This is a genomic window from Roseitalea porphyridii, assembly GCF_004331955.1.
Classification (GTDB): Bacteria; Pseudomonadota; Alphaproteobacteria; order Rhizobiales; family Rhizobiaceae; genus Roseitalea; species Roseitalea porphyridii.
In genome coordinates, this window is the sequence record NZ_CP036532.1 from 509,768 (window position 1) to 566,817 (window position 57,050).

The 57,050-nt window shown below is 67.4% G+C and carries 49 protein-coding genes and 1 tRNA gene (2 of these 50 running past the window's edge); 24 read left to right on the forward strand and 26 right to left on the reverse strand.

The genetic code is table 11. From position 1 onward, the window contains the following. Window positions 1-102 carry the 5' end (the start) of a glutamine synthetase family protein gene (locus tag E0E05_RS02385; RefSeq protein ID WP_210215780.1) on the reverse strand. It extends 1,365 nt beyond the left edge of the window, so only the first 102 of its 1,467 coding nucleotides appear in the window; it begins with the start codon at window positions 100-102; its stop codon lies off the left edge, out of view. Between the two features lie 162 nt (window positions 103-264). On the opposite strand from E0E05_RS02385, the gene E0E05_RS02390 reads away from it, so the two are divergent. After that, window positions 265-1,056, forward strand: coding sequence for a DUF937 domain-containing protein (locus tag E0E05_RS02390; protein ID WP_131615254.1), 792 nt, complete (start codon window positions 265-267; stop codon window positions 1,054-1,056). Between the two features lie 6 nt (window positions 1,057-1,062). Here E0E05_RS02390 and E0E05_RS02395 read toward each other — a convergent pair whose 3' ends face one another. Further along, window positions 1,063-1,995 carry a DMT family transporter gene (locus E0E05_RS02395; RefSeq protein WP_131615255.1) on the reverse strand — a complete coding sequence of 311 codons (933 nt, stop codon included), beginning with the start codon at window positions 1,993-1,995 and terminating at the stop codon, window positions 1,063-1,065. Window positions 1,996-2,085: 90 nt separating this feature from the next. On the opposite strand from E0E05_RS02395, the gene xseA reads away from it, so the two are divergent. Further along, window positions 2,086-3,681, forward strand: a complete 1,596-nt coding sequence (xseA, locus tag E0E05_RS02400; protein ID WP_131615257.1) for an exodeoxyribonuclease VII large subunit — start codon at window positions 2,086-2,088, stop codon at window positions 3,679-3,681. 5 nt (window positions 3,682-3,686) lie between these two features. On the opposite strand, the gene E0E05_RS02405 is transcribed toward xseA, so the two are convergent. Together E0E05_RS02405 and E0E05_RS02410 are read right to left on the reverse strand one after the other, a co-directional pair. Then, on the reverse strand, window positions 3,687-3,929 hold the full coding sequence (locus E0E05_RS02405; protein ID WP_131615259.1) for a DUF6460 domain-containing protein: 243 nt from the start codon (window positions 3,927-3,929) through the stop codon (window positions 3,687-3,689). Window positions 3,930-4,036: 107 nt separating this feature from the next. Next, entirely contained in the window at window positions 4,037-5,875 is a 1,839-nt protein-coding gene (locus tag E0E05_RS02410) for an AsmA family protein (RefSeq protein ID WP_158629251.1), read from the reverse strand. Between the two features lie 144 nt (window positions 5,876-6,019). Here E0E05_RS02410 and E0E05_RS02415 point away from each other — a divergent pair, with 144 nt between their 5' ends. Continuing rightward, on the forward strand, window positions 6,020-7,978 hold the full coding sequence (locus E0E05_RS02415) for an acetoacetate--CoA ligase (RefSeq protein WP_131615262.1): 1,959 nt from the start codon (window positions 6,020-6,022) through the stop codon (window positions 7,976-7,978). Window positions 7,979-8,209: 231 nt separating this feature from the next. On the opposite strand, the gene E0E05_RS02420 is transcribed toward E0E05_RS02415, so the two are convergent. Then, window positions 8,210-11,818, reverse strand: coding sequence for a PAS domain S-box protein (locus tag E0E05_RS02420; RefSeq protein WP_131615263.1), 3,609 nt, complete (start codon window positions 11,816-11,818; stop codon window positions 8,210-8,212). Between the two features lie 265 nt (window positions 11,819-12,083). On the opposite strand from E0E05_RS02420, the gene phaP reads away from it, so the two are divergent. Together phaP and E0E05_RS02430 are read left to right on the forward strand one after the other, a co-directional pair. Next, window positions 12,084-12,572, forward strand: a complete 489-nt coding sequence (gene phaP / locus E0E05_RS02425) for a TIGR01841 family phasin (protein WP_158629252.1) — start codon at window positions 12,084-12,086, stop codon at window positions 12,570-12,572. Between the two features lie 165 nt (window positions 12,573-12,737). Continuing rightward, window positions 12,738-12,814, forward strand: a tRNA-His gene (locus E0E05_RS02430). 27 nt (window positions 12,815-12,841) lie between these two features. On the opposite strand, the gene E0E05_RS02435 is transcribed toward E0E05_RS02430, so the two are convergent. The 6 genes from E0E05_RS02435 to E0E05_RS02460 form a co-directional block, all read right to left on the reverse strand. After that, window positions 12,842-13,651 carry an ABC transporter permease gene (locus tag E0E05_RS02435; RefSeq protein ID WP_131615265.1) on the reverse strand — a complete coding sequence of 270 codons (810 nt, stop codon included), beginning with the start codon at window positions 13,649-13,651 and terminating at the stop codon, window positions 12,842-12,844. Window positions 13,652-13,655: 4 nt separating this feature from the next. Further along, window positions 13,656-14,552 (reverse strand): ABC transporter permease subunit, encoded by an 897-nt coding sequence (locus tag E0E05_RS02440; protein WP_131615266.1) that lies wholly within the window; start codon window positions 14,550-14,552, stop codon window positions 13,656-13,658. A 24-nt stretch (window positions 14,553-14,576) separates the two neighbouring features. Then, window positions 14,577-15,716: an ABC transporter ATP-binding protein gene (locus E0E05_RS02445; protein WP_131615267.1), complete on the reverse strand. Its 1,140-nt coding sequence runs from the start codon at window positions 15,714-15,716 to the stop codon at window positions 14,577-14,579. A 140-nt stretch (window positions 15,717-15,856) separates the two neighbouring features. Then, window positions 15,857-16,954, reverse strand: coding sequence for a polyamine ABC transporter substrate-binding protein (locus E0E05_RS02450; protein WP_131615268.1), 1,098 nt, complete (start codon window positions 16,952-16,954; stop codon window positions 15,857-15,859). Between the two features lie 127 nt (window positions 16,955-17,081). After that, window positions 17,082-18,485, reverse strand: coding sequence for a glutamine synthetase family protein (locus E0E05_RS02455; RefSeq protein ID WP_131615269.1), 1,404 nt, complete (start codon window positions 18,483-18,485; stop codon window positions 17,082-17,084). Then, entirely contained in the window at window positions 18,454-18,720 is a 267-nt protein-coding gene (locus E0E05_RS02460) for a hypothetical protein (protein WP_131615270.1), read from the reverse strand. The genes E0E05_RS02455 and E0E05_RS02460 overlap by 32 nt, the downstream gene beginning before the upstream one ends. A gap of 86 nt (window positions 18,721-18,806) precedes the next feature. Here E0E05_RS02460 and E0E05_RS02465 point away from each other — a divergent pair, with 86 nt between their 5' ends. Next, window positions 18,807-19,682: a LysR family transcriptional regulator gene (locus E0E05_RS02465; protein WP_131615271.1), complete on the forward strand. Its 876-nt coding sequence runs from the start codon at window positions 18,807-18,809 to the stop codon at window positions 19,680-19,682. A gap of 3 nt (window positions 19,683-19,685) precedes the next feature. Here the strand turns inward: E0E05_RS02465 and E0E05_RS02470 are convergent, their stop codons facing one another. After that, window positions 19,686-21,122 (reverse strand): helix-turn-helix domain-containing protein, encoded by a 1,437-nt coding sequence (locus E0E05_RS02470; protein WP_131615272.1) that lies wholly within the window; start codon window positions 21,120-21,122, stop codon window positions 19,686-19,688. A gap of 363 nt (window positions 21,123-21,485) precedes the next feature. On the opposite strand from E0E05_RS02470, the gene E0E05_RS02475 reads away from it, so the two are divergent. From E0E05_RS02475 to E0E05_RS02495, 5 genes are all read left to right on the forward strand, one after another. Continuing rightward, window positions 21,486-21,734 (forward strand): SMc00767 family acetate metabolism repressor, encoded by a 249-nt coding sequence (locus tag E0E05_RS02475; protein WP_039722642.1) that lies wholly within the window; start codon window positions 21,486-21,488, stop codon window positions 21,732-21,734. Between the two features lie 1,032 nt (window positions 21,735-22,766). Beyond that, window positions 22,767-24,095, forward strand: a complete 1,329-nt coding sequence (locus E0E05_RS02480) for an XRE family transcriptional regulator (protein WP_131615273.1) — start codon at window positions 22,767-22,769, stop codon at window positions 24,093-24,095. Next, window positions 24,064-25,155, forward strand: coding sequence for a beta family protein (locus tag E0E05_RS02485; protein ID WP_158629253.1), 1,092 nt, complete (start codon window positions 24,064-24,066; stop codon window positions 25,153-25,155). The genes E0E05_RS02480 and E0E05_RS02485 overlap by 32 nt, the downstream gene beginning before the upstream one ends. A gap of 161 nt (window positions 25,156-25,316) precedes the next feature. After that, window positions 25,317-27,086, forward strand: a complete 1,770-nt coding sequence (locus E0E05_RS02490; RefSeq protein WP_131615275.1) for an SLC13 family permease — start codon at window positions 25,317-25,319, stop codon at window positions 27,084-27,086. 122 nt (window positions 27,087-27,208) lie between these two features. Beyond that, window positions 27,209-28,336: a beta-ketoacyl-ACP synthase III gene (locus E0E05_RS02495; RefSeq protein WP_131615276.1), complete on the forward strand. Its 1,128-nt coding sequence runs from the start codon at window positions 27,209-27,211 to the stop codon at window positions 28,334-28,336. Here the strand turns inward: E0E05_RS02495 and E0E05_RS02500 are convergent, their stop codons facing one another. The 3 genes from E0E05_RS02500 to E0E05_RS17615 all read right to left on the reverse strand — a co-directional run bounded on the left by E0E05_RS02500 (window position 28,337) and on the right by E0E05_RS17615 (window position 31,435). Further along, the gene (locus E0E05_RS02500) at window positions 28,337-29,053 is read right to left on the reverse strand and encodes a DUF4760 domain-containing protein (protein WP_131615277.1); all 717 of its coding nucleotides are present in this window, start codon (window positions 29,051-29,053) and stop codon (window positions 28,337-28,339) included. A 272-nt stretch (window positions 29,054-29,325) separates the two neighbouring features. Next, window positions 29,326-30,963, reverse strand: coding sequence for a BCCT family transporter (locus E0E05_RS02505; protein ID WP_131615278.1), 1,638 nt, complete (start codon window positions 30,961-30,963; stop codon window positions 29,326-29,328). 49 nt (window positions 30,964-31,012) lie between these two features. Further along, the gene (locus tag E0E05_RS17615) at window positions 31,013-31,435 is read right to left on the reverse strand and encodes a universal stress protein (RefSeq protein ID WP_131615279.1); all 423 of its coding nucleotides are present in this window, start codon (window positions 31,433-31,435) and stop codon (window positions 31,013-31,015) included. A 322-nt stretch (window positions 31,436-31,757) separates the two neighbouring features. Between E0E05_RS17615 and E0E05_RS02515 the strand changes: the two genes are divergently transcribed. The 6 genes from E0E05_RS02515 to E0E05_RS02540 all read left to right on the forward strand — a co-directional run bounded on the left by E0E05_RS02515 (window position 31,758) and on the right by E0E05_RS02540 (window position 37,897). Beyond that, window positions 31,758-33,194: a circularly permuted type 2 ATP-grasp protein gene (locus tag E0E05_RS02515; RefSeq protein WP_131615280.1), complete on the forward strand. Its 1,437-nt coding sequence runs from the start codon at window positions 31,758-31,760 to the stop codon at window positions 33,192-33,194. Between the two features lie 33 nt (window positions 33,195-33,227). Next, the gene (locus E0E05_RS02520; RefSeq protein WP_131615281.1) at window positions 33,228-34,169 is read left to right on the forward strand and encodes an alpha-E domain-containing protein; all 942 of its coding nucleotides are present in this window, start codon (window positions 33,228-33,230) and stop codon (window positions 34,167-34,169) included. Between the two features lie 3 nt (window positions 34,170-34,172). After that, window positions 34,173-34,976: a transglutaminase family protein gene (locus E0E05_RS02525; RefSeq protein ID WP_131615282.1), complete on the forward strand. Its 804-nt coding sequence runs from the start codon at window positions 34,173-34,175 to the stop codon at window positions 34,974-34,976. Window positions 34,977-35,007: 31 nt separating this feature from the next. Then, a complete protein-coding gene (locus E0E05_RS02530) occupies window positions 35,008-35,748 on the forward strand; it encodes a proteasome-type protease (RefSeq protein ID WP_131615283.1) in 741 nt (246 codons plus the stop codon). A 147-nt stretch (window positions 35,749-35,895) separates the two neighbouring features. Then, entirely contained in the window at window positions 35,896-37,080 is a 1,185-nt protein-coding gene (locus E0E05_RS02535; RefSeq protein WP_131615284.1) for an ABC transporter substrate-binding protein, read from the forward strand. 76 nt (window positions 37,081-37,156) lie between these two features. Further along, window positions 37,157-37,897: a glutamine amidotransferase gene (locus E0E05_RS02540; RefSeq protein ID WP_131615285.1), complete on the forward strand. Its 741-nt coding sequence runs from the start codon at window positions 37,157-37,159 to the stop codon at window positions 37,895-37,897. Between the two features lie 4 nt (window positions 37,898-37,901). Here the strand turns inward: E0E05_RS02540 and E0E05_RS02545 are convergent, their stop codons facing one another. The 10 genes from E0E05_RS02545 to E0E05_RS02590 all read right to left on the reverse strand — a co-directional run bounded on the left by E0E05_RS02545 (window position 37,902) and on the right by E0E05_RS02590 (window position 47,867). Continuing rightward, a complete protein-coding gene (locus E0E05_RS02545; protein ID WP_131615286.1) occupies window positions 37,902-38,846 on the reverse strand; it encodes a DMT family transporter in 945 nt (314 codons plus the stop codon). A 129-nt stretch (window positions 38,847-38,975) separates the two neighbouring features. Then, window positions 38,976-39,788, reverse strand: a complete 813-nt coding sequence (locus E0E05_RS02550) for an SH3 domain-containing protein (RefSeq protein WP_158629254.1) — start codon at window positions 39,786-39,788, stop codon at window positions 38,976-38,978. Window positions 39,789-39,956: 168 nt separating this feature from the next. Further along, the gene (locus E0E05_RS02555) at window positions 39,957-41,405 is read right to left on the reverse strand and encodes a branched-chain amino acid ABC transporter permease (RefSeq protein ID WP_244597886.1); all 1,449 of its coding nucleotides are present in this window, start codon (window positions 41,403-41,405) and stop codon (window positions 39,957-39,959) included. Beyond that, entirely contained in the window at window positions 41,402-42,430 is a 1,029-nt protein-coding gene (locus E0E05_RS02560) for a branched-chain amino acid ABC transporter permease (protein ID WP_131615288.1), read from the reverse strand. Before E0E05_RS02560 ends, E0E05_RS02555 begins: the two co-directional genes overlap by 4 nt. Window positions 42,431-42,435: 5 nt before the next feature. After that, window positions 42,436-43,137, reverse strand: a complete 702-nt coding sequence (locus E0E05_RS02565) for an ABC transporter ATP-binding protein (protein WP_131615289.1) — start codon at window positions 43,135-43,137, stop codon at window positions 42,436-42,438. Further along, on the reverse strand, window positions 43,137-43,949 hold the full coding sequence (locus E0E05_RS02570; RefSeq protein WP_131615290.1) for an ABC transporter ATP-binding protein: 813 nt from the start codon (window positions 43,947-43,949) through the stop codon (window positions 43,137-43,139). Before E0E05_RS02570 ends, E0E05_RS02565 begins: the two co-directional genes overlap by 1 nt. Before the next feature lie 83 nt (window positions 43,950-44,032). Beyond that, a complete protein-coding gene (locus tag E0E05_RS02575) occupies window positions 44,033-44,683 on the reverse strand; it encodes a glutathione S-transferase family protein (protein ID WP_131615291.1) in 651 nt (216 codons plus the stop codon). Then, a complete protein-coding gene (gene proC / locus E0E05_RS02580) occupies window positions 44,680-45,453 on the reverse strand; it encodes a pyrroline-5-carboxylate reductase (protein WP_244597888.1) in 774 nt (257 codons plus the stop codon). The genes E0E05_RS02575 and proC overlap by 4 nt, the downstream gene beginning before the upstream one ends. A gap of 133 nt (window positions 45,454-45,586) precedes the next feature. Continuing rightward, window positions 45,587-46,903 carry an O-antigen ligase family protein gene (locus E0E05_RS02585; protein ID WP_158629255.1) on the reverse strand — a complete coding sequence of 439 codons (1,317 nt, stop codon included), beginning with the start codon at window positions 46,901-46,903 and terminating at the stop codon, window positions 45,587-45,589. Beyond that, the gene (locus E0E05_RS02590) at window positions 46,875-47,867 is read right to left on the reverse strand and encodes a glycosyltransferase family 2 protein (protein ID WP_131615294.1); all 993 of its coding nucleotides are present in this window, start codon (window positions 47,865-47,867) and stop codon (window positions 46,875-46,877) included. The genes E0E05_RS02585 and E0E05_RS02590 overlap by 29 nt, the downstream gene beginning before the upstream one ends. Before the next feature lie 151 nt (window positions 47,868-48,018). On the opposite strand from E0E05_RS02590, the gene E0E05_RS02595 reads away from it, so the two are divergent. Genes E0E05_RS02595 through E0E05_RS02605 form a run of 3 tightly spaced genes read left to right on the forward strand, consistent with a single transcriptional unit; the run spans window position 48,019 to window position 50,939 of the window. Then, entirely contained in the window at window positions 48,019-49,227 is a 1,209-nt protein-coding gene (locus E0E05_RS02595) for a glycosyltransferase (protein WP_131615295.1), read from the forward strand. Window positions 49,228-49,260: 33 nt separating this feature from the next. Beyond that, window positions 49,261-50,055 carry a WecB/TagA/CpsF family glycosyltransferase gene (locus tag E0E05_RS02600; RefSeq protein ID WP_131615296.1) on the forward strand — a complete coding sequence of 265 codons (795 nt, stop codon included), beginning with the start codon at window positions 49,261-49,263 and terminating at the stop codon, window positions 50,053-50,055. Next, window positions 50,052-50,939, forward strand: coding sequence for a DUF6492 family protein (locus E0E05_RS02605; protein WP_131615297.1), 888 nt, complete (start codon window positions 50,052-50,054; stop codon window positions 50,937-50,939). Before E0E05_RS02600 ends, E0E05_RS02605 begins: the two co-directional genes overlap by 4 nt. A 2-nt stretch (window positions 50,940-50,941) precedes the next feature. Here E0E05_RS02605 and E0E05_RS02610 read toward each other — a convergent pair whose 3' ends face one another. Continuing rightward, window positions 50,942-52,228 carry a lipopolysaccharide biosynthesis protein gene (locus E0E05_RS02610; protein WP_244597890.1) on the reverse strand — a complete coding sequence of 429 codons (1,287 nt, stop codon included), beginning with the start codon at window positions 52,226-52,228 and terminating at the stop codon, window positions 50,942-50,944. A 183-nt stretch (window positions 52,229-52,411) separates the two neighbouring features. On the opposite strand from E0E05_RS02610, the gene E0E05_RS02615 reads away from it, so the two are divergent. The 4 genes from E0E05_RS02615 to E0E05_RS02630 form a co-directional block, all read left to right on the forward strand. Further along, on the forward strand, window positions 52,412-54,796 hold the full coding sequence (locus tag E0E05_RS02615) for a Wzz/FepE/Etk N-terminal domain-containing protein (protein WP_158629256.1): 2,385 nt from the start codon (window positions 52,412-52,414) through the stop codon (window positions 54,794-54,796). Window positions 54,797-54,901: 105 nt separating this feature from the next. Beyond that, window positions 54,902-55,801 carry a bifunctional methylenetetrahydrofolate dehydrogenase/methenyltetrahydrofolate cyclohydrolase FolD gene (gene folD / locus E0E05_RS02620; RefSeq protein WP_131615299.1) on the forward strand — a complete coding sequence of 300 codons (900 nt, stop codon included), beginning with the start codon at window positions 54,902-54,904 and terminating at the stop codon, window positions 55,799-55,801. 139 nt (window positions 55,802-55,940) lie between these two features. After that, the gene (locus E0E05_RS02625) at window positions 55,941-56,900 is read left to right on the forward strand and encodes a GlxA family transcriptional regulator (protein ID WP_131615300.1); all 960 of its coding nucleotides are present in this window, start codon (window positions 55,941-55,943) and stop codon (window positions 56,898-56,900) included. Window positions 56,901-56,905: 5 nt separating this feature from the next. After that, window positions 56,906-57,050, forward strand: partial view of an ATP-dependent zinc protease family protein gene (locus E0E05_RS02630; RefSeq protein WP_131615301.1) — the beginning only. 362 nt of this gene lie beyond the right edge of the window; only the first 145 of its 507 coding nucleotides appear in the window; its start codon is at window positions 56,906-56,908; its stop codon lies beyond the right edge, outside the window.

Genomic DNA, 57,050 nt, shown 5'->3' on the forward strand with positions numbered 1-57,050 from the left:
GTGGACGAAATCGGGTACGGCGCGCTTGGCCGGTTTCGTCTTGCGCCTGGTTCCAACCGGCGCACCGCCGGTCCGGTCCTGTTGGCCCGAGCGGGCCTTCATGTCTTCCGACATCAATCACCTTGTGCCTGTTTGATCTCCTATAAACCCGCCGCGCGGCCCGTGAAAGCCCGCACGACAATCATGGTGAAGCTGCGGCGAAAGCCCGATTGCGGGCCCGGCCACCCATGCTACTGTCCGCCCGCCAGTGCGAGGGAGGCGGCCATGATGACCCTTTTCGAAACCCTGACCAGGGCCCAGGACGGCGAGGCGATCAAGGCGATGGCCCGGCAGTTCGGCCTGTCTGAACAGCAGACCGAACAGGCGATCGAAGCGCTGATGCCGGCCTTTTCGGCGGGCCTCAAGCGCAACGCGTCCGATCCGATGGGCGTCGCCGGCTTCATGCAGGCCCTGTCGACCGGCCAGCACGCCAAATATTTCGAGGACGTGCACAACGCCTTCGCGCCGCAGGGCGTTAAGGAAGGCAACGGCATTCTGGGCCATCTGTTCGGCTCCAAGGAGGTCAGCCGGGCCGTCGCGGCGCAGGCCGAACAGGCGACCGGCGTCGGCCAGGAAATCCTCAAGCAGATGCTGCCGGTGGTCGCGGCGACGCTGATGGGCGGCCTTTTCAAGCAGTCGACCGGTCAGGTCGCGCCGAGCCGGCAGGCGGCCAGTCCGATGGCCCGGATGATGGAGCAGTTCATGGCCGCGCAAGGACAGCCGTCGCAGGGCGCCAGCGGCAATCCGTTCGCCGAAATGGTCGCGCAGATGTTCGGCGGCGACGCCGCGGCGGCAAGGCCCGCGCCCGAGGCGATGGCCGACAACCCCTGGGGCAGGCTCTTCACCGAGATGATGGGCGGTGGGCCGTCGGTGACCGCGCCGGAAAAGAACGGCAATGCCTACGAGGAACTGTTCGGCCAGATGTTCGAGACGGGCCGGCAGACGCAGGACAGCTACCAGCGCGGGATCGAGGACATTTTCGACAGCTATCTGCGCGGCATGATCAAGAGCCGGTAGCGTCCCTTACCGGCCGCGCATCACCAGCACGTTGCCGGCGATCACCAGCGCCAGGCCGGCGAACGCCGTCAGCGTCCACTGGTAGCCCTCGAGCGCGGTCGACACGAGCAGCGCGAAGATCGGAAACACGACCGTCGCGTAACCGGCGCGGCCTGAACCGATCCGGCCGACCAGAGTCAGGTAGGCGGCAAAGGCGATCACGGTCGAGACCACCGCCAGAAACAGCAGCGACCAAAGATAGTCGGGCCGCGGGTCCCATCCGAACGGCTTGCCCATCACCAGCGCCAGGATCGCGCACCAGCTCGCACCGTAGACCATGCCCCACGCGTTGGCCGAGACCAGCGGGATCTCGGCGCGCCTTTTCGACAGCTGCGCCGAGATCAGCGAACCGGCCGAAAAGCACAGCGTGCCGGCGATGCAAAGGCCAAGCCCGGTGGCGACCTCGGCGTCGAAGCCGCCCTCGGTGATCTTCGGCCAGAACATCAGCCCGATCCCGGCAAAACCGATCGCCCCGGCCAGCACGGTGCGCCGCGAGGGCAGGTCGCGCCAGACGAGAGCGGCGAGGAACACGTTGGTCAGCGAGGCCAGCGAGAAGACCACCGACAGCAGCCCGCTGACAAGATAGGCCGAGCCGTAATAGAACAGCAGGAAGTTGGTCGAGAAGATGCACACGCCCATCGCCGCAAAACGCGCATGTTCGGCGAGCGGGAAGGCCATGCGGCGGCCGGAGACGGTCGCCCATGCGACCATAATCGCACCGGCGATCACGAACCGGTAGACCAGCGAGACCTCGTTGGCGACCACACCCGGCTGCAGCGACAGCGCGTACCAGGAAAACGACCACGCCATCACGGTCAGCGCGTAGAGCCCGTAATCGAGCGGGGCGAACGCGTCCTGTCCGGACGAAGCGGCTGGCCGTGGCGAAGAGGGGGCGGACATGGGGTTTCCTCGTGCCGGACCGGTACGCCGGGCGATCGGCTTTGACAAGGCGCGACTTGACCGCCTCCCCGCCCGCTGAAACAAACGGGCATGGCTTCGCAATTGCCCCTTGCCGATTCCGCCACCACCAACGTGGCCGAGTTTTCGGTCTCCGAGATCAGCCAGGCGGTCAAGCGCACCGTCGAGGACGCGTTCGGTCGCGTGCGCGTGCGCGGCGAGGTCTCCGGCTACCGGGGGCCGCATGCCTCCGGTCACGCCTATTTCCGCCTCAAGGACGACCGCGCGACGCTCGAGGCGGTGATCTGGCGCGGCACGTTCTCCAAGCTCGCCTTCAAGCCCGAAGAGGGCCTGGAGATCATCGCGACGGGGCGGCTGACCACCTATCCTGGCTCGTCGAAATATCAGATCGTCATCGACCATATCGAGCCGGCCGGCGCCGGCGCGCTGATGGCCCTGCTCGAGGAGCGGCGCAGGAAGCTTGCTGCCGAGGGGCTGTTCGACGCGGATCGCAAGCGACCATTGCCCTTCATGCCGCGCGTCATTGGCGTCGTCACCTCGCCGACCGGCGCGGTGATCCGCGACATCGTCCACCGCATCGCCGACCGTTTTCCGGCCCACGTGCTCGTCTGGCCGGTGCGGGTGCAGGGTGAGACCTCGGCCGCCGAGGTGGCGGCGGCGATCGACGGGTTCAATGCGCTCGACGGGACCGGTCCGGTGCCGCGCCCGGACGTGCTGATCGTGGCGCGCGGCGGCGGCAGTCTCGAGGACCTCTGGGGCTTCAACGAGGAGGCCGTGGTGCGCGCGGCGGCCCGCTCGCAGATCCCGCTGATCTCGGCGGTCGGCCACGAGACCGACACCACGCTGATCGACCACGCCGCCGACCGGCGCGCGCCGACGCCGACCGCCGCGGCCGAGCTCGCCGTGCCGGTGCGGGCGGAGCTTCAGGCGCATGTCGCCCAGCTTGGCGCCCGGCTGTCGGGCTCGATCAGCCGCTATGCGGAAGACCGGCGCACCCGGCTGCGCGCGCTGGCGCGCGGCCTGCCGCAGCCCGACCAGATCCTGGCCCTGCCGCGCCAGCGGCTCGATGCGCTCGACGGACGGCTGCGCGCCTGTGTCGAGGCGGTCATGGTCGACCGGCGCAACCGCCTTGCGCGTCTTTCGGCAATGCTTGCCCCCTCAAGGCTCGCCGACATGGCCGCGCGCGACAGGCTGCGTCTCGACCGGCTCGCCCGCGACCTGCCGCTTGGCCTGTCGCGCGGCCTCGCATTGCACCGGCGCGATCTGACCTACCATGCCGGCCGCCTGACCCCGCGCGCCAGCGAACGGCTGCACGCCGATGGCGCGCGCCGGCTGGCGCAGGCGACCGCGCGCCTCGATCGCGCCGCGCTTCAGACGGTTGCGGAAGCCCGTGGCCGAGCGGCCGAGAAGACGCGGCTGCTGAAGACGTTGTCCTACGAGAGCGTGCTCGAGCGCGGCTATGCGCTGGTGCGCGATGAGACCGGTGCGCCTGTACGGTCGTCATCCGGCGTCGCCACCGGCGACCGGCTGACAGTCCAGTTCGCCGGCGACGACCGGCTCGACGTGATCGCGGACGGCGCGGGGATGCCGGGCCGGTCGCCCGCCGGCAAGTCGAGGCCGAAGCCGAAGACCGATCCGCCCAGGGGCGGGCAGGGCTCGCTGTTCTGAGCCGTTCAGCCGCGCGGCGGCCTGAGCAGAAGGCTCACGCACCAAAGCGGCACGATGATGATCGAACCGAGCACCATGTTCGGCAGCGCCCATGCGAAGGCGTCGCGAACCATCTGGGAGATGCGTTCGGGCGTCAGACCGGCCTGGGCAAGCAGATCGGCCGCCGTGATGTCGAACGCCGAAAGCGCCGCCCCGAGAAGCACCGAGGCGAGCGAGATCTTCACGATGATGGCGAGGAACTGAAACACGCTGCACCCGCACAAGCCCAACTGGCGGCAAGTGTGCCCGATGAAGGTAAAGATCGACTAAAAGGCGGGCTTTCGCCTTAACGAGGCGTTAACCACGGGCGGTCGGATCATGGCGCGAAGACGGGGGTCGCGAACGGCCGGTCCCAGGACCCGCCGACGAAGAACTGCGCCGTCTCCTCGGGCTCGCCCGGCCGTTCGCCGGTCTGCCCGGCCTGCGTTTCGGCCGGCGTGTAGCCGCGCGCGGCCGTCGCGGTGAGCGCCAGGCTGCCCGAGCCCAGCGACACGATGCCGGTCAGCACGACGTCGCCATTGGGGTAGACGATGCGCGTGTCCTTGAGCGTCAGCAGCCCTTCGGAAATGTCGCCGTAGATGCGCGCCGTCGCGAACGGCTGCACCTGCGCTTCCACATCGAGCGAGAAATAGCGCGAGGCATCGGTGCGGTCCAACAGCGCATCGACGCCGAAGCCCGGCATGACGCCGGCGGCCATCTCGATGGCGACCATGCCGCGCAGGTCGCGGCTGGACCGCAACGAACCGGCGGCCGGACCGTGCATGGTCACCGAGAAACTGCCCCTGCCGCGCGGCAGCGCGCGCGGCAGGGCGAACGTCTCGCCGATCTCGGCGGTGTCGACATCCTGGCCCGACAGGATGATTTCGGCCTGTTCGCCCCGGGCGCCCGGCGAGAGGCTCAGCCGCGCCTGCACATGCCCGCCATAGGCCTGCGCGTCGCCGATGTCGAAGATGGCGACATCGTCGGAGACCTGGGCGGTCGCCGCCAGCATGCCCAGCGACAGATCGCCGAAGGTGGCCGTGGCCGCCGAGATGCGGAAGTCGGCGGTCATCTGTTCGGTCGCGCTGCTCGTCTCCACCTGCCCGTTGCCGATCAGCTGCGGCACATCGACGAAGGCCGACAGGAAGGCGCGGATGTCGAGCGACTGGAAGTCGAGCGTGCCGGTCAGCGACGGCCCGGTCTCCGGTTCGCCATAGCCGATCTCCAGCACGCCGTTGCCGCTGTTCCCGTCTACGGTGATGGTCAGCCCCTCGAACCGCATCCGCCGCTGCGCCAGGCGGACCTGGCCGGACATCTCCACGGTGCCGAGCGCGCGCCCCGGCGTGACGTCCGTCTCGAGCACCGTCAGCAGGTTCTGGACCGAGGGGGTCGAAAAGGTCAGGGCGCCGTCGGCGAACGGCGGTCCGCCCACATTGGCGCGCCCGGAAAAGTCGAGCCTCATCGTCTCGGACTGGACCGCCAGGCTGGTCGCTGCCGGCTCGTTGAGGAAGAAGACGGTCGGCGCCTGCGTCGAAAAGCGCACGGTACCGGCGGTGCCGCGCCAGATCGCCTCGGCGGTCACCGAGAGCGGCGCGTTCAGACGCGGCCAGTCGACGGTCGCATCGATCGCGGTAATGTCTTCGGCGACCGTGCCGTCGGGCCCAAGGATCGTCACGCGGCCGTTCTCGGCGACCATCGTGCCCAGCCGGTCGGCCGGTCTATCGCGGTCGCCGGCGGCACCGTTGCGCGCTGCGGCCAGCAGGCGTCCGGCGCGCCCCGATTGGGAAGCCCAGTCGATCCGTCCGTCGGTCTGCCGCACGATGCGCAGATGCGGCCGGACCAGCCGGAAGTTGGAGAATTCGGGCCGGCCTGTGATCAGCCCCGCAAGCCCGATATCGGCCTCGAGGCTCTCGGTCGTCATGATCGGCGTCCCGGTGCCGCCCGGACCGTCGATGGTGACGTCGCGCAGCACCACGCGCGGCCGCGGCAGCACGGTCACCTCGGTGCGCCCGCCGAGCCGCGCCTTGGTGCCGAAGAAGTTGCCCAGTTCGGTTTCGACCGCTTCCTGGACGACGTCGGTCGAAACCAGCCAGGGCAGGGTGAGGGCGAAGGCGGCGCCGGCGGCCACCACGACGGCCGCAACGATGATCGCGATACGCAATACCGACTTGCCCATGCGCTGCATCTAGCAAAAAAGCCATGCACCGGACAGCCGGTTCCGGTGATATGCCCCGCAATTCGCACACCCTCCGGCCGGCCGTCTTGCGGGTCCGACCGCCACAGCGTACCAGACATCCGGACATGAGATCGAGGAGGGTTCATGGTCATGGCGTCACCCCTTTGGACACCGTCTCCGGCAATCGCGGAAGCATCGGCGATGCGCGTCTTCATGCGCTACGCATCCGAACGGGCCGGTCGCGATTTCGACAGCTACGAAGCGCTGCACCGCTGGTCGGTCGACGATCGCGAGGCGTTCTGGTCGGTGGTGTGGGACGACAATGGCGTGATCGGCGACAAGGGCGAGCGCGTACTCGCTGACGGCGACAAGATGCCCGGCGCCCGCTTCTTTCCCGATGCCTCGCTGAACTTCGCCGAGAACCTCCTGCGCGAGACGGGCCCGGGCGACGCGATCGTCTTTCGCGGCGAGGACAAGGTCGAGCGCCGGCTGAGCTGGGACGATCTGCACGCGCTGGTCTCGCGCCTGCAGCAGCTGATGATCGCGCGCGGGGTCAAGGCGGGTGACCGCGTGGCGGCGATGATCCCGAACATGCCTGAAGCCGTGGCCGGCATGCTGGCCGCCGCCTCGATCGGCGCGATCTGGTCGTCCTGCTCGCCGGACTTCGGACCAAAGGGCGTTCTCGATCGGTTCAGCCAGATCGAACCGGTCATGTTCATCGCCTGTGACGGCTACTGGTACAACGGTAAGAAGATCGCGATCGCCGACAAGCTGGCCGAGATCGTCCCGCAACTGCCCTCGGTCGGCACCGTTCTGATCGTCGATTATCTCGGCGAGGCCGAAGCCGCCGCCGGCGCGACCCCGAATGCCGAGACGCTCGACACCGCGCTCGCGACGTTCGACGCCCGCCCCGTGGACTATCAGCGGATGCCGTTCGCGCACCCGCTCTATATCCTTTATTCCTCGGGCACGACGGGCATCCCCAAATGCATCGTCCATTCTGCCGGCGGCACGCTCCTGCAGCACCTGAAGGAGCATCGCTACCACGCCGGGATCGGGCCCGGCGACCGCGTCTTCTACTTCACCACCTGCGGCTGGATGATGTGGAACTGGCTGGTCACCGCGCTCGCCTCGCGGGCGACGCTGCTTCTGTTCGACGGCTCGCCCTTCGCGCCCGACGGGAACGTCCTGTTCGATTATGCCGATGCCGAGAAGATGACCTATTTCGGGACCTCCGCGAAGTTCATCGACGCGGTGCGCAAGGCCGATCTCCGGCCCGTCGACACGCACGATCTGTCGACCGTCCGCGTCGTGTCCTCAACCGGCTCGCCGCTGTCGCCCGAAGGGTTCCGGTTCGTCTACGACGGCATCAAGGCCGACGTGCATCTGGCCTCGATTTCGGGCGGCACCGACATCGTGTCGTGCTTCGTCCTCGGCATCCCGGGCGAACCGGTCTACTCGGGCGAGATCCAGGGGCCGGGCCTCGGCATGGCGGTCGAGGTCTGGAACGATGACGGCAAGCCGGTCGTCGGCGAGAAGGGCGAACTTGTCTGCACCCGCGCCTTTCCCTCCATGCCGGTCGGCTTCTGGAACGACCCGGACGGCGCAAAGTACCACGCCGCCTATTTCGACCGTTTCGACAATGTCTGGTGCCATGGCGACTTCGCCGAGATCACCGACAATGGCGGCATCATCATCCACGGCCGGTCCGACGCCACGCTCAACCCGGGCGGTGTGCGCATCGGCACCGCGGAGATCTACAACCAGGTCGAGCAGATGGACGAGGTGCTCGAGGCGATCTGCATCGGCCAGCAATGGGACGACGATGTGCGCGTGGTGCTGTTCGTCCGCCTCGCCGAGGGCGTCGCGCTGACCGACGATCTCGTCAAGGCGATCAGGACGCGCATCCGTACCGGCGCCTCGCCACGGCACGTGCCCGCGATCGTGCTGCCGGTCGACGACATCCCCCGCACCAAGTCGGGCAAGATCGTCGAACTGGCCGTGCGCGAGGTCGTGCATGGCCGTCCGGTCAAGAACAAGGAGGCGCTGGCCAATCCCGAGGCGCTCGCACAGTTCGCCGACCGGCCCGAACTGCGGGCCTGAGCCCTGTCGCGTTAACCAAGCTGTCCTGGCGCGAAACAGGTTTCGTTCCGTTAACCCCGTTCGGCAAGGAACGCTTAACGGACGCGGTTTAATCTGCCGTTAACGGTTCGACCGGCGACGCGATTGACGCGCAAGCAGATCCCGGGCCAACGCCACTTCGACATCAAGCTGCATCCGTCTCAGGCCGATCCCGCGGGGTCGGCCTTTTCTTTGCGTGCGGAGCGCGTCCGGTCAGCTCGCAAGAACGCGCGCCGGCGGGAAGACGATGTCGATGCGGGTGCCCTGGCCGGGCTCGGAACTAATCGCGAATTCGGCCCGGTTCGCCTCCACCAGCGCCTTGGTCAGCGGCAGCCCCAGGCCGGTTCCGTCGCCGCGCTGGCGGCCGACGGCCGTGACCTGCTGGAACGGCTTGAGCGCGCTCTCGAGCTCCTTTTCGCTCATGCCGATGCCGGTGTCGCGGATCCGCAGCAGCACCGCGCCGTCGCCCGTGTAGCTCGTCGACACGATCACCTGGCCGCCCGCATGGGTGAAGCGGATCGCGTTCGATAGAAGGTTCAGCACGATCTGCTTGATCGACCGCAGATCGGCGACGACCGGCGGCACCGTGCTCTCGAGGCTCGAGCGCACGATGATCTGGTTGCGGTTGGCCTGCGGCTGGACCATCGCGATGGCCTCGCCGATGGCATCGTTCAGCGCCACGCTCTCGAATTCGAGCTCCTGCTTGCCCGCCTCGATCTTGGAGATGTCCAGAAGGTCGTTGACCAGATCGAGCACGTGCCGGCCCGACTTGTTGATGTCGGCCAGATAGTCCTTGTAGCGCTCGTTGCCGATCGGCCCGAACCGTTCCTCGGCCATCAGTTCGGAAAAGCCGATGATGGCGTTCAGCGGCGTGCGGATCTCGTGGCTGATCTTGGCCAGGAACTCCGACTTGGTGTTCGACGCCTGCTCGGCCTGCCGCTTGGCGTCCTGCAGTGCCTGTTCGGTCTGCTTCCACGGCGTGATGTCGCGGATGACGGCGCAATAGCCGTTGGTCGCCGGCATCCGCCCGATCGTCATGAACAGCGGCAGGAACCCGCCATTGCGCTCGCGGCCGAGCACCTCGCGCCCCTCGTTGAGCACGCTGGCGACGCCATTGTTGGAAAGCCCGTGCAGATAGTCGAGCGCGGCACGCTGGCTCTCATGGGCGAACAGGTAGGAGAAGCTCTTGCCCTCGACTTCCTCGTTCGCATAGCCGAACAGCGCCGACGCCGACGCGCTCAGCGAACGGATCGTGCTGTCGGCATCGATCAGGATGACGCCGTCGGTCGCCGTGTCGAGGATCGCCCTGAGTTCGGCGATCTCGGCCGAAGAGACCGCGTGCGCCTCGGCCAGCGACGTGCCCGGGGTGTCGGAAAGTTCGCCGCTGCCAGCCGTTTCGGCCGGCGGGGCGTCATGGCGCGGCTCGAAGGCGAACATCAGCGCCCTCGTGCCCATCCAGGGCACGATCTGCAGATGCGCGCGCGCGGCCAGCGGCTCGCCGTCCGAACCGACGAGCGTGACGAGGCGGTCGGCCTCGTCGGCGTCCGGCGCCGGGGCGGTGCCGCCGAAAAGCGAATCGAGACCGCGTTCGTTCAGTTCGGCCGTGCCCGCGTCCCCGGTCATCTCGGTGAACGCGTCGTTGGCATAAAGCGCTTCCTCGTTGCGTACGATCAGCAGCGGCAGCGGCAGCGCGTCGAGCGAGTCCGGGCCGAGACCGGGCGTTGCGACCCCGTCGACGCCGGCCGCTGCGGCGATGGCCATGCGTTCGTCATCTTGCGGTGCTTCGGGGAGCAAGGCCTCGGCGTCCTCGGCAAGCGCCGGCGGCTCATCTGCTTCCTCGTCCGCATCGAAGGTGTTCTCGGTGCCGGACAGCGGATGAGCGTCCTCGTCCGTCGCATTGCCGTCGTCTTCACCGGCGTCCAGCGGCTCGTCCCGCAGATCGGCCTCGTCGCCGCTCTCGGTCTCCATGAACGGGGCGAAGGTGTCGTCCGTTTCCTCGCCGGCCAAGACGTCGCTTCCGGCGGCAAAGGCATCACTGTCCGCGTCAGCCGCTTCGTGCTCGTCGTCGCCGGTCTCTCGGTTCCGCACTTCCGCCGGAACACCTTCTGGCGGGAAAAGCGTCGACGCACCTGCGTCCGTGGTCGTCATGCCGTCCTCGGCGGGCGTCAGCCCCGCCGCGTCGTCGCCCGGCGCGGAGAACGGTTCGCTCTGCTGGCGGCCGAGCGCCTGTCCGATCTTCCGGAATGCCTCGGCTTCCTGCGCGCTCAGATGGCGCGGCGCGCCGGTCTCGTCCTCGTCGCCGCCGGGCGGCGGAACGAGCGCGTCGCTCGCCCGTCGCAGCGGATGGGCCGGCGCGACGGCGAGCACCGGCGGCTCCTGCGCATGGTCGGCGGGTTCGCCCGTTTCGGCCTCGGCCGCTGCGATTCCGGCGGCGGGCTCGACGGGCGCCGGCTGGAACGCGATCGCCTTGCCGCGCGCATCCGGATCGGTGGTGGCGTCGGCGATGCGGACCACGCCGAAGCCGCGATAGCCACCGAACTTTCGGTCGCGGTCATGGTAGGGCAGGGCGGCCAGATCGACCGGAACCTGCAGGTCGGTATCCTCGATCGGCCAGTAGACGGTCTTGCCGGACCAGGTGTCGCGCCGCGCGAAGGCGGCCGCCAGGTCTCCGCGCGGGTCGAGCGCCAGCGCCTCGACCATATCGGCGAAGGTGCGTCCCCCGAGATCGGCGGCGCGCGGACCGACCGCCCTTGCGAATTCGGGCGAGACATCCAGGAACACGCCCTCCGCATCGGTCTTCCAGACAAAGCGGATCGGTCCCGACGAAAGGTCGGGTCCCGCGAACGGTTCGTAGGCCGGGCGTTCGACGGTCCGGTCGGGTCTGTCCGCGTCCGCGTCCGTGCGGGGCGCTTCCGGTGCGGACGGTGCCTCGGCGTCATCCTCGCCGGTCGCCTCGCCGGAACCGCCGGCGCTTTCCTCGTCGGCCCGTGGCGCCGGCTGATCGAAGTGCTGCGGATCGGCGTCCTCGGCGATCGTCACGGCATCGAGCGTCTCATCGATTGATGCGGTTTGGTCCGGGGGCGTCGCCGCGATCACGGTGCCGGTCGTCGCGTCGGGCTCATCGGGTGCCGGCCGGTGGGCGAGCGGCACGGCAACGACGAGATAGCGTTCGGGCAGGTCCCCGAGCCGCCCGACGCCGGCGGCAAACGCGGTCGCCGCTCCGGGTTCGTCGATGATTTGCTTGACCAGACGGTCCGCTTCGGACCGTGTCTGTCCGGTCAGCGACCGCAGGCTCTGCTCGGAAAGGCCGAGCGTTCCGAACCGAGGGCCGGCGCCGAGCACGCGGCCCGCTCCGTCGACGATCGCCGCGCCGGCTTCCTCGTCCTCGAGGCCGGTCAGCGCCATCGCCATGCAGTCGGCCTCGCTCATCTCGGTGTCGCGCGTCGGCGCCGTCACCAGCGCGTGCTTGCCGCTGACGCCCGGCAGATCGATGCGCCGCACATGACAGCGCACGAGCCGGCTCGTCATGCCCCCCGGAAGCCGAACGAGCGCGGTGCGCGGCGCATCCTTCAGCGATGCGAGCACGGCGCGGATCTGCCGGAAGCCGATCTCGACGCGGGTCGGCAGGCCGTCGGCGCCGGCCCGGCTGCCGATCGCGGCAAGGCCGAACAGGGACGCCGCCGCGCCGTTCGCCCAGCGCAGCGCCCCGCACTTGCGGTCGAAGACCAGCGCGGCACGGCCCGACAGCATCGCCTCGCGCACACCGTCCTGCACGGCGATGTCGATGAAGGATGTCTCGTCCCAATTGCGTGGCTTGGTCATCTGGTCCGCCTTGTCCGTTCAGCCGCGCCCCCGGCGCGCCCCGGCCCTTTGGCCGTCGGCGTCGCGCCTGTTAACAAAGCCTTAATTGGCCCATCGGGCGCGGGCCGTAAAGTTCCCATGCCCGCTCGCGGTTCACGGAGTGATTCTCTGGTTAATCGCGTCGATCACGATTGATTTGTGCAACGCACACAAATGTTGCAACGCACAAAACGATATGGTACGGGAAGCCATCTTCGAACAGCAGATGCCCATGGAGGACATGAACATGGCCAAAGCCGCAACCCCCAAGACCGAAACCACCGCCGAAACCGCGATCCCCGGCGCCGAATCATTCGCCGGCCAGATGCCGAACCCGACCGAGATGATCGAGCAGTTCCGGTCGCTTGCCGAGGAGAACCTCGCCAAGTCCAAGACCGCCTTCGAAACGGCGAAGTCCGCCTTCGACGACGTCCAGAAGGAAGCCGAGGCCGGCCTGCACAGCGCGCAGGAGCATTCCTCGAAGATCTCGCTCGCCGCGATCGACACGATGCGCGCCAACACCGAGAGCACCTTCAGCCATCTCGAGAAGATGGTCGGCGTCAAGTCGGTCGCCGAACTGATCGAACTGCAGACCGCCTTCGTTCGCGAACAGGCCGAACGGGCCGTCGACAACGCCAAGACGATGCAGGCGCTCTACCAGAAGGCCGGCGAGGACATGACCGCTCCGGCCAAGGCCGCCGCCGAAAAGGCGATGAGCGCGATCAAGACGCGCTGACCGCCTCGTGCATTGCCGGGCGGCCCCTTTGAGAGGGGCGGCTTCGCGCAGGATGTGTTCGGAAGGCCGGGTTCGCCCGGCCTTTTGATTTGCGGAACGACGGGGCCGCTTCTATATTCCGGCCTTGCAAAAAGGGCCGCGTGCCACTATTCGGACGGCCCGTGTGCGAACGTAGCTCAGTTGGTTAGAGCGCTGGATTGTGGCTCCAGAGGTCGGTGGTTCAAATCCACCCGTTCGTACCATCGCTCTCCTCGATCTTCGACAGCCGCTCAGTCCGCCTCGCGCATGCGGGCGTCCATCACCATGCGCCGCTTGTTGACCAGCGTCGCCGTGATCACGCCGATGGCGACCAGCCCGATCAGGATCGTGCAAACCGCGTTGATCTCCGGCGTCACGCCGAGGCGCACCTGCGAATAGATCTTCATCGGCAGTGTCGTCGCGCCGGGCCCGGAGGTGAACGAGGCGATCACCAGATCGTCGAGCGACAGGGTGAAGGCGAGCATCCAGCCCGAAATGACGGCCGGAAAGATCACCGGCAGCGTCACCTTCCAGAACGCCTCGAACGGCGTGCAGCCCAGATCCTGGGCGGCCTCTTCGAGCGACATGTCGAAGCTGACCAGCCGCGACTGGACGACGACGGCCACGAAGCACAGCGAGAAGGTGATGTGCGCGAGCGTCACCGTCCAGAAACCGCGATCCATGTTGATCGACACGAACAGCAGCAGCAGCGACAGGCCGGTGATCACTTCGGGCATGACGAGCGGCGCATAGACCATGCCGGTGAACAGCGTCCGCCCTGTGAAGCGCGTATGCCGGACCAGCGAGAGCGCGGCGAGCGTGCCGAGCACGGTGGCGACGGTGGCGGCGACGAGCGCGACGCGGATCGTCACCCAGGCCGCGTCCATCAGCCCCTCATTGTTGAACATCTCGACATACCATCGGGTCGAAAAGCCCGCCCAGACGGTCACGAGACGCGACTCGTTGAACGAATAGATGACCAGCAGCAGGATCGGGATGTAGAGGAACGCGAACCCCAGCACGACCGAACTGACGTTGAACCATGTCCAGCGGCCGCTCATCGGGTCATCTCCCCGTTTCCTGGGCGCGCGCCTGCGCGTTCTGGAACAGCACGATCGGCACGACCAGCAGGATCAAAAGGATGATCGCCACCGCCGAGGCGACCGGCCAGTCGCGATTGTTGAAGAACTCGACCCACAGCGTACGGCCGATCATCAACGTGTCCGAGCCGCCGAGCAGATCGGGGATGACGAACTCGCCCACCGCCGGGATGAAGACGAGCAGACACCCCGCCGCGATGCCGGGCACCGCGAGCCGGGCGGTCACCTTCCAGAACGCGCTCAGCGCCGTGCAGCCCAGATCCTGCGCCGCCTCGACCAGCGAATAGTCCATCTTCTCGAGCGTGGCGTAGATCGGCAGCACCATGAACGGCAGGTAGGAATAGACGATGCCGATATAGACCGCCGTGTTGGTGTTCAGGATCGTCAGCGGGTCGTCGATCAGCCCCAGCCACATCAGGAACTGGTTGAGCAGGCCCTCGGGCTTGAGGATGCCGATCCACGCATAAACACGGATCAGGAACGAGGTCCAGAACGGCAGGATCACCAGCATCAGAAGGATCGGCCGCAGATTCTCGGGCGCCCGCGCCATGCCGTAGGCGAGCGGAAAGCCGATCGCCAGCGTCAGCAGCGTCGAGATGAAGGCGATCCGCAGGCTCGAGAAATAGGCGTTGCGATAGAGCGCGTCTTCGGTCAGCCACACATAGTTGGCGAAAGAAAGCTGCGACAGGTTCTCGCGGAAGGCGGCCCAGCCTTCCGAAAGGTCGAACTGCGGCATGTAGGGCGGCATCGCCAGCACCGGCTCGGACAGCGATATCCGGAAGACGATCAGGAACGGCAGCAGGAACAGGGCCAGCAGCCACAGATAGGGGATCAGGATCGTCAGGCGGCGGAAAAGGTTCATGGAATGGGCGGCCGCTCCCTCATCTCACCGCGCCAGCAAGAGGCCGCAATCGGGCTCGAACGACAGCCAGACCCGTTCCTCGTAGCCGATCGGATCCTCGACCGTGCGCTCGGAATTGAGCACGGTCGCCTTGACGACCTTGCCCGAATCCAGCCGGACGTTGAACACGGTGATGCCGCCCAGATAGGCGATGTCCCACACTTCGCCCTCGACGGCGTTGTGCTCGTGTTCGGGCCGGCCGCGGGTGACGTCGACCTTTTCGGGTCGGATCGCGAACCAGCCATGATCGCCCGCCCTGAAGCCGTCGGCCGCGTTGGTGCGGATGGTGAAACCGTCCTCGGCATCCAGATCGGCAAGGCTGCCCTGACGGGCCGTCACGCGGCCCTCGAACATGTTCACATTGCCGATGAAGTCGGCCACATAGCGGGTCGCCGGCGCCTCGTAGATCTCCGCCGGCGTTCCGACCTGCACGATGATGCCCGCATCCATCACCGCGATCCGGTCGGACATGGTCATCGCCTCTTCCTGGTCGTGCGTGACGATCATGAAGGTCAGGCCCAGTTCCACCTGCAGGTCCATCAGCTCGAACTGGGTTTCCTCGCGCAGCTTCTTGTCGAGCGCGCCGAGCGGCTCGTCGAGCAGCAGCAGCTTCGGCCGTTTTGCGACCGAGCGGGCGAGCGCGACGCGCTGGCGCTGGCCGCCGGAGAGCTGGTGCGGCTTGCGCTTTGCGAACTGTTCGAGCTTGACCAGCTTGAGCATCTGGTTGACGCGCTCGGCGATCGCGCCCTTTTCCATGCCCTCCTGCTTCAGCCCGAAGGCGACGTTGTCGGCCACCGACAGGTGCGGAAACAGCGCATAGGACTGGAACATCATGTTGACCGGGCGCTTGTGCGGCGGCACGCCCTTGAGCGGCTGGCCGTCCAGATGGATGTCGCCCGAGGTCGGCTCCTCGAAGCCGGCCAGCATCCGCAGAAGCGTGGTCTTGCCGCAGCCCGAAGGGCCCAGAAGCGAGAAGAATTCGCGCTCGTAGACGTGCAGCGTCAGATCGTCGACGGCGGTGAAATCGCCGAAGCGCTTGGTGACGTTGTCGAAGGCGATGTAGGGCTTTGCGTTGCCGTCGGCCCAGGGCGCAAACGAGCGCCGCACATTGCCCAGCGACTTCATGAATGCCCCCGGCGTCCGGAAGGCCGTCGCGGCGTTTCGTTCCGGGGTTTTTCCCCGGAACGAAGGATGTCGCAATGGACGGTGGAGCCCGGGATCGCGTCCCGGGACGGCGGCAAGGCGCCCGACAAGGCCGCTTCTCCCTACTGGCCCGTGGTGATCCGTGTCCAGGTTCGCGTCACGTTGCGCTGCTCGCGCTGGCTGTAGGGCGTGACCGTGTAAAGGCGCGACAGCGTTTCCTCGTCCGGATAGATCGCCGGATCGTTGATCACGTCGTCGATCAGGAATTCCTTCGCGGCCTCGTTGCCGTTGGCGTAGTAGACATAGTTCGACGCCTTGGCCATCACCTCGGGCCGCATCAGATAGTTGAGGAATTCGTGCGCCTCGGCGACGTTCTCGGCGTCGGCCGGGATCGCCATGTTGTCGAACCACATCAGCGCGCCTTCCTTGGGGATGATGTAGTCGACGGTGACGCCGGAATCGGCCTCGGCGGCACGGTCTCGGGCCTGCAGCACGTCGCCCGACCAGCCGACGGCCAGGCAGATGTCACCGTTGGCGAGCGCGTTGATGTATTCGGACGAGTGGAACTTGCGCACGAACGGGCGGATCGGCTCGTACACCTCGGCGGCCTTGGCGAGGCTGTCGGCGTCGCGCGCGTCCGGATCCATGCCGGCATGGTTGAGCGCGGCGGGGATCATCTCGGCCGGTGCGTTCAGATGGAAGATGCCGCAATCCTCGAGCTTGCCGGCCGTCTCCGGATCGAACACCAGGTCCCAGGAATTGAGGTCGGCATCCTCGCCCAGGCGCTCGCGCACCATGTCGACATTGATGCCGATGCCGGTCGTGCCCCACATGTAGTTGATCGCGTAGTCGTTGCCCGGATCGTAGAGTTCGAGCCGTTCCATGATCGCCGGGTCCATGTTTTCCAGGTTCGGCAGCGCCTCCTTGTCGAGCGGCTGGAACACGCCGGCCTTGATCTGGTTGGCCATGAAGGTGCCGGTCGGCACGACGATGTCGTAGCCGGTCGAACCGGCCAGCAGCCGGGTCTCCAGGATCTCGTTGGAATCGAACACGTCGTAGACCACCTCGATGCCGGTCTCGGCGGTGAACTCCTCGAGGATGGATTCGTCGATATAGTCGGACCAGTTGAAAATCTTGACGACGCGGTCCTGCGCGCTGGCGGTGCCGGCGGCGGCAAGGGCCAGAACGGCCGTCGAGACGAGAAGGGTCGAAATGCGCATGTTGGAATGACTCCCGGTTTTCCTGTTGGCGCACGCGGTTCCGGCCATGGGCCGGCCGCGTTTGAACGAAAACCTATTGGTGTTTCTGGCAGTGCACAAGCGGTTTTGCGCGCCGCGTCCGACACGCTCAGAGATAGGTCGACCGTTCGAGCGGGGTGATCTCGTGCCAGAACGCCAGGATCTCCGCCCGTTTCAGATCGCGGTAGATCTTGGCAAGTTCCGGCCCCAGCGCCCGCTCGCAGAACTGGCCCGCCGACGTCAGTTGCAGCGCCTCGTCCATGTCGTCGGGAAGCTGCTCGCCAATCGTCGCGTCATAGGCGTTGCCGGTGACGGGCGGCGGCGGCGCCTCGCATTTGTCGAGCCCGTCCATCATCGCCTGCAGGATCGCGCAGAGCAGGATGTACGGGTTGGCGTCGGCGCCGGCGATGCGGTGCTCGATGCGCCGGTTCTCGTCGGTCGAGGCGGGAATGCGCAGCGCCACCGAGCGGTTGTTGCGCGCCCAGACGGCGCGCGTGGGCGCGTACGAGCCCGGCTGGATCCGCCGGAACCCGTTCCAGGTGTTGATGAACAGGAGCAGGCCCTGCGGCATGGTCCGGATCAGTTCGGCGATCGCGCCGCCGAGCCGCCTTTCGCCCTCCTCGCCGGCGAAGACGTTCCGTCCCGCCTCGTCGGTCATCGAGGCGTGCACATGCATGCCGTTGCCGGCATATTCGATGAAGGGCTTGGCCATGAACGTCGCCTGCAGCCCGTGATTGCGGGCGCAGCCGGTGATGATCCGCCGCAGCATGATCACGTCGTCGGCGGCGCGCAGCGGGTCGCGCCGGTGCTGGAGATTGACCTCGAACTGGCCCGGAGCCGCCTCCTTGACGATCGTGTCGATCGGCACGTTCTGGATCTGCGCGGCGGCCCTTATGTCCTCGAACAGCGGGCCGAACTCGGCCAGATCGTCGAGACCGTACATGCGCTGCCGGTCAGGACCGAGCGCCGTGCCGACCGGCTCGGGCATCGTGTCGCTGCCGGCCGGCTGCGGCGCCAGAAGATAGAATTCGACCTCGAAGGCGACGACGGGGTGAAGCCCGCGTTTGCCCAGCGCCTTGGTGATCCGCCCCAGCGCGTTGCGGCAGTCATAGCGCAGCGGTTCGCCGTCGGGGGTAAAGCCGCGCAGCAGCACCTGGGCCGTCTTGCGCTTGGCCCACGGCACGATCGTCAGGGAATCCGCGACGGCCCGGAAATAGCCGTCCAGATCGCCGCTTTCGATGTGCAGGCCCGTCTCGGCGACCTCGCGGCCCCACACGTCGAGCCCGTGGATCGACATGGGAAAGTTGACGCCTTCCTTGAACGCCCTTTTCAGCGAGTCCGCCGGCGCCCACTTGCCGCGCAGGACACCGTTCGGATCGACGATCAGGAACTCGACCGCCTCGACGTCGGCATGCGCCGCGATGAAGGCGTCATATTCGGCCCGGTCGGCCGTGCGTGCCCCGGCATCCGGTACATCGGTCTCAGCAGCGGCAACGGGGGTCAGCGCGGTCATGCGGTGCAGGCTCCGTGGATCGAAGTGCGATCTTGAAAGCCGCGGTTCGCGCTTTGTCAATCGCCGCCGGGCCGCGTCGCCGGCGCGCCAGCACCATGGCGATGTCCGCGAGGGCTCCTTCCAGGCCGATCGCGAAGCCATGGTCGCAGCTCTCGTAGAAGCGCTGCTCGGCCTGCGGCGAATTGCCGGGTTTGCGGGGTTTGATGAAGATGGGCGGCGGCGTGATGCCGGACATGAGATCACTTCTTGTTTTGCACAAGTGCAATCTATTAGCCTCACGAAGCGCTCGATACGGCCGCTTGCGGAAGGTGCTTTTCATCAATGAATGAACCGAACTGGGATGATCTGCGCATCTTCCTGCGCGTGTGCGAAGGCGGCGGGCTGACCGGGGCGGCCGCGTCCACCGGGCTGAGCCCCGCCACGATCGGCCGGCGCGTCACCGCGCTCGAACAGTGCATCGGCCGCACCCTGTTCGAGCGTTCGCAGGCCGGCTATCGGCTGACCGCCGACGGGCGCACGCTGCGCGACAAGGCGCGGGCGGTGGAAGCGGGCATGCGGCCGATCGCCGACTGGTCGCGCACCAGCGGTGAAAAGCCCGGCGTGCGCGTTTCCGCCGGCACATGGACGGCCAACTTTCTGGCCGACCACTTCACCGCGCTGTGGTCGCCGGCCGATGCGTTCCACATCTGCTTCAAGACCACCGAGGCGCGGCTCGACCTGGCCCATCGCGAGGCCGAGATCGGCCTGCGCAACGCGCCGCCCGAGACCGGCAATCTGGCCGTGCGCAAGCTGGCCGATGTCGCCTTTGCGCCCTACCGGGCCGCGCATCTGCCCGGCGACGCGGCGCTCGACTGGGTGGCGATCGGCCGCGACGAGGCGCTGACGGCTTCCGCGCGCTGGGTGCTCGACCAGGCCGATGCGCCCGTCGCGGCCTGGGCGAACACGCCGCGCACGCTGGCCGATCTGGTCGCCGCCGGCGCGGGCCGGGGCGTGTTGCCCTGTTTCGCCGGCGACCGCGACCGCCGCCTTGTCCGTGCCGGTCCGGTGATCGCCGGGATGGCCCATGCGCAATACATGATCACCCATGGCGACGACCGGCATCGCCCGGAGGTGCGCACGCTGATCGGCCGGATCGCCGCGCTGATCGAACGAAACGCCGATCTCTATCGCGGCGAACGCTTTGTCGAAGCCGCCTGACGGTCAGACGAAGTCGAATGCGCTCAGGCCCGTCGTCATGTCGTCGAGCCCGAGCGGCCGGGTGATCGGCGGCTCGGCGCGGGCCAGGCACCCGGCGCGCTCGCACACCCGGCAGGCCGGTCCGACCGGGATCGCCTGCACGCGCCCGTCCTCGTCCGCGCCCACCCGCAGCGCGGCGCCATAGACCACATCGTTGCGGTGGGCGATCTCGCAGCCCAGCAGGATCGCGGTGCGCCGCGGCCGCTCGTGGAACGCGCCCTGCGGGCCTTCCAGCGTGCGCGCGATGACCAGGAACTCGACATCGTCGGGCATGCGCACCGCTTCCACCAGGATGTGGCCGGGCGTGTTGAACGCCTCGTGCACCGGCAGTTTCGGGCACGAGCCGCCAAACCGCGCCTGCGGGTAGCCGCGCGCGCCGGCCCGGCGGAAGCGGTTTCCGGCCTGGTCGATCTCGGCCATGAAGAAGGGAATGCCCGCCGCGCCGCGCCGCTGCAGCATGGTCAGCCGGTTGGCCGCCTGCTCGAACGACACGCCGAAGCGCGATTTCAGCACGTCGATGTCGTAGCGCGCGCGCGTCGCCACCTGCAAAAAGCGCTCATAGGGCATCATCAGCGCGTGCGCCGCATAGCGCGCCATCTCGAACCGGGCGATGCGCTGCGCCTCGGCCGACGAAAGCTTGAGATCCTCGATCTCGGCGGTGATCGCCACCTGCATGCGGATCAGCGCCGCCTCCATGGCGATCTCGCGCTTTTGGTCGGACGGCGACAGCCGCTCGGAGACGAACAGCCGGTTCGAATGCCGGTCGTAGCGCCGCTTCCAGTTCGGCATCGCGTCGACCGGCAACACCTTGACCGCGATGCCGTGATCGGCGCGCAGCCAGTCCTTCAGCGCGCCGGCCAGATCGTCCCCCGGCGACAACAGCTTGATGAAGCTCTCGGCCTCCTCCTCCAGCCGGGCGAAATGGTTGGGCCGCTTTTCCAGCGTGTCGCGCACCTCGTCCGCCGGCAGGCGCGTCGAGGCGATGCGCGTCTCGTGGCCCTCGCGGGCGAGCATGTCCGACAGATCGCTCAGCCGCTCCTGGCTCTCGCGGAACGCCCGGTACAGCTTGACCAGCGCGCTGGCGACGTTCGGCGCGCCCTCTGAAATCTCGATCAGCTCCTGGTCGCCGGGCAGTTCGCCGGCCAGCAGCGGGTCCGAGAACATCTCCTTGAGCTGCGGCAGCAACTGTTCGCCGCCGCCCTGCAACTCGTTGACGTCGACCTTGTAGACCGAGGCCAGCTTGAGCAGCAGCTGCACGGTCAGCGGGCGCTGGTTGCGCTCGATCAGGTTCAGATAGCTCGGCGAGATGCCCAGATCGGCGGCCATCGCCGTCTGGGTGAGTTCGCGCTGGGTGCGGATGCGCCGGATCCGGGCGCCGGCGAAGATCTTCTGTTCGGCCACGGCCTCGTTCCTTTCGGGCGTCGACCATGCGCATGCTTTGACTCTTTTGACAAGTTGACTTCGGCCTTGGGTCACAGCGGCGACCAAAGCACCCCTCGAACGGGTGCGATGCGGCAAAACACTGTTGTCTTTCGCCTTTTCTGCATCATGATCGGCGGCGGGCGGTTCGGTGGCGCCTTGTCAATGCCGATCGAAAGCCGATGGGGCGGCGGCATTGACAGGTTTTTGCCGGCGTGGCCGGCGGAACGTGGCCGGACCGCCCGCGCGACCGGCCGAAGCGCCGGCGCAACCAAAGGGGCGGTGGACTTTTCGGCCCGCCGCCGCCAATAAGGACCAACGGCCAAACCCGCCACGGAGCAGCACATGTCCAGCCACGAACGTCCCAAGACCCATGTCAAGGAGCGCGCCGAAGAGCAGTCCTCGACCATGGGCGCCGACCAGCAGGCCGCCATCCGCATGCTGGCCAACGACCTGCACCGGCTCAACCAGTCGGTGATGAAGGCGGTCGAGGCGGGCGTGTCGGTGGAACTGGTGCGCTCGGCCCGCCACCATGGCGGCGACGGCAACTGGGGCGACCTTTTGATCCCGGTGATCGTCACCCAGGGCAAGTAGCCGACGCATCGCACCCCTCATCCCACCCCGCACGCGTGGGAGGGAGGCCGTCGAGCATCGCGCCCCGTCCCTCGTGACGGCGTGTCCGGCGCCCCACCTCCCCCTTGAGGGGAGGTCGGAGAAGCGCGCGCAGCGACGCTGATCCGGGTGGGGGTATCGGTTCGCCAATCACGCCTGCTTATTACCCCCGCCGCATCGCCTGCGATTCGCTGGACTCTGCCGTCCTGCCTCCTTCGGCGTCATTCCGGAACTTGATTCCGGAATCCAGTTGCGTGATGGCCGACGCCTCGGCTCTGGATTCCGGGTTCGGCTGCGCCGCCCCGGAATGACGGTGTGGAAATTTGCCACCCCGCTCCCCCGGGCGCAGCCCGCAAGGCCGACCGGCCGTCCGAGCCTTTGCGAGGCCCATGCGGAGGCGTTCTCCGACAGGAGAACTGCCGTGAGCGCAGGAGAACGGAACGACGGGCGGTCCGGAAGCCGCGATCCGAAGTCATGTATGTGCGGTCTCCAGACCGCCCGTCCGGCGGGCTTGCGGTGATCGTCGCCCGGCGCGGGCCCTTTTCCGGGCCGGTCCGGCATGTTGTGGCACCTGTTTCTGCCGCCGCGCGTGTTCGCGCCGCCGATCCTCGGCCATGCCGGTTCCCGCTCCTGCCTTCGCGCTGAACGGAACACCGGACAGCGGCAAGGCGGATGCGCCAGACCTTCGTTCCGCCCTGGCTTGGGGGTTCATCACCCGGCCGGACACCTCTGCCCGACCAGCCAGGCCGCCGTCCCTTTCCCCGCATCGTCGGTTCTAGACCCGAGGTTCCGCGAAAGGGATGGCCGGGAGTGTAGGGGAGGTGGGCAGAAGGGGGATAAGTGTTTTTGAGGTTTCGTCGACCCTTGGCGGACGTCCACTCGTCTCTTGGGATTTTAGGACACAACTCGTGAAAGCCGCCGTTCGCAACGAGCGTTCAAATCGCCAGAATGCCATTGTGTCCAACTTATTTGTTGTGTACTTGATCACAACAGAAAAGTTGGGTAACATCAGGCATGGTTTTCAACGGAATCACACTCAACGAGAAGGAGGTGCGAGATGCGCGCGCCCGCATTTCTCGTCTCTCCGAGGCACTTAGCTCGGAGCACGCGCTGGAGCCGATTGTGGCAGGCCTACCGCCCGAGGTGGTTTCTCAAGTCTCGCGCATGATGAAGGCCGAGCGCAACCGCCTGACCCAAGCGGTCGAGGCCTACGAACAGGCCAAGGATACCAAACGGCCGACCGCGCTTAAAGCACTGGTTAACCACGACCTTGGCCTAATGCTTATTGTGGCTCGGATCGCCAATGGCTTCTCTCAAAAGGACCTGGCGTGGCGCCTTGGGGTGAAGGAGCAGCAGGTTCAGCGTTGGGAGGCCGAGCGCTATGCGCAAATCAGCCTCAAGAACTACCATCGGGTGGCGGCTCTGCTCGGAGTCCGGCCTTGGGCTGACATTTCCGACCAACCGGAGTTCCGCGGTCTGGACAAGGTCATTGACGGCGTGTCGAAGGCCGAGATCAAGAAGATCCTGAGGCACGGGCGCGATAATGGGTGGTTTGCCGAGGACTTCAATGAGGGAGAGCTTCGCCGCTATATCGCCGAGAACAGAATCGACTTCGGCAGCCCCGGCCTTCTCCGCACCGGCCTGAATGTTGTGGACCATTCCGAAGATGTCATGCTCCACGCTTGGCGCGCTAGGGTGACTGCCAGGGCGCGGGAAGCTTTTTCGGGCGTCGAAGAAGACTATGAACCGCTCGAACTCAACTGGATGCCAGAACTGGTTCGTCTGAGCCGCGAAGCCGACGGGCCGCTGAGGGCGATGACAATGCTCGCCAATCACGGCATCGTCCTTATCGTGGAGCCGCAGGTTCCAGGCCTCAAGATCGACGGCGCGGCGTTCGTCGTGGACGGAAGGCCGGTCATCGGAATGACCTTGCGGACGGACACTGTGGACAACTTCTGGTTCACGTTGATGCACGAACTCGCCCACGTCACACTTCACTATTCCACCGGTCTGGCCGTGGGCTTCTATGATCAGACGGACCAAGGGACATCGGTTGATGAGCAGGAAGAGGAAGCAAACCGCTTCGCCTCCAACTTGCTCATACCGGAAGAGCGCTGGCGGCGTTCGATGGCCCGTATCGCGAAGTCGGCTACGGTGATCGAGCGCTTCGCCAACGAGCTAAGTATCCATCCGGCGATCGTGTTTGGGCGGGTACGCAAGGAACGGGACGATTGGTCTTTGTTCGCAGACAAGATTGGGAGGAACGCCGTGAGAAAGCTCTTTGTAGGCGATGCCCAGAAAGGAAAGAGTGATGTTCCTGTACTACCCAGCCGTCAGGGCTAAGCCGGGCGAATTTGCGGCCTGCGGCAGGCTGCCACCTCGCTATCAGCGGTACGTCTGCCCTCGCTTCGTGGTGCCACCTCCCACCGAGGCTGACCCCGAAAAAGGGCGCGTGCCCACACTGGACGAGATCGCCTACATGATGGGGGATCGCCTCGGTAAGAGCTGGCCCCACCGGCGCGCGTTCCTTGATCCGCAGTTTGCGGCGGAGGCCTTGGGTGACGAGGGGGTGACGACGCTCTTCCGGATTGCTACTCGGGCCAACTCCCGCCTGCTTCCCGTCCTAACCATTTCCGATTTGTCCAATCCGGCACGACGGGCACTCATTCGGGATGGCGATGTAAGGGCGGGTATCTACATGGACTTCGAACAAGTCGATCCCGCCGCACTGGTTGAGACAGTGGGAGAGGCGGGTCTCCGACCCGCGCAGTGTATTCTCTTCGTAGACTTCACTGGCGCGCCCCTTGGCGTAGACTTCGCGACAAACATCGGTGGGATCTTTGATCAACTGGGCGGCGTGGCGCAGTGGAACAAGATCGTCTACCAGGCCTCGGCGTACCCGGAAAAGCTACCGGTCGGCGCCAACGAGCGGACGTTGATCGCCAGGGCGGAGTGGACCACTTTCCAAGCCGCACTAGAGGAGACTGGCGTGCAGCCGGATCGACTGGCCTACGGAGATTTCGGTGCGGATTGCGGGCGAATGGTGTTCCCAAACGGCAAGGGCGGCGGACGGCCGAGGCCTCACCTGCGCTACACCGGAAAGACGCACACACTGGTAGTGAGGGGCAGCGACTCCGGGGCATTCACGCCAACCATGCGTGAGGTCTGCAAGCAGATCATAGAGAGCGAGCACTACTGCGGCCGCCGCTTCTCCTATGCGGACGATCGCATCTGGCGCAATGCGAAGGGTATGACCGACACTTGCGGAGACGCCACAGGCTGGCGGGAGCTAAATACTGCGCACCACCTCGTAAGGGTCGTGCGGGACCTTGGCGCAATGTCGGGAATTGAGTTTGAGGACGACGCCCTTGCGGAGTACTCGGAGCAGGACAGCTTGTTCTAGGGATCAGCCCCGCACAACCACGGCAAACGTCCACATTCGGCGTGAGTGCCTGACCCGCTTGTTCCCGCAGCCGATGTCCGCTTGCCGCCCACCGCCACCCATGACGCCCTATCCCACCCCTTCCCTTCCCCCATGCCCTGTGCCACCACCGGCGCATGATCATGACCGGTGACCAGATCTTACTGTTCGCGCTGTTCGGCGTTCTGTTCGCCTTCCTGGTCTGGGGGCGGGTGCGCTACGATCTGGTCGCCTTCACCGCGCTGCTGATCGCCGTCTTTGCCGGCCATGTCGAACCGGACGCCGCGTTCGCCGGCTTCGGCCATCCCGCCGTCGTCATCATCGCGCTGGTGCTGATCGTCTCGCGGGGGCTGGTCAATTCCGGCGCGGTCGAACTGATCGCCCGGTTCGTCGTCGCGCCCGACCGGCCGGTGCCGGTGCACATCTCGGTGATGGCCGTGGTCGGCGCGGCGTTGTCGGCGGTGATCAACAATGTCGCCGCGCTCGCGCTTTTGATGACGCTCGACATGGACGTCGCCAGGAAGGCCAAGCGCGCCGTCTCGATGACGCTGATGCCGCTGTCGTTCGCCACGATCCTCGGCGGCATGATCACGCTGATCGGCACGCCGCCCAACATCGTCATCGCCCAGTACCGGCAGGACGCGCTCGGCGCGCCCTTTTCCATGTTCGATTTCGCGCCCGTGGGCCTGGTCGTCGCCAGCGTCGGCATCGTCTTCGTGGCGCTGATCGGCTGGCGGCTGATCCCCGGGCGCGAGGGCGGTCCGTCGCTGGAAGACGATGCCGGGCTCTATCTGGCCGAGGCGCGGGTCCGCGACGGCTCCAGGGCGATCGGTCAGATGGTCCGCGATCTCTACCCCGAGGCGGCCGACAAGGACGTGCAGATCATCGGGCTGGTGCGCAACCACAAGCGCCTGCCGGGCTTTTCGCGCACCGAGGAGATCCGCAAGGGCGACTTTCTGGTGCTGGAGGGCGATCCGAAATCGATCGAGGCCTTCATGGGCGCCGCCGAACTCGATTTCTCCGGCTCCGAAAAGCACCAGGGCGGCCTGCGCGGCGCCAACCTGACGCTGATCGAGGCGATCGTGCCCGACACGGCGCGCATCGTGAACCGCTCGGCGATGGATGTGCGCCTGCTCTACCGGCACGGGGTGACGCTGCTGGGCGTTTCGCGCGGCGGCAGGCGGTTCAGGGACCGGGTGCGCAAGCTGGCGATCAGGCCCGGCGACGTGCTGCTGCTGCTCGGCCCCGACGACCGGATGGAGCAGGTGGCGCAATGGCTCGGCGTCTATCCGCTGGCCGACCGCAAGACCGCCGTGATCCAGCGCCGCAAGGCGGCCGCGGCCATCGCCGCGTTCGGCATCGCCATCGCGCTGGCGGTGCTCGGCGTCACCTCGCTCGCGGTCGCGCTGGGGGCGTGCGTCGTCGCCTATGTGGCGCTGGGGCTTCTGGGCGGCGAGGAGTTCTACGCCACCATCGAATGGAAGGTGATCGTGCTGCTGGCCTCGCTGATCCCGCTGTCGGCGACGCTCGAGGCCTCTGGCGGTACCGAACTGATCGCGAACGCCATCGTCGACGGCACCGATGGCTGGCCGGCCTGGGCGATCCTGCTGGTGCTGATGGTCGTCACCATGACGATGAGCGACTTCCTCAACAACGTCGCCACCGCGCTGATCGCCGCGCCGATCGGCGTGTCGGTGGCGCAGTCGCTGGGCGCCAGCCCCGACCCGTTCCTGATGGGCGTCGCCGTGGCCGCCTCCTGCGCGTTCCTGACGCCGATCGGCCACAAGAACAACACTATCATCATGGGGCCGGGCGGCTACCAGTTCGGCGACTATTGGCGCATGGGCCTGGCGCTCGAGGTCATCGTCATCGCCGTGTCCGTGCCGATGATCCTGTGGGTGTGGCCCCTGTGATGCGTGCGCCCACGCCTCGTCATCGGCCATTCGTGCGCCATGGATACCGGGGCCAAGTCCCGGTATGACGGGCCGGACGGGGCGGCGCGCCGGCCCGAAACCAGGACAGTGAAGGATCGGCCATGACATCCGTCGCCATCACCGGAACCGGGGTGTTCACCCCCGAACTGGTCATCACCAATGACGAGCTGGTCGAAGCGTTCAACGCCTGGGCCGACCGGCAGAACGCGGCCCATGCCGAGGCGATCGCGGCGGGCGAGCGGGAGCCCGTCGCCCATTCATCGGCCGAGTTCATCGTCAAGGCGTCGGGCATCGAGAACCGGCACGTGCTGAACAAGTCCGGCGTGCTCGACCCCGGGATCATGCATCCGGTGCTGCCCGAGCGCTCCGAGGACGAACTGGGCGTGATGGCCGAGATGGCGCTCGACGCGGCGGGCAAGGCACTCGCCCAGGCCGGCCGCACGCCCGCCGACATCGACGCGGTGATCTGCGCGGCCTCGAACCACGAGCGCGCCTATCCGGCGATCGCCATCGAGATCCAGCAGGCGCTCGGCATCGACGGCTTTGCCTTCGACATGAACGTCGCCTGCTCGTCGGCGACCTTCGGCATTCAGGCCGCCCACGACATGATCGCGGGCGGCTCGGCCCGCGCGATCCTGATCGTCAATCCGGAGATCTGCTCGGCGCATCTGGAGTGGCGCGACCGCGACTGCCACTTCATCTTCGGCGATGTGTGCACCGCCGCCGTGCTCGAACGCGCCGACGCGACGGAGGCGCCCGGCCGCTTCGAGATCGTCTCGACCCGCTGCAAGACGGTGTTCTCCAACAACATCCGCAACGACAACGGATTTCTGCGGCGCACCCGCCCCGGCCACATGGAAGACCGGCGCGACATGCTCTTCAGACAAGAAGGGCGCAAGGTGTTCAAGCAGGTCGTGCCGATGGTGGCAGACCTGATCACCCGGCATCTGGCCGACAACGCCATCGCGCCCGATCAGGTCGCGCGCCTGTGGCTGCACCAGGCCAACAAGGGCATGAACGATCTGATCGGCGCCAAGGTGCTGGGCCGCACGCCCGAGCGGCACGAACAGCCCAACATCCTGCAGGAGTACGCCAACACCTCGTCGGCCGGCTCGATCATCGCCTTTTCGCAATACAGCGACGATCTCAAGCCCGGCGAACTGGGCGTGATCTGCTCCTTCGGCGCGGGCTATTCGGTGGGGAGTGTGATCGTCAGGAAGATGGGGTGATCAGGCGCCGGGCGGATCGGGCCATTCGTCCTTGTCTCCGGGCCGGGTGGGAATGGGCCGTTCGTTCGGATTACCGTGGATGTCGACCGCGTCCCGTCGCCGCCAGCGGAGGTAGAGCCAGCACAGATTGTCGTAGGCAAGCGGTGAGCGGACGCGGATACCGCCGATCAAATGGCGGCAATCGTCGACCAGATTGCACATGATACCGCGAACGCTCCGTTGCAGCATCTGTTCATCGAGGTCGCCTTTGCGGACGCCCAGCGCGATGAACTCGTAGAAGTTCAGCAGCTCGATCAGCGACCGCGCCGATTCGTGCGGCCGAACAGAATTCGCACCGTTGCGCGTCTGTGAAGCGCCGTACCTTCGGGCGATCCAGTCCTTGTAGAAGACGTCCTGGTACTCGGGAAAGAAGGCCTCGCGGCGCTCCTTGTGCAAACGGAATTCGGCGGAAAGGCGTGACTGCAGCAGCGTGTTGATTGTGTGCTGGCGGCGCTGCTGGTCTTCGGCGGCGTTGGCATTGTAGATCAGGGTACAGACGGCAACGATGACGCCGAACGATGCCGCAACGGCCGGCAGGATGCCCGGCGCTATGGTGCCGAAGAAGGTGGCCCAGTCATCGACCTCCCGCCAAAGCGTCGAGACGACCATGGTGATGATCGCAAGCCCGACCAGAAAAACGGAGGTTATCGTCGAGAGTAGGCCGGGATGGTTCGGCATGAAAAAAGGGCCTCAGCCGTTGCCGAAGCCCTCTTTGGCTACACCGTTGCCGAAGCCCTCGCGGAGGACCCCGTTGCCGAAACCTTCAGCATGCATGGGACAACTCCTTTGCTCTTGACGCTGGCATTTTACCATTTGGCGGCCCGGCGATCAACGACGGGCTCATCCGTCAAGACATAACCACCCTATACGTGCTCACCCTACGTGACGATTTCAAGGTGACGTGGCCCTTCGCGGGGCCACGTCACTGGTCCGGAAGGCTCCGGGCGGCCTCAGTCCCTGGGCTCGTCCATCAGCCCCTTGACGATGGCAAAGCACGCAAGGAGCAGCACGATGGTGAACGGAAAGCCCGTCGAGACCGCCATCGCCTGAAGCGCGCCAAGGCCCCCGCCGAGCAGCAGCGCGATCGCCACCAGCCCCTCGAACGTGCACCAGAACACCCGCTGGGGCAGGGGCGCGTCGACCTTGCCGCCGGCGGTGATCGTGTCGATCACCAAGGAACCCGAGTCCGACGAGGTCACGAAGAAGACGATCACCAGCACGATCGCCACGAACGAGGTGATCGAGGCCAGCGGGAACTGCGAGAGCATGACGAACAGCTTGAAGTCCTGCCCGGCCTCGGCGACGCCCTGGAAACCGTCATTGACGATCTGGTGGATGGCGGTGCCGCCGAAGGCCGTCATCCACAGCACGCAGACCGCCGACGGGATCAAGAGCACGCAGACGATGAACTCGCGCACCGACCGGCCGCGCGAGACGCGGGCGATGAACATGCCCACGAACGGCGACCAGGAGATCCACCAGGCCCAGTAGAAGGCCGTCCAGCCCTGCCGGAAATTGTCGTCCTCGCGGCCGATCGGGTTCGACAGCGCCGGCAGATCGGTGATGTAGGCGCCCAGATTGGCGAAGAAGCCGGTCAGGATGGCGACCGTCGGCCCCACCGCCAGCACGAACAGCAGCAAGAGCAGCGCCAGCATCATGTTGATCTCGGACAGCCGCTTGACGCCGGCATCGAGGCCCGCGACGACCGAGACCAGCGCCACCGCCGTGATGCCCAGGATCAGGAACACCTGGAAGCCGTCGGTGTTGGGCACGCCATAGAGGAACTCGAGGCCCGCGCTCGCCTGCGAGGCGCCGAAGCCGAGCGATGTCGCCAGCCCGAACAGCGTGGCGAACACGGCGAGCGTGTCGATGATGTGGCCGGTCCAGCCCCAGACCCGGTCGCCGAAGATCGGGTAGAACACCGAGCGGATCGTCAGCGGCAGGCCCTTGTTGTAGGAAAACAGCGCCAGCGCCAGCGCGACGATCGCGTAGATCGCCCAGGGGTGCAGGCCCCAGTGGAAGATCGTCGCGGCCATGCCGAGCCGCGCCGCCTCGGTCTCGTCGCCCGCCGCCGCGCCGAGCGGCGCCCAGTCGGTGCGGACCCCTTCCTCGACGGCGGTGCCGCCCAGCGAGGAGGTGAAGTGCGAGATCGGCTCGGAGACGCCGAAATACATCAGGCCGATGCCCATGCCGGCTGCGAACAGCATCGCGAACCAGCCCATGTAGGAATAGTCCGGCGTCGCGTCGCGGCCGCCAAGGCGCACCCTGCCCAGCGGCGTGACGATCAGCACCAGGCACAGGATGACGAACACGTTGGCCGCCGACAGGAAGAACCAGTCGAGCTTGGCCGTCAGCCAGTTGCGCAGCCCGTTGAACAGCGGATCGACCTGGTCCTGGAACGCCAGCGTCAGGATGACGAAGGCGACGACCGTCAGTCCGGAGATCACGAAGACCGGGTTGTGGATGTCGAGCCCGAACGGGCCGATCTTCGTCTCGATATTGTCCTGGCCGACCTCGTAGTCGGTGTCGATGATGTTCGCCGGCCCCTCGGGCTGCGGCAAACCGGTAGAGAGTGTCTCGTCGCTCATGGCACGTTTCTCCCAGATGTCTGTCTTGATGTCGCTTCGGGCGGGCGCGTCAGCGCACCACGAACACCGAAGCCTTTGCCTGCTTGGCCATGGCGCCGCCATGCGACGGCCAGATGTGCCAGAATTGGTCGACGAAGCCCGGCTCGTGCGAGGCCATGACGACCAGATCGGCATTGGTCTCCTCGACCGCCTCGAGCAGGCTCTTGTCCAGGTCGGTCGCCGGATCGTGGCTGACGACGACATGCGCGGTCACCTGCTGGCCATGCGACTTGCCCTGCTCGTCGGCGAACTGCTGCAGCTTCTGCTCGTATTCCTGCGGATTGTGTCCGCCCGGACCCGGTGTGGCGGCAGTCACGCTGATGTATGTCACATCGGCGCCATAAAGCTTGGCCATGTCGGCGGCGACATTGATGGCTTTGTCAAGCTTGTCGGTATGTGCCAGATCCACCGGCACGGCGATTTTCTTGTACAACTTGCCCTCCCGTCTTGTTTTGTGCTGCGCGCCGCCGCTCCGGCGGACACACGTTGCCGATTGTGACCGTCGGTCACAGGCAAAATCATCCCCGGTGCGCAATGATGAGGCGCAATTGGGACAAACCGGCTCGCTTTTCGGGGCGTCCCGTTCCGGATGCGCACAGCGCGGGGACGCACGTAACCGCCCCGATGCGACAGGACGCCCCGGGCGGATGCTCAAAGGGCTAGCGCGTCGCCGGCACCGGCGCAACCGCGCGCCTGCCCAAAAATTGGGCAATGCTTCGACTTGCATAGAAATTCCAAGGCCCTAAGCTGACCGGATGGCAGCGAACGGTTTCCAGCCATTCGACGAGATGACCGGCCGGGGCGACGGGGTCCGCTCGCCCTATTTCGCCTACGACAGCTGGTTCGAGGCCGAGGATCCGGCCCGTCTCAAGCGCAAGGCGGCCGAGGCGGAGACCTTCTTCCGCCGCATGGGCATCACCTTCAACGTCTATGGCGACGAGGAGGCGACCGAGCGGCTGATCCCGTTCGATGTGGTGCCGCGCATCCTCTCGGGGCGCGAATGGGCGCGCCTGTCGCGCGGCATCGAACAGCGCGTCAAGGCGATCAACGCGTTCCTGCACGACATCTATCACCGCCAGGAAATCCTGCGCGCCGGTCGCGTTCCGGTCGATCTGATCGCCAGCAACGACGCGTTCCTGCCGCAGATGATCGGCGTCGCCCCGCCCGGCAACGTCTACACCCACATCGTCGGCACGGATCTGGTGCGCACCGGAGAGGACGAATTCTACGTCCTCGAGGACAATGCGCGCACGCCCTCGGGCGTCAGCTACATGCTGGAGAACCGCGAGACCATGCTGAACATGTTCCCCGAACTGTTCTCCATGTTCGCGGTGCAGCCCGTGAGCACCTATCCGCGCGATCTGCGCCGTTCGCTGTCGGCCTGCGCGCCGCCCGGCCACGACGCCGGCAGTTCCCCGGTGATCGCCGTGCTGACGCCGGGCATCCACAACTCGGCCTATTACGAGCATGCCTTTCTGGCCGACCAGATGGGCGCCGAACTGGTCGAGGGGCACGATCTGCGCGTCGTCGACGGCCGCGTGGCGATGCGCACCACGCGCGGCTATCAGCCGATCGACGTCATCTACCGGCGCGTCGACGACGATTTCCTCGATCCGCTCAACTTCAATCCCGAATCGATGCTGGGCGTGCCGGGCATCCTCGACGTCTATCGCGCCGGCAACATCACGATTGCCAACGCGCCCGGCACCGGCATCGCCGACGACAAGGCGATCTATTCCTACATGCCCGAGATCGTCGAGTTCTACACCGGCGAGAAGGCGATCCTGAAGAACGTGCCCACCTGGCGCTGCTCGGAGAAGGACGCGCTCGCCTACGTGCTCGACCATCTCGACGAACTCGTCGTCAAGGAGGTGCACGGTTCGGGCGGCTACGGCATGCTGGTCGGGCCGGCCGCCTCGAAGAAGGAGATCGCCGCCTTCCGCAAGAAGCTCGAGGCGCGGCCCGGCAACTATATCGCCCAGCCGACATTGTCCCTTTCGACGGTGCCGATCCTGACCAAGGCGGGACTGGCGCCGCGTCATGTCGATCTGCGACCGTTCGTTCTGGTCTCGCCCGATGCGATCAAGATCACGCCGGGCGGGCTCACGCGGGTCGCGCTGAAGAAGGGATCGCTCGTTGTCAATTCGAGCCAGGGCGGCGGCACCAAGGACACGTGGGTGCTCGATGAGTAGGCGCCCCGGTGCCGACTGCGGGAGCGCGCGCTGATGCTGGGCAAGACCGCCGGCGGCATATTCTGGATGTTCCGGTATCTGGAGCGGTCCGAGAACACGGCCCGTCTCGTCGATGCCGGGTTCCGGCTGGCGCTGACGCGCTCGACCGCCGCCGAAAAGGAGTGGGAATCGGTGGTCGTCACCGCCGGCGTCCGCGACGGCTATCTGGCCCGCCACGAGACCTTCGAGGCGAGCACGGTGATCGATTATCTGCTGCGCGACCGGACCAACCCGTCGAGCGTGCTGTCGGTGATCAGCGGTGCGCGCGACAATGGCCGGCTTGTGCGCACCGCGCTGACGCGCGAGGTCTGGGAAGCGGTGAACGAGTGCTGGCTGACCCTTTCGGACGCGCTGTCCCGGCCCGTCCGCGACCGCGACCTGCCGGCCGTGCTCGCCGCGATCCGCCAGCAGAGCGCGCTGGTGCGCGGCGCGCTGCACGGCACCATGCTGCGCAACGAGATCTTCAACTTCGCCCGGCTCGGCACCTTTCTCGAACGCGCCGACAACACCGCGCGCATTCTCGACGTCAAATACTACGTGCTGCTGCCGTCCCTGTCGCTCGTCGGCTCCTCGCTCGACAACGTCCAGTGGGAGACGATCCTGCGCTCGGTCTCGGCGCACCAGGCCTTTCGCTGGGTCACCAAGGGCGAGCCGACGCCGCGCGCCATCGCCCACTTCCTGATCCTCGACCAGCGGGTGCCGCGCAGCCTGGCCTTCTGCTGCGCCAAGGTCAGCGGCAATCTGGGCTATCTGGAAGCCGATTACGGCCACCGGCCGCAATCGCATACCATGGCCGATGCCTGCTACCACCGGTTCGACAACCGGGCGATCGACGAGATCTTCGACGACGGGCTGCACGAATTCCTTGCCGGCTTCATCGCCGACAACCAGGCGCTCGGCGCGCAGATCGAAAGGGACTACCGCTTCCATGAGTGAACCATGCGCCTGACGATCTCGCACACCACCCGCTACCGCTACGACCGGCCGGCCAGCCATGCCCTTCAGCAGGTGCGGCTGACGCCCAAGTCGCGCGCCGGCCAGAGCGTGCTTGAATGGGAGACCGAGGTCACCGGCGGCCAGAAGCAGCTCGCCTATGACGACCAGCACAACAACCATGTCGAACTGGTCACCTTCGATCCGGGCGCCACCGAGATCGTCATCGCTTCGCACGGCGTGGTGGAATCGACCAACGGCACAGGCATCGTCGGCCCGCATGGCGGCTTCGCGCCGCTGTGGTATTTCCGGCGCGCGACGCCGCTGACCCGGCCCGGACCGGCCCTGCGCCGGCTGGCGCGGGAGCTGGCGCGGGCCGGCGAGAGCGACGATGTGCAGAACCTGCACGCGCTGATGAGCACGATCGAGCAGGCCGTGCGTTACGATCCCGGCAACACCGATTCGGGCACCACCGCCGAGGAGGCGGTCGAGGCCGGCCACGGCGTCTGCCAGGACCATGCGCACATCTTCATCACCATGGCCCGCGTGCTTGGCTATCCGGCGCGCTACGTGTCGGGCTATCTGATGATGAACGACCGGGTCGAGCAGGACGCCACCCACGCCTGGGCCGAGGCCCATATCGAAGGCCTTGGCTGGGTCGGTTTCGACGTCTCCAACTCCATTTCGCCGGATGAACGCTATGTGCGCGTCGCCACGGGCCTCGACTATCGCGAGGCCGCGCCCATTTCCGGTCTTCTGGTCGGCGCCGGAACCGAGGATATGGCGGTCACGTTGCAAGTGCAGCAATAATCACAACACAAAGCGATTCGGGGACCCGTCCATGACCTATTGCGTCGGCTTGAGCCTCAACAGGGGGCTGGTCTTCATGTCCGACACGCGCACCAATGCCGGCGTCGACAACATATCCGTGTTCAAGAAGATGTTCACCTGGCAGCAGCGCGGCGAACGGGCGATCGTCCTGATGACCGCCGGCAATCTGGCGACCACGCAGGCCGTCGTCAGCCTGCTCGACGAGCGCTCCAAGGCGCCCGGCGAACGCCATCCGACGATCCTCGAGGCGCCATCCATGTTCCAGGTCGCGCGCATGGTCGGCGAGACGCTGCGCGAGGTGGTGCAGGGTTCCTCGCCGAGCGGGCAGGCGGCCGATGCCGCCTTCAGCGCCAACATCATCGTCGGCGGCCAGATCAAGGGGTCCGAGCCGCGCCTGTTCCTGGTCTACCCGGAAGGCAATTTCGTCGAGGCGAGCGCCGACACGCCGTTCTTCCAGGTCGGCGAGACCAAGTATGGCCGGCCGATCCTGGTGCGCGCCTACAATCCCGACATGGGCTTTGAGGACGCCATCAAGCTGCTGCTGGTGTCGTTCGATTCGACCATCAAGGCCAACCTGTCGGTCGGCCTGCCGCTCGACTACCAGATCTACGAGCGCGACACGTTCGAGCTGGGCCCCTGGGGCCGGATCGAGAACAACGACCGCTACTTCGCCGAGATCTCCGAAGGCTGGAGCGAGGCGCTGCGCAACGCCTTCCATTCGCTGCCGAACTTCACCTTGGACGGCCGCTAGAGTAGTCAGCCTCGCCGTTCACCATTTGGCAACGCTTTTCCTTGTCTTGCGCGCATCGTTGCGATTAACTCCGGCCACGGACGCCCGGGGCGGCCGCGTCGATGTGCGGCGCCGGGCCGACGCGTTCAAAAAGGGAGTTAGTTCAATATGAAAAAGACGCTTCTCGCCGCAGCCAGCTTTCTGGCCCTGACGGCAGCCGCGCAGGCCGAAGACGTGAAGATGGGCATCATTCTGGGCTTCACCGGCCCGATCGAATCGCTGACGCCCGACATGGCGGCCGGCGCCGAGATGGCCATCGCCGAAGTCAACGAATCCGGCAACTTCCTCGACGGCATGACCATCGAGCCGGTGCGTGCCGACTCCACCTGTGTGGACGCCGCCGCCGCCTCGGCCGCCGCCGAGCGCCTGATCACCTCCGACAATGTCGTCTCGATCATGGGCGCCGACTGTTCGGGCGTGACCACCGCGGTCGCCAACAACGTCGCCATCCCCAACGGTGTCGTGATGATCTCGCCGTCGGCAACCTCGCCGGCGCTCACCGACATCGAGGACAACGGCCTGTTCTTCCGCACCGCACCGTCCGACGCCCGCCAGGGCGAGGTGCTCGCCGAAGTCGTGATGGATGCCGGTGTCAACTCGATCGCCATCACCTACACCAACAACGACTACGGCAAGGGTCTGGCAGACTCCTTCCAGTCCGCCTTCGAAGGCATGGGTGGCGAAGTGACGATCAGCGCCGCGCATGAAGACGGCCGTGGCGACTATTCGGCCGAAGTGGGCGCGCTGGCCTCGGCCGGCGGCGATGCGCTCGCCGTGCTGGGCTATGTCGACCAGGGCGGTCGCGGCATCATGGAAGGCGCCATCGACACCGGCGCATTCGACACTTTCTATCTCGGTGACGGCATGATCGGCGACTCGCTGCTCGATCTGCCCGGTCTGGGCGACGTGAACGTGGTCGGCACCGCACCGGGCGCCGAGGGCGACTTCGTCGACACGTTCAACCAGATGTTCTCCGAACAGGTCGGCGACGGTTCCGGTCCCTATCGCGGCGAAAGCTACGATGCGGCGGCGCTGATGATCATGGCCATGCAGAAGGCCGGCGCGGCCGACCGCGGCGCCATCGCGGGCAACATCATGGATCTCGCCAACGCGCCCGGCGAGGAAATCGGCCCGGGCGAACTCGGCAAGGCGCTCGAGATGATCGCCAACGGCGAAGACATCGACTATGTCGGCGCGACCAATGTCGAGTTCACCGAGGTCGGCGAAGCGGCCGGTACCTACCGCGTGCTCGAGATCGCCGACGGCGAATGGAACACGATGGAAGTCAAGTAAGCGCACGCTTGCCTGACTTCGCTTCGATCCGGACCCCGGCGCGGCCACCGCGCCGGGGTTCTATTTGTCGAGCATCATGAAACCCTTCCTGATCCTGCAGCTTCGGCCCGAGACCGATGCCTCGGACGGCGAATATGAGGCGTTCCTGCAAAAGGGCGGGCTCGAGGCCGGCCACACGCACCGCATCCGGCTCGACAGCGAACCGGTGCCGGCCGACCTCGATCTGGACAGCTATTCGGGCGTGATCGTCGGCGGCGGGCCCGGCTGCGTCTCCGATCCGCCCGAAAAGAAGTCGCCGACTGACCGCCGCATCGAGGAGGCGATCTTCGCCCTGATGCCGCAGATCACCGGCCGCGACATCCCGTTCATGGGCTGCTGCTACGGCATCGGCATTCTGGCGAGGCACCTGGGTGCCGAGGTCGGCAAGCAGCGCTATGGCGAACCGATCGGCGCGGTCGCTTGCGAGCGCACCACCGAGGGCCGCCACGATCCGTTGCTCGCCGCATTGCCCGACCGGTTCGACGCCTTCGTCGGCCACAAGGAGGCGGTGCAGGAACTGCCGGAAGGATGCGTGCATCTTCTCGCCTCGGACCCGTGCCCGTTCCAGATGATCCGCTACGGCCGCAACGTCTACGCCACCCAGTTCCATCCCGAGGCCGACGCGGCGGTGTTCGAGCAGCGCATCCGCATCTACCGCGATCACGGCTATTTCAACCCCGCCGACGCGGACCGGCTGATCGCCGATTGTCACGCGCAGTCGGTCGACATGCCCGAGCGCATCCTGCGCGGCTTCGTTCAGGCCTATCGCGGCCGGTGAGGGGTCATGCCGCCGCCCGCCGGCGCTTGGCCGCATCGGCGTAGATCAGCCCGTAGATGCTGGCGGCGACGAGCGAGAAGGTCGCGATCTGGTAGCCGGCGACGGGCTCGCCCAGCAACGTGACGGCAAGCACCATCGTCAGCGCCGGCCAAGGCACCGTGATCGAACTTGCGAGCGACACGTCGATCGATCTGACCGCGTAGAACCACAGAACCAGTTCGAGATAGTAGGCGAGCCCCATCGCCAGCGCGTGCGCCTGGAAGCGGAGATCGCCGAAGCCGGCGGCCACCGACCCCGCGCCTTCTGCGAAAACGAGCACGAGGCCGAGCGCCAGGGCCGAGATCGCCACGCGGAAGAAGGTCACCTGCGCGGGGGTGATCGGCGTGGCGCCGAGTTCCTCCTTGATGATCACGTGCGCGACGCTCCACAGGAGCGGCACGCTCAGCGCGAACAGGAACCACAGTGAAAGGCCCTCGATCCGCCACGTGCCGCCGGTGCCGAGATAGACGAGCGCGCCGAGCAGCACGGCGGTGAAGGCCAGTTCGACCGCGTTCTTGCGCCGGCCCAGGAACAGCGTCTCCCAGGCGATGGCGAACAGCGGGTAGGAGACGATGGCGATCGCCGCGCTCACCGCGCCGGCCTTTTCGACGGCGAGCACGTAGCAATAGGTGGAAAGGCCGAACATCAGGCTGGTCGTGATGACCGTCGCCGCCATGCGCCGCCTCAGGCGGGGCGACAGGTTCGCCCCGAAGATGCCGCGGTTGGCCGAACCGAGTTCGTACAGCAGCAGCGGCAGCGAGAAGACCAGTTGCCACACCGACAGGAAGAACGCGAAGCCGAGCGCGCTTGTGCCCGCCGGTCGGCTGTCGGCGATGACGGGCATCACGCCCAAGATGACGAGGCAGGCGAGGGCGAGCCCCACACCCGTTCGCGGATCGGCGGCGGCCATCGGACGCTCCGGTTCTTTCGAGGCGTCATGATCGGCCGCGCGGACGGGCCGGAGCAACGACGAACTTGTCCCGGTGACAGGACTTTCTTGTCACCGGGACAATCGGAAACGCGCCGTCGTCACGCCGCTCTAGCGGCGGATGAAGCTCTGGTAGATGTAGCCGCGCTGGCCCTCGTAGACGACAGCGCACCAGCCCTCGCAGTCGGCCTCGGCACCGATTTCGGCGCCGCCGGGAACGACGGTCAGGATCTCGGCGTCGTTGTCCGGGCCGGCCCGCATGTTCACCCATGCGTTGGCAAAGGCCCGCGGCAGCGGCACATCGTCGGAAATCGCCGCCTCGAACGGATCATCCGCCTGCGGCGGCAGTTCGAAATAGGCCGCGCCGGCCGCCGACAGCCGTTCCTCGATCGCCAGCGCCTCGGCCTCGGTCTCGGCGACCTCGATCTCGCCGCCGGGCTCCGTGCCGGCGGGTTCGGCGGGCTGGTCCGCCGCCGCGCGGGCGAGGGCTTCGTCCGGCTGCGCGGGCGCATCGGCCTGTGGGGCCGGTTCGCCGAACCGCGCGGCGAGCGACTGCGTGTCCGTCAGGGTGCGGGTCGCCGGCGCCGTGTCGGTCGCGGCATCCGTCGTCGCGGCGGTCTCGGTCGCCGCAGACGGCTCGGTCGGAGACGAAGCCGGCTCTTCGGGCGTCGGGTCGGCGGCCGCCGTCCGCGCCGGTTCGGCCGCCTGTGTTTCGACGGTGTCGGGTTCGGTCGCCGCAACCGACGTCGCCGGTGCGGCCTGCTCGGTCTGTTCGGCCGGAGCCGTCGCCAGTTTCGGCTCTCCGTCGCCGGCGGTCAGCATGGCGGCTGCGCCGATCAGCGAGCCGGCGGCGAGTGCCACCGCCGTGAACGTGGCGAGACGCGCCGTGCCCCGGCCGACCGGTCGGTCGCGCGGCTCCGTCATCATGATGCCCCGAGAAGCGTGGTCTTGACGCATGTGTTCAAACTCCCTGCATCAGCGTTCGCCCCTCTCCTGGCCGGGGCTTGTGCAGGGCAAATTTGTCAAAGCGCGGGCAGCGCCATCACTTTGCTGCAGTGAGGACGCGAGGTCGGTGAGGCGGGCTCGCGCCGGTCAGCTGTGGCGGACCTTTTCGGGCAGGATGCCCTTGGGCGAAAAGCGCAGGAAGACCAGCAGCACGAAGCCCATCACGAACAGCCGGAACGGGGCGGCGATGTCCTGAAGATGCTGGTAGAGATCGGTGGTCGGATCCATGTTCGCGGTGATCTGCGCGACGATGAAGCTTCCCGCCGGCTCGGCCTGCACCCAGGTGAACCAGATCAGGAACCCGCCGAGCACGGCGCCCAGATTGTTGCCCGAGCCGCCGACGATCACCATCACCCAGATCAGGAAGGTGAAGCGCAGCGGATTGTAGGTGCCGGGGGTGAACTGGCCGTCGAGCGTGGTCATCATCGCGCCGGCGATGCCGATGATCGCCGAGCCCAGGATGAACGTCTGAAGATGCCGGCGCGTGACGTCCTTGCCCATCGCGGCCGCCGCTTCCTCATTGTCGCGGATGGCGCGCATCATCCGGCCCCAGGGCGAATTGAGCGCCCGCACGCACAGCGCAAGGATGATCAGAAGCACGATCGTGAACAGGCCGGCATAGGCGATGTCGACGAAATAGCCGGAGAACTCGGTGATGAACTGGCTCTTGGCGCTCTCGCGCGCGGCGGGATCGGAGATCGCCGCGAGCGGGCCGGCATAGACGCGCTCGACCAGATCGGCGAACCAGGCCTCCTGCTGCAGCTCGATCTCGTAGGGGACCGGACGCGGCAGGCCGGTGACGTTCTTGACCCCGCGCGCCAGCCAGTCCTCGTTCTTCAGCACGAACACGACGATCTCGGAGATGCCGAGCGTGGCGATGGCGAGGTAGTCGGTGCGCAGGCCGAGCGCGACCTTGCCGATGATCCAGGCGACGGCGGCGGCGACGACGCCGCCGGCCAGCCACGAGAAGACCACCGGCAGGCCCAGCCCGCCGATGAAGCCCGTGCGCGCCGGATCGACCGACTCGATCGCGCCGACCGCGCCGCCGAAGACGGGCCGCAGCGCGAAATAGCCGGCGACCACGGTCGCAAAGATCAGGAACGAGCGCAGGCGTCCGCGCGTCGCCGAACGCAGGAAGACGATCGTCGCCACGATCGCCAGCACGATCAGCAGCGAAAGACCGAGCCCGCGCCCGCCGACCGACCACGCCTCCATCACCGGCGGGTGCGAAACGATGACGACGGAGACCCCGCCGAGCGCGGCAAACCCCATCACGCCGGCGTTGAACAGGCCCGCATAACCCCATTGCAGGTTCAGCCCCATCGCCATCAGCGCCGAGACCAGGCTCATGTTCAGGATCGTCAGCGCCACGGCCGGCGACTGGAACATGCCCGTCGCGATCAGCGCCGCGCCCATGAAGGCGAACGCGATCGGCGCCCGCCATGGCGAGGTGCGCCGTTCGACGATGGCGTGGACCGGTGTCTCGGTCTCTTCGGCCTGGGTCGGCGGTGCGCGGTCGATGGTCGCGTCGGTCATTTGATCACGGCTCCCCGGAAGATGCCGGTCGGCCGGATCAGCAGCACGACCACCAGGATGATGAAGGAGACGGCGAACTTGTAGTCGGTGCCCAGAAGCTGGACGAGCCCGTCCGGCGCCAGGTTCTCGGGCAGGAGATGGCCCAGGAACCGCTTGTAGGCATAGGTCAGCATGACCTCGGAGAAGGCGACGATGTAGCCGCCCACCACCGCGCCGATCGGCTGGCCGATGCCGCCGACGATCGCCGCCGCAAAGATCGGCAGCAGCAGCTGCAGATAGGTGAACGGCCTGAACCCCTTGTCGAGCCCGTAGAGCGCCCCGGCGATCGTCGCCAGCGTGGCGGCGATGATCCAGGTGATCAGCACGACGCGGTCCGGGTTGATGCCCGACAGGAGCGCCAGATCCTCATTGTCCGAATAGGCGCGCATCGCCTTGCCGGTGCGCGACCGACGCAGGAAGATGAACAGGATCGTCACCGTGACGATCGCGACGACGACGGTCAGCGCCTGCGTGGTCTGGATCGCCAGCCCCTCGTCGAGGCCTGTCATCTCGCGGAAGTCGCGCGCGCTGATCAGGAAGCGCTCGCCGTCGGTAAAGCGCCGGTCGTCGGTGCCCATGATGAAGCGCACGATCGCCGACAGCATGAACATCACGCCGACCGAGGCGATCACGAGCACGACCGGCGCCGAGCGCCGCTTGCGGTAGAAGGTGAACACCGTGCGGTCGATGACGATGGCGGCGATCGCGGTCACGATGATCGCCGGCACGAAGGCGATCAGCGCGGTCGGCAGCGGGCCGGCGTTGATTCCATTGGCCTGCAGCGCCCAGGTGCCAAGGATCACCATGGTCGTGCCGAACGCCATCAGGTCGCCATGGGAGAAGTTGGCGAACCGCAAGATGCCGAAGACGAGAGTGACGCCGAGCGCGCCGAGCGCGAGCTGGCTGCCATAGGCGAGCGCCGGCACGAACACGAAGTTCGTCATCAGCACCAGCGCGTTGAGGATGTCGACCGTTTCCGGAAACATCGTGGTCAGCCTCCCAGAAACGATTTGCGCACTTCGGCATTGGCGAGCAGTTCCTCGCCCGTGCCCTCGCGCCAGTTGACCCCGCCGACCAGCACGTAGCCCCGGTCGGCGATCTCCAGCGCCTGGCGCGCGTTCTGCTCGACCATCAGCACCGCAAGGCCGGTGTCGCGCACCTCGATGATCCGGTCGAACAGTTCGCCCATGACGATCGGCGAGACGCCGGCGGTGGGCTCGTCGAGCATCAGCACGGACGGTCGCGTCATCAGCGCCCGGCCGACGGCGACCTGCTGGCGCTGGCCGCCCGACAACTCGCCCGCGTTCTGGCGGCGCTTTTCCTTCAGGATCGGGAACAGTTCGAACACCTGCTCCATGGTGGGGCGGATGTCGTCGCGGCGCAGATAGGCGCCCATTTCGAGGTTTTCCTGCACGCTCATGCCGGTGAAGACATTGCTGGTCTGCGGCACGAAGGCGATGCCCTCGCCGACGCGCGCCTGCGGCGTCAGCGCCGTGATGTCCTTGCCGTCGAGCTTCACCGCGCCCTTGCGGATGGCGAGCATGCCCAGCATCGCCTTCATGGCGGTCGACTTGCCGGCGCCGTTCGGGCCGACGATCACCGCGATCTCGCCCTTGTCGACGCCGATCGTACAGTCCTTGATGATGTCGGCGCCGCCATAGCCGCCGGTCATGTTCTCGCCGACCAGGAACATCAGGCCTCGTCTCCGGCTTCGGCGGCGACAAGGCGCGGCTTGCGCGGCGCGTTCTTGAGCCCGCGTCCAAGATAGGCCTCGATGACCTGCTCGTTGTTGCGCACCTCGTCGGCCGAGCCCTCGGCCAGCACGGTGCCCTCGGCCATCACGATCACCGGATCGCAGAGCCGGCCGATGAAGTCCATGTCATGCTCGATCATGCAGAACGTGTAGCCGCGCTCGCGGTTGAGGCGGATGATCGCGTCGCCGATCTCGTTGAGCAGCGTCCGGTTGACGCCGGCGCCGACCTCGTCGAGCAGCACGACCTTGGCGTCGACCATCATGGTGCGGCCCAGTTCGACCAGCTTCTTCTGCCCGCCCGACAGGTTGCCGGCCAGTTCCTGGGTCAGATGGGTCAGGTTGAGGAACTCGATCACCTCCATCGCCCGGTCGCGGATCGCCTTTTCCTGCTGGCGCACCTCGCCCCAGGAGAACCATGCGTTCATCAGGTTCTCGCCGGCCTGCTCGCCCGGCACCATCATCAGGTTCTCCAGAACCGTCAGCGTCGAGAATTCGTGCGCGATCTGGAAGGTGCGCAGAAGGCCCTTTTCGAACAGCTCGTGCGGGGCAAGGCCGGTCACGTCGTCGCCGTCGAGCAGGATGCGGCCGCTGGTCGGCTTGAGGTTGCCGGCGATGATGTTGAACAGGGTCGTCTTGCCGGCGCCGTTCGGTCCGATCAGGCCGGTGATCGAACCCTTGGCGATCCGCAGCGACGCGTTCTCGACGGCGTGCACGCCGCCGAACTGCTTGTAGACGGATTCAACTGTGATCATGCCGTGATACGCCCGGCCCCTGAGATACAATTGCTACAATGTGCCGACAATTGGCGCGCTTGTGCAATGGCTGTTCTGGTGCGTCAAGCGGGTTCGGCCGGCGGTGCGGTGCGATCGGCGCCGCCGCGCGCGGCCAGCGCTTCCTCGGCGGCGACCGCCCGGCCATAGGCGGGGCGGGCCAGGACGCGCTCGAAATAGGCGGCGACGCGTTCGCTGTCGATCGGGAACCGGGCATACATCGCCCAGCGTCCGCAATGGCCAAGAACCACGTCGACGCAGGTGAACCGGTCGCCCATCGCGTATTCGTTGTCGCCCAGGCGCCGGTGCAAGGTCTTGAGTTCGCGTTCGAATTCCCGCGAAAGCCAGGGTCCGACATCGAGCCGCATCTCTTCGGGCAGCAGAATGCGGTGCTTGATCTTGGTCCACATCACCGCCTCGAACTCGGACAGCGCGAACAGCATCCAGCTTTCCATCAGCGCCCGTTCGCGCGCATCGCGCGGACCGAAACCGGCCTCGGCATGCTTGTCGGCGAGATAAAGGCAGATCGCCGCGCTGTCGGTCAGAACGAAACCGTCGTCCACAAGCACCGGGCCCTTGTTGGACGGCGAAAGGCCGACAAGGTCGCGGCTGCCCAGGCGGGCATGGACGAGCTCATAGGGCGCGCCGATCTCCTCGAGCATCCAGGTGACCCGCGTCATCCGCGAGATCGGCGAACCGTGAACGAGGTAGCTCATCGGCCAAGCTCGATGGCGCGGTCGCGCGCCGCCCGGACCGCCTCTTCGAGAAGGGCTGCAAGCCCGTCCGGCCGCATCAGCACGCCGAGCGCCGCCGCGGTCGTGCCGTTCGGGCTCGTCACCTGCTCGCGCAGCGTGCCCGGGTCCTCGCCGCTCTGGTGGGCATAGCGCGCCGCGCCGTGCACGGTCTGCAGCGCCAGCCGGCCGGCGATGTCGTCGGGCAGGCCGACCGCCTTGCCCGCCTCGGTCAGCGCCTCGATCAGGTGGAACACGTAGGCCGGCCCCGAGCCGGACACGGCGGTGACCGCGTCCATCAGCGCCTCGTCCCCGATTTCGGTGACCTCGCCGCTCGCCGCCATCAGCCGCTCGACCGTCTTGCGCTGGCGGTCGGTGACATGGGCGTTGGCGCACATCACCATGGCGCCTTCGCCGACCGCCGCGGGCGTGTTCGGCATGACCCGGATCACCGGCGCGCCCGGCGCCAGTTCCCGCTCGAAACGGGCGATCGGAACGCCGGCGGCGACCGAGACGAAGGTCGTCCCGCGGCCGGGCTGCGAAAAGCGCAGATAGTCGCCGATCACGTCGCCGATCACCTGCGGCTTGACCGCGAAGATGACGATGTCGGGCATCAGATCGCCGGGCAGGGCGGCGGCCGTCGAATAGGTGTTCACGCCCTGGCCGTCGGCCCGCAGCAGCAGCGCGTCGAGCGGCTCGACGACATGGACGTCCTGCGGCTTGAGCGTGCCGGTCGCCAGCCATCCGCGCAGCATGGCGAACCCCATATTGCCGCATCCGGCCAGCACAACGCTTGTCGGCTGAGAAATCAAACCTGTCCCCGTGATCATCGCTCCGGCGGGAAACTGCACCGGGCGCGGGGCGAACGCAAGGCTGCCGGCCCGCCGGTCAGGACCGCAGCGGCATCCGCGCGCACAGCCTCAGGCCGGCCAGTGCCATGATCATCGTCAGCCAGATCGGATCGGCGCGGCGGAAGAAGAAGCTTTCGAGCGCCGCCGTCAGCACGGCGAAGACGATCACCATGAAGAAGAAGTCGGCGAGCGGCCCGTTGCCGGTCTGCCGGCCGGCCCGGACATAGTCGATCGCCGGGGCGAACACGGTCAGCCAGATCAGCATGAACAGGCCCGGCAGGCCGAAGAACAGCACGATGTCGAAGAAGCCGTTGTGCCCGTGCACGATGCCGCGCGGGTCCCAGGCGCGGTCGAAGGGCTGCTCGGTGGCGAGCAGCAGCGGCGTGCCCCAGAAACCGTCGAAACCGAACCCGGTCCACGGCCGGGCGAGCACATAGTCGCCGGCGAAGTCCCAGATCGCGGTGCGGCCGGTGAAGGTCGTCGTCTCCGAGAAGGTGCGCAAGACCGCGTCGAAGGCCGGCACGAACACCGTGCCGACGGTCAGCGCGTGGGCGCCGGCGATCGCGACGACCGCGCCGATCGCGGCCACAAGGCGCAGGCCGAAGAGCGCCGGCACGAGAACGATCGCGACGACGAGCGGGGCCAGCGCCAGCGCGGTCTTCGAGCCGGCGTTGAAGGCGAACAGGAAGGCCAGCGCGGCGATCAGCGTGCCCGCCGCGAAATGGCGCCGCCGCATCAGGAAGATGCCGCCGAAGCCGATCATGATCATCACCGGCCCGGCGATGTTCTTGTGAAAGAAGACGCCGCGCCAGAGCCCGGCATGCTGCGCCTCGAGGTCGAAGGCCTGGTGGATGGACGAGACCGGATCGACGACCAGCCCGCCATAGCAGAGCGCCAGCAGCACGAGCGAAACGGTCTTCAGCGCCGTCTCGAAATCGCGCGCGGTCGCCGGAAGCAGCGTCACGGCGCCCGCCAGCGCGGTGACGATCAGCGAGAAGGCGACCGACCGCCAGACCCCGTCGGCCTCTCCGGTGAAGGCGGACAGACCGACAATCGCGAACATGGCGAGCCAGCCGACCGACACGAACCGTGCGATCAGCCGGCGGTCGACCAGCGTCATCACGGTCGCAAGCACGACCGCCGCCATCGCCGAATAGCCGATCTGGCTGATCAGCATCCCCTCGCGGGCGAAATCGGTCTCGCCGCCCTCCGACACGCCGCCCGCGCCGAACGGGCGCAGCGAAATCCACATCAGGGCGAGAACGGCCATCGCCACCAGGAGCCGCAGCGCCTCCGGCGTGATCGCGAAGCCGGCCGCGCGCCGCTCAGTCGGCAGGGTTGCGGTATTGCTCATTGGCATAGCCGAATTCGGAAAGAAGGCGCCCGGCCGCCACATGGACCGGGTAGAGCGCGTTGAGGACCACCCCGCCACGCGCCAGACCGGCGGCCGCACGCAGCGGCGAAGCCGCCAGCAGCGCCAGCGTGCGCGCGATGGTCACGAGGCGCCCGAAACGCTGGCCGGCCCGGCGGCGGTGCTCGATCAGCGCCGAGAGCTGGCCGTTGCGCAGCGACCGCTTCCGGATCCAGTCGCGACTGACGCGGTTTTCCGGAACCGTCTCGTGCACGCCCGCCTCGGCGCACCAGGCCTGCGCGAAGCCTTTGCTGCGCGCGCGCGACAAAAAGTCCGCGTCGCCACCGCCGGTGAAGTTGAAGACCGGGTCCAGAAAGGGCTGGTCCATCGTCTCCAGCACGTCGCGCCGGATCAGGAGGTTTCCCGATGAAAAGAGCGCCGGCACCGGCCCGGTCGCCCGGTAGTGCGGCACGAACACCGGATGCCGGGTCCAGCCGGGGCGGGGGCGACCCTCGAAGACCGGCCATTGCGGCCCGCCGACCAGCGCGCACTCATGGGCCTGCGACGTCGCCACCATCGTCTCGATCCAGTCGGCCGGGGCGATCTCGTCATCGTCGATCACGGCCAGATAGCGCAGATTGGCGAACCGCGTAAGCGCCGTGAACCAGCCGGCATTGTAGGCATGACAGTTGCCGCGCCGGTGGGCGACGATCACCAGTCCCGAATAGCGACCCTCGGCGAATTTCGGCCCGCAGGCGGCCGCGCCCGCGCGCTCGTCGGCCTCGTTCTCGATGACGATGACGGCGATGCGGCGCGCGGTTTGCTGCGCGGCCAGGCTGTCGAGCGTGCGCAGCAGGTGCTCGGGCCGGCGGAAGGTCGGAACGGTGACGACGATTTCGACCGCATCGGGATCGAGACCGGGCGTCTGCGCGACGAGCGAGATCTGATCGGCCAGTCCATGTTTCATATGAGGGGGCCCGGTGGGGTGTCCTCGGCAGCCGACCACAAAGCCGTTAAGGAACGGTTCACCATCTCCATCTCAATCCGGCACAAAAGGTTAAACGGACCTTAACCGGTCTGCCGCTATCGATCCGGCGGTCCGTGAACGGTTTTCATTCATGCATCTTGTCTTCGCGTCCTCCCTGGTCCCGTCCGGGCCGCCCGCCAGCGGCTTCGAGATCGCCAACGCGGCGATCGTGGACGGACTGCGCAGGGCGGGCGCGCGGGTGAGCCATCTGGGCTTTCAATGGCCCGGTTCGACGCTGACCGAACCGGACGAAACGATCAGCCTTGGCGCCATCGACCCGCGCACCGACACCGCGTCGACCGGCCGCAAGCTCGCATGGCTCTTTGCGGCGGTGCGCGCCGGCCTGCCGTTCGCGGCCGCCAAGCTGCGCATCGTCGACGACCGGCGCGTCGAACGCGCGCTCGACGAGGCCGGGCCGGTCGACGCCGTCATTATCAACGGCACCGGCATGGGCGGCGCGTTCGAGCGGGTGCTCACCGGCCGGCCCTACCTCTATGTCGCGCACAATGTCGAGCACGCCACCGCCGCCGAGGCGGCCAGGCACGCGACGGGGCCGTTCGGGCGCGCCATGTATGCGCGCGAGGCAAGGCTTCTGCGGTCTCTGGAGACGCGTCTGGTGCGCGGCGCCGCGCAGACCTTCACGCTGACCGAGGAGGATCGCGCCGAACTCGGCCTTGCGGGCGGCGACCGCGCGCGCGTGCTGCCGCTGGTGATGCCGCGATCCGCCGGGACGCCCGGACCCAGGGTGCCGGCCTTCGATATCGGCATGATCGGCACGTGGACGTGGGCGCCCAACCGGATCGGGCTGGAATGGTTCCTGCAGTCGGTCCTGCCGCAGCTGCCCGAAACCGTCACGGTCGCGATCGCGGGCCAGCTTCCGGCCGGCTTTCCGCGGCGCGACAAGCGCGTGCGGTTCCTGGGGCGGGTGATCGACGCCGCCCAGTTCCTGCGCCAGTGCCGCGTGGTCGCGCTGACCGCGCGCGCCGGCACCGGCGTCCAGCTCAAGACGATCGAGACCTTCGAGGCGGGCCTTCCCGCCGTCGCCACGCCTTCCTCGGTGCGCGGGATCGCCGACATTCCGGCCAACGCGCGCGTCGTCGACGAGCCCGCCGCGTTCGCGAGAGCACTTGCCGACCATGTCGTGGCGCATCGGACGGGAGCGCTCGCCGATGCCGATGGCGACGCGTTCCGTGCCGGCCAGATGGCGCGGATGGATGCCGCGATCGCCGACGCGCTCGCCGGCATCGGTGCAGCGGTTAACCGCGATGACAATCGTGAGTTTTCCGAGCGGCCCGATTAGGGCAAAACGAAGCAGCGTCAGGACCATATGACAATGACAGACATCGCTGCTACCGATACGGGCTGCGCCGGCGCCGACAAGCGCGACATTCTCGGTGTCGACGTCTGCGACATCACGCGCGGCGAGGCGATCGAGCGGCTGCACGGCGAGATCGCCCGGGGCGTGCACCGGCGCGTCGCCTTTCTCAACGCCCACAGTGCCAACATCGCCGCCACCGACGCCGAGTTCCGGCGGACGCTGTCGCGTTTCGTCGTCCTGTCGGACGGCATCGGCGTCGATCTGGCGGCCCTGATGCTCTACGGGCGGCATTTCCGCGCCAATCTGAACGGCACCGATTTTGTGCCGGCGCTGCTGGCCGGCGCATCCGGTCCGCTTCGCGTCGCGCTCTTCGGGGCGACACCGGGCACCGCCGAACGGGCGGCCGCCGCCTTCGCCGCGATCGACGACCGGCACGAATACCGCGCGCTGGCGCACGGCTACATCGACGCCCAAGAGCAGGGCCGCATGCTCGATGCGCTCGCCGAATGGCGGCCCGACATCCTGCTGGTCGCGCTCGGCGTGCCGGCGCAGGAGAAGTGGATCGTCCGGAACATCGCGCCGAACCATTGCACGCTGGCGCTTGGCGTCGGCGCCCTGTTCGACTTCGTTGCGGGCTCGGTGCCGCGCGCGCCCGACTGGGTCCGCCGCGTCCGCATGGAATGGGTCTACCGGCTGCTGCTCGAGCCACGCCGGCTGTGGCGACGCTACCTGCTCGGCAACCCGCTCTTCCTGGCCCGGATCGTCCGCCAGAAGGCCGGACACCGGCCGTGGGACGAGGACCGCGCATGACGCCGAAGAACGCGATCGTCACCGCCTCCTACGCGCCCGACTTCGAGCGCTGCGCGATCCTGTGCGAGACGATCGACCGGCACGTGACCGGCCATTCGTGCCACTATCTGCTCGTCGACACGGTCGACGCGCCCCTGTTCCGCCGGCTGGAGGGGCCCGGTCGACGGGTCATCACCGAGACCGAGCTGCTGCCGGCCTGGCTCCGCCGCATGCCGACCGCGCTGTCGCCGGGGGGGCGTCGCGTCTGGGTCAGCCCGTTCACGCTGCCGCTGCACGGATGGCACGTCCAGCAGATCAAGCGCATCGCGGTCGCCGCCCTGCTCGACGATGACGGCCTGCTGTTCTGCGATTCCGATACCGCCTTCGTGCGCGACTACGACCTGTCGGACATGTGGGTCGGCGACCGCGTGCGCCTTTTCCGGCGCGAGCACGGCGCGCGCGAAACACCCGTCGCCGATCACATGCGCTGGGTGGAGCACGCCGGCCGCACGCTCGGCATCGCCGAGGCCGACCGCAACGACCATGACTATGTCAGCCAGTTCGTCACCTGGCGCCGCCGCACCGTGCTGGACATGTGCGACCATATCGAGCGCCTGCACGGCCGGCACTGGGTCTCGGTGCTCGGCCGTTCGCGCAAGTTCTCCGAATGCATGATCTACGGCGCCTATGTGGACTGCATCCTGGGCGGCGCCGGCCATGTCGTCGCCGACCGTCCCTATGGCGCGGTGCGCTGGTTCGATCCGGCCCCGACCGACGCCGAACTCGACGCGATGATCGCCGGCCTCGAGCCCTATCAGGTCGGCATCGGGGTGCAGGCATTCGTCGACATGGAGCCCGAACGGTTCCGCGCCGCCGTGCTCGGAAGGCGCGCCAGGGCCGCCTGAGGCTAGACGCGCAGCGCCGGCCGGGCCATCGCCCGATAGGTCACCGCGAACGAGACCGCATAGAGCAGCGCGAAGACCGCATTGACCCAGACGAACCAGACCGACGGTTCCAGCCCGCGCGTCAGCAGCACGGCCATCAGGCCGGCCTTGAGCGACCCGATCACGGCGTAAAGGACAAGGCGCGTCACGGTCTGGCCGCGGCCGTAGAGCAGTTCGGACTGGTATTCGATCAGGTTGCGCAGGGCGGGCACGAACAGCACTGCGATCAGCAATGGCGCGGCCTGGGCGACATTGTCGCCAAGGATGTCCGGCTTGAACGAGAAGACGACCGCCATCGCGGCCAGGCCGAGCGTCGAGAGCACGAAGATGCCGGCCTCGAAGCCGGCGCGCATGCGCACGCTGTCGAGCATCTGCGGCCGCCGCATCAGGCGCTGGGCGAGCATCATCGAGAAGGTGCGCACGGGCATCGCCGTGAGGTCGACGAGGCGCATGACGATCGCATAGAGGCCGGCCGCCGTCGGGCCGGCGAGCGAGAGCACGATCAGCTTGTCGAGTTCGTTCTGCAGGTAGAACAGGATCTCGGCGCCGCTGACCGACAGCGCGTCGCGAATGCGCCGGCCGAACAGGCGCAGCGGCAGGCGCAGCCGCAGCCGCGGATAGAACAGGGCCACGGCGACGAGCGCCATCGCGCCCTGCGAGACGAAGTAGATCTGCGCCCAGCCGGCCAGGTCTGGCGCCGGCGACAGCGCCAGGGCCAGCGCCGCCAGCGCCTTGACCGAAAAGCCGAACACGATGATCAGCGAGGCCCGCCCGAACCGCTCAAGCCCCTTGTTGACGTTGATCACCACCTCGAGCGTCCGCCAGAACAGGACCTCGGTGGCGACGATCAGCGCGAACGCCACAAGCGTCATCGCGTCCGCGAACAGCGCCGCGTGGACCGCCCAGCCGATCAGCGCGACGAGCGGCAGCGACGCGGCGACGGCGGCGATGTAGCCGCCCGTATAGGCGCCGATCAGGTGCGGCTTGACCGTTGCGATCCGGTAGAGTGGCGACAGGAAACCGAAGCCGGACAGGCGCGACAGCACGATGCCGACCGACGAGGCGGTCGCGAACAGGCCGAATTCGGCGATCGTCAGCGTGTTGGCGACGAGGTAGAAATAAAGGAGCTGGATGAACACGCGGGCGCCGTCGCCCGAAAAGGCGCGCGCATATTTGCCCGCAAGCTGCGCGGCGGTTTCCGGGCTCCGGTGCGCCAGGGTCGGCGCGCTGTTCAGACTGGCCTGTTTCACGCGCCGATCATGCCTTGCAACGCTTAAGATCGCGTTTTCCGGCGCGCGGAGTCCGGCGCGGCCCTTCGGTTGGGAATTCGGTCTTCCTGACCCCGCGTTAACTTTTTGTTTCCCACGCCTGTTTAGCGTGCGTTTACGATTTCGGCCGGAATGGGCTGGCCGGAAGATACGCGTGCGGTCCCGATGTTCGATCCTGCCTCATCCGGCGCCTCGTCCTCCCTCCTGATGCGCGCAAGCGCCCGGGAAGGGGCCGGGTCCGACGATACCGGCCAAGACGGGCGCGACGGCCACCGGTCGGCCCGCGCGCGCCGCGCCGCACGTCGCCCGAACCCGCTGCTCGCCGCGCTCGGCCGGTCCGACGAGGACACCGCTGACACGCGGCCGGACCCGCCGGCAGAGGAACGGCCGGCGCGCGACGCACAGCCTTCGACGGACGGCGAAAACCATGCACGGCCGAGCCCGCCCGTTTCGCCGCCGGCACCGCGCGCGGACCCGGCCCAACGCCGGGATGCACCGGAACCGGGCGCGCCGCTCGTCGATCCGATCGTGATGCTGTCGACGATCTGGCGCTGGCGGTTCGCGATCGCGCTTTGCACCGTGCTCGGCGGGATCATCGGCGTTCTGGTCGCCCTGTCGATCCCGCACCGCTACACGGCCTATTCGGAGGTGCTGATCGACCCGCGCGAGGTTCAGCTCGTCGGACGCGATCTGGAGCGCGAGTTCCTGGCCAACGAGGCCGCGCTCGCCATCGTCGACAGCCGACTTTCGCTGGTGCGGTCGCGTCCAGTCCTCGAACGCGTGATCGAGGCCACCAATCTCGACCAGGACCCCGAATTCAACGGCGCCTCCGAGGGCGGGATCGGCCTGCGCGACGGGCTCGGCGTGATCATGTCGCTGTTCGGAGACGAGACCCCCGTCGAGACGTCGGCCCGCACCACGCTCGAGAACCTGCGCGACGCCATCGAGATCGACCGCACCACGCGCACCTTCGTCGTCACCATCGGCGTCGAGGCCAACGCGCCGCGCAAGGCCGCCATGCTGGCCAACGAGGTCACCCGCGCCTTCGTCGAGGAACAGGGTTCGATCAGCTCGGACAAGGCGCGCGAGGCCAACACGGCGCTGACCGGCCGGCTCGACGAGTTGCAGGCCAGGGTCGAGCAGGCCGAGCGCAGCATCGAGGAGTTCCGCGTCGAGAACGGGCTGGTCAGCGCCCAGGGCCGATTGCTCAGCGAGGACGATCTCGCCGCCGCCAGCAACCAGCTCGCCGAGGCCCGCGCGGCGACGATCCGCGCCCGCTCCAAGGCCGAGGAGGCAAGCGGGATCACCATCGACGACGCGATCGCCGGCTCGGTGCCGATCGACCTGACGACACCGTCGCTGACCACCTTCCGGGCCCAGCATTCGGCGTTGCGCCAGACCGCCGCGCAACTCGAGGACCAGCTTGGTCCGCGCCATCCGCGCCTGACCGCCGCGCAGGCGGCGACCGAGGCGGCCCGCCAGGACATCGCCGCCGAACTCGGCCGCATCGTCCAGGGCGCGCAGTCCGAACTGCGCCGCGCCGTGCAGACCGAACAGGAACTGGCCGCCCAGGTCGCCCGCGCCAAGGCGGCCAAGAGCGATCAGAGCGAGGCGATGGTCACCCTGCGCGACCTGCAGGCCGAGGCCGAGGCCGCCCGCGCGATCTACAGCAGCGCGCTCCTGCGCGCCCGCGAGACCGGCGAGATCGGCGCGCTCGGCACGGTCAACGCAGCGATCCTGTCGCCGGCCGAACCGCCGCTGACCGCCTCGTCCATGTCGCGCAAGACGATCGCGATCGCCTTCACGATCGCCGGCTTCCTTGTTGGCCTGGGCATCGCCACGCTGGCCGGCCTGAAGAACGCGGTCAGTCTCGAAGCCTTCAACGGCGCCCGCGCCGCCGCATCCGAACCGCCCGCCGGACCCCGACCCGGCGGTTCATCCCCGACACGCAAAGCCAGTCAGGACACAACCACCATGCATCCCGGCTATCCCTACGCGCCCGCCCCGTATCAGCCGCAGCCGTCCGCCCAGCCGACGGGGTACGGACAGCCTCACGCACCGCAGCACCAGCCCGGCAACGGCTGGCCGCCAGCTTCCCAGCCGTTCGGTCAACCCGCCAGCTGGCCCGGCCAGCCGCAGCCGTCGCCCTATCCGCAAGGGGGATATCCGCAGGCGCCCGCCGGCCACGGCGCCCATCCCCAGCCGGCCTACCCGCCGCAGATGCCGATGCCGCCGCAGGCCGGCCATCCGGGCGGCTGGCAGCAGCCGCAGCCAGAGCCCGCCGCGATGCACGGCCCCTACGGGGCACCGGGCCATGTCCCGCAGGCCGCGCCGGGCTACCAGCAGGCCCCCTGGCCGCAGCAGCCCGCGCCGATGGCCGCCCCGCACTGGCCGGCGCCCACCGCGTCCTATCCGCCCCCCGGCGCCCAGCCCCATGCGCCCGCGCCGGCATCCGACGAGATGGACGAGCTGCGCCGGTCGATCGACGATATCCGCGAGGTGGTCGAGGAGCTTGCCGCCCGCCGCGGCAATGTGCGCCGCTTCGCCTGACGGCCCAAAAACGCCAGACCGGGACGCAAAAACGGTGTCGCGCGCGGCGCCGTTTCTGCTTTAAGGCCCTCACGATCGATCACGGCAGAAATCGGGGGAGCCGGCATGGCGCACATCATCGACGGCAAGGCGGTCGCCGCCCAGGTCACGGAGAAGGTCACCGAAGCCGCGGACGCGCTGCGCGCCTCAACCGGCGTGCAACCGGGTCTCGCGGTCGTCATCGTCGGCGAGGATCCGGCCTCCAAGGTCTATGTCGCCAACAAGGGGCGCACGGCGCGCGCCTGCGGCTTCCTGTCGGTCGAGCACACGCTGCCCGAGGACACCGACCAGGCGGCGCTTCTGGGCCTGATCGAGGAACTGAACACCGATCCGGCGATCCACGGCATTCTGGTGCAGCTCCCGCTGCCCGCCCAGATCGACGCCGGCGCGGTGATCCAGGCGATCGCCCCGGAAAAGGACGTCGACGGTTTCCACTTCATCAATGTCGGCAAGCTGTCGACCGGCGAGACCGAGACCGCCTTCGTGCCGTGCACGCCGGCCGGCTCCATGGTGCTGCTGCAGACCGTCATGGAGCGCGACCTGTCCGGGCGCAACGCGGTGGTGATCGGCCGCTCCAACATCGTCGGCAAGCCGATGTTCAACCTGCTGCTGGCCGCCAACGCGACGGTCACCGTCGCTCATTCGCGCACCGCCGACCTGCCCGCCCTGTGCCGGACGGCCGACATCGTCGTCGCCGCCGTCGGCCGGCCGCAGATGGTCAAGGGCGACTGGATCAGGCCCGGCGCGACGGTGATCGACGTCGGCATGAACCGCATTCCGGCGCCCGAGCGCGGCGAGGGCAAGACACGCCTTGTCGGTGATGTCGACTTCGAGGCGGCCGAAAAGGTCGCCGCCGCCATCACGCCGGTGCCCGGCGGGGTCGGCCCGATGACCATCGCGATGCTGATGGCCAATGCGTGCGTCGCCGCCCATCGCGCCGCCGGCAGGACGCCGCCGCGCTTCTGACGCACGCGCCCCCGGTGGTCGGCCCCGCCGCCCCGGGTACCGCAAGCGCGCTTTCAGGGCTTGCGCCGCCCATGGATTGCGGCCAGTGTCGCCGGTTGTCCGACGCCTCGCAATCCACGCCCTGCACAGACCTGATGTGATGACCACCGACACGCCGACGAGGCACTTCGCCTTCATCCTGGCCGAAGAGTTCTCCATGTTCTGCGTCTCGGCGGTGATCGACGTGCTGCGCACGGCCAACATGGTCACGGGCACCGACTATTATCGCTGGTCGACCGTTTCCCATGACGGCGAGCCGGTGCGCGCCTCCAACGGGCTGACGCTCAAGCCGATCCACTCGGTCGACGACCTGCCGCCGGCCGACCTGACCTTCATCGTCGCCTCGCTCACGCTCGACTTCCCGGGCCGGCAGAAGATCGTCAACGTGCTGCGCACGCTCGGGCGACGCGGCGCCAGCCTCGGCGCCCTGTCGGTCGGCAGCCACATCCTCGCCCAGGCCGGCCAGCTCGAGGGCCACCGCTGCACCATCCACTGGGAGAACCGGGCCGGCTTCCGCGAGGCGTTCCCGCACATCGAGTGCACCTCCAACGTCTACGAGATCGACCGCAAGCGCTACACGGCCGCCGGCGGCACCACGGGCATCGACCTGATGCTGGAGATCGTGCGCGCCGATTTCGGCGCCGAGATCACCAACAAGGTGGCCAACAATTTCCAGTATGAGCGCATCCGCAGCCACGAGGACCGCCAGCGGGTCGGCCGCGAACCGGACCTGACCGGCAAGTCCGAAAAGCTCAAGCGGCTGACCGAGCTGATGGCCGACAATCTGGAGGAACCGCTGTCGGCCGGCGCTCTGGCCCGTTCGGTGGAGCTGTCGGTGCGTCAGGTCGAGCGGCTGTTCCTGAAGCATTTGAACTCGACGCCCGGTCGCTACTACATGACCTTGCGGCTGGAGCGGGCACGCCAGCTCCTGCGGCAGACCAACATCCCCATTCTGGAGGTCGCGCTGTCGACCGGCTTCACATCGCACTCCTATTTCGCGCAGAGTTACCGCATGCAGTTCGGCCGCGCGCCGAGCGACGAGCGGCGCAAGAGCTTCTGAAGGATATGAAACCAAACACGAGCCGGCGCGTTGAGCGCCATGCACTTGTCGCCCACGGGTTCCAGATCATCGGCTGGCGCGAGCGCGTCGCCCTGCCGGAACTGGGCGTCGACTTGATCCGCGCAAAGATCGATACCGGCGCTCTGACGT

Bases quoted from the DNA above. Each gene is read 5' to 3' on its own strand.
- E0E05_RS02390 (WP_131615254.1), top strand. From the start codon at position 265: ATGATGACCCTTTTCGAAACCCTGACCAGGGCCCAGGACGGCGAGGCG.
- E0E05_RS02395 (WP_131615255.1), bottom strand. From the start codon at position 1,995: ATGTCCGCCCCCTCTTCGCCACGGCCAGCCGCTTCGTCCGGACAGGAC.
- xseA (WP_131615257.1), top strand. From the start codon at position 2,086: ATGGCTTCGCAATTGCCCCTTGCCGATTCCGCCACCACCAACGTGGCC.
- E0E05_RS02410 (WP_158629251.1), bottom strand. From the start codon at position 5,875: ATGGGCAAGTCGGTATTGCGTATCGCGATCATCGTTGCGGCCGTCGTG.
- E0E05_RS02415 (WP_131615262.1), top strand. From the start codon at position 6,020: ATGGTCATGGCGTCACCCCTTTGGACACCGTCTCCGGCAATCGCGGAA.
- E0E05_RS02420 (WP_131615263.1), bottom strand. From the start codon at position 11,818: ATGACCAAGCCACGCAATTGGGACGAGACATCCTTCATCGACATCGCC.
- phaP (WP_158629252.1), top strand. From the start codon at position 12,084: ATGGCCAAAGCCGCAACCCCCAAGACCGAAACCACCGCCGAAACCGCG.
- E0E05_RS02435 (WP_131615265.1), bottom strand. From the start codon at position 13,651: ATGAGCGGCCGCTGGACATGGTTCAACGTCAGTTCGGTCGTGCTGGGG.
- E0E05_RS02440 (WP_131615266.1), bottom strand. From the start codon at position 14,552: ATGAACCTTTTCCGCCGCCTGACGATCCTGATCCCCTATCTGTGGCTG.
- E0E05_RS02445 (WP_131615267.1), bottom strand. From the start codon at position 15,716: ATGAAGTCGCTGGGCAATGTGCGGCGCTCGTTTGCGCCCTGGGCCGAC.
- E0E05_RS02450 (WP_131615268.1), bottom strand. From the start codon at position 16,954: ATGCGCATTTCGACCCTTCTCGTCTCGACGGCCGTTCTGGCCCTTGCC.
- E0E05_RS02455 (WP_131615269.1), bottom strand. From the start codon at position 18,485: ATGACCGCGCTGACCCCCGTTGCCGCTGCTGAGACCGATGTACCGGAT.
- E0E05_RS02460 (WP_131615270.1), bottom strand. From the start codon at position 18,720: ATGTCCGGCATCACGCCGCCGCCCATCTTCATCAAACCCCGCAAACCC.
- E0E05_RS02465 (WP_131615271.1), top strand. From the start codon at position 18,807: ATGAATGAACCGAACTGGGATGATCTGCGCATCTTCCTGCGCGTGTGC.
- E0E05_RS02475 (WP_039722642.1), top strand. From the start codon at position 21,486: ATGTCCAGCCACGAACGTCCCAAGACCCATGTCAAGGAGCGCGCCGAA.
- E0E05_RS02480 (WP_131615273.1), top strand. From the start codon at position 22,767: ATGGTTTTCAACGGAATCACACTCAACGAGAAGGAGGTGCGAGATGCG.
- E0E05_RS02485 (WP_158629253.1), top strand. From the start codon at position 24,064: ATGTTCCTGTACTACCCAGCCGTCAGGGCTAAGCCGGGCGAATTTGCG.
- E0E05_RS02490 (WP_131615275.1), top strand. From the start codon at position 25,317: ATGACCGGTGACCAGATCTTACTGTTCGCGCTGTTCGGCGTTCTGTTC.
- E0E05_RS02495 (WP_131615276.1), top strand. From the start codon at position 27,209: ATGACATCCGTCGCCATCACCGGAACCGGGGTGTTCACCCCCGAACTG.
- E0E05_RS02500 (WP_131615277.1), bottom strand. From the start codon at position 29,053: ATGCCGAACCATCCCGGCCTACTCTCGACGATAACCTCCGTTTTTCTG.
- E0E05_RS02505 (WP_131615278.1), bottom strand. From the start codon at position 30,963: ATGAGCGACGAGACACTCTCTACCGGTTTGCCGCAGCCCGAGGGGCCG.
- E0E05_RS02515 (WP_131615280.1), top strand. From the start codon at position 31,758: ATGGCAGCGAACGGTTTCCAGCCATTCGACGAGATGACCGGCCGGGGC.
- E0E05_RS02520 (WP_131615281.1), top strand. From the start codon at position 33,228: ATGCTGGGCAAGACCGCCGGCGGCATATTCTGGATGTTCCGGTATCTG.
- E0E05_RS02525 (WP_131615282.1), top strand. From the start codon at position 34,173: ATGCGCCTGACGATCTCGCACACCACCCGCTACCGCTACGACCGGCCG.
- E0E05_RS02530 (WP_131615283.1), top strand. From the start codon at position 35,008: ATGACCTATTGCGTCGGCTTGAGCCTCAACAGGGGGCTGGTCTTCATG.
- E0E05_RS02535 (WP_131615284.1), top strand. From the start codon at position 35,896: ATGAAAAAGACGCTTCTCGCCGCAGCCAGCTTTCTGGCCCTGACGGCA.
- E0E05_RS02540 (WP_131615285.1), top strand. From the start codon at position 37,157: ATGAAACCCTTCCTGATCCTGCAGCTTCGGCCCGAGACCGATGCCTCG.
- E0E05_RS02545 (WP_131615286.1), bottom strand. From the start codon at position 38,846: ATGGCCGCCGCCGATCCGCGAACGGGTGTGGGGCTCGCCCTCGCCTGC.
- E0E05_RS02550 (WP_158629254.1), bottom strand. From the start codon at position 39,788: ATGACGGAGCCGCGCGACCGACCGGTCGGCCGGGGCACGGCGCGTCTC.
- E0E05_RS02555 (WP_244597886.1), bottom strand. From the start codon at position 41,405: ATGACCGACGCGACCATCGACCGCGCACCGCCGACCCAGGCCGAAGAG.
- E0E05_RS02560 (WP_131615288.1), bottom strand. From the start codon at position 42,430: ATGTTTCCGGAAACGGTCGACATCCTCAACGCGCTGGTGCTGATGACG.
- E0E05_RS02565 (WP_131615289.1), bottom strand. From the start codon at position 43,137: ATGTTCCTGGTCGGCGAGAACATGACCGGCGGCTATGGCGGCGCCGAC.
- E0E05_RS02570 (WP_131615290.1), bottom strand. From the start codon at position 43,949: ATGATCACAGTTGAATCCGTCTACAAGCAGTTCGGCGGCGTGCACGCC.
- E0E05_RS02575 (WP_131615291.1), bottom strand. From the start codon at position 44,683: ATGAGCTACCTCGTTCACGGTTCGCCGATCTCGCGGATGACGCGGGTC.
- proC (WP_244597888.1), bottom strand. From the start codon at position 45,453: ATGCTGCGCGGATGGCTGGCGACCGGCACGCTCAAGCCGCAGGACGTC.
- E0E05_RS02585 (WP_158629255.1), bottom strand. From the start codon at position 46,903: ATGAGCAATACCGCAACCCTGCCGACTGAGCGGCGCGCGGCCGGCTTC.
- E0E05_RS02590 (WP_131615294.1), bottom strand. From the start codon at position 47,867: ATGAAACATGGACTGGCCGATCAGATCTCGCTCGTCGCGCAGACGCCC.
- E0E05_RS02595 (WP_131615295.1), top strand. From the start codon at position 48,019: ATGCATCTTGTCTTCGCGTCCTCCCTGGTCCCGTCCGGGCCGCCCGCC.
- E0E05_RS02600 (WP_131615296.1), top strand. From the start codon at position 49,261: ATGACAGACATCGCTGCTACCGATACGGGCTGCGCCGGCGCCGACAAG.
- E0E05_RS02605 (WP_131615297.1), top strand. From the start codon at position 50,052: ATGACGCCGAAGAACGCGATCGTCACCGCCTCCTACGCGCCCGACTTC.
- E0E05_RS02615 (WP_158629256.1), top strand. From the start codon at position 52,412: ATGTTCGATCCTGCCTCATCCGGCGCCTCGTCCTCCCTCCTGATGCGC.
- folD (WP_131615299.1), top strand. From the start codon at position 54,902: ATGGCGCACATCATCGACGGCAAGGCGGTCGCCGCCCAGGTCACGGAG.
- E0E05_RS02625 (WP_131615300.1), top strand. From the start codon at position 55,941: ATGACCACCGACACGCCGACGAGGCACTTCGCCTTCATCCTGGCCGAA.